The following is a 57671-nucleotide window of genomic DNA, read 5'->3' as shown; positions in this document are numbered from 1 at the left end:
AATCATTATTATTCTTTGATAACAATAGCACTTCGTCGGTGAGGGCTGCAAAATCCGCTTCTGCAACCCAAAGCATTATTTTATCGGGTCTGATCGATTGATTCAATATCGATTTAATTGTAAGGTGAAGTTTTGCAAACCGTGGCGGGTATGATGTAAAACTTACGATGAGCGGAGCTTCTAAGTTATGCATTACTAAAGCTCTTTTTACACGCATACCTCTCGCATAACTTTCATAAATGAATGATTCAAGTAGCCAATAGTATTCTTTTAATGACCTCATATAAAAACCTTTTTAAAACTGGTAACACAGAGAATTCACATTTTAAGAGTTATTTTTGTCATTGGAAGTTTTTCCTTCCGCATCCTATAGAACATTGCTGGTTCTGGCCATATTTCTTAAAAATTAGTGGTAAACCTTAATGTTCTAAACATCTTGTGATTCCCAAGCATAGATTTAGCTAAACGTATACCTATTAATGTCAGCAATTAATCGTTTACTTTGTGCCTGAATAATGAACGCTATGAAGCTCTTAGTTCACCTGCAATACAACAGTTCATAACATCAAGGCACCTTATCCGAATTAACGCTTTAGATAGCTCCCAATTATAAATTCAAATTACTTTAAGTTATCACATACCTATAAGAGAAGGACTAATTAGTTCGCTTCATATAAATTACAGTGTCATATTTACTGCTAAGTGATGATTTTATAGTAACAAGCAAAAGTCTACTGTATTGACTATTTAAGTCCAGTTTTCTTCGAACAAAAAGTTATAAATACTGACAATATTCATAGCTGTTATGCAGCATCAACAATTTTACTCTTTGACCAAATACTGATTATTAGATTTTGCAAAAACAGATAATGAACAATTAGGATTACTTAAGCATTTTAAAAAAAGGAAAATAAAATTATCTGATAGTGTCGGATTCGCTTGTCTTTTCTAACTTATCTAATATTATACTTAATTCGATACGCATATATAACAGCCTTACAAAACGTTTATGGACTGTTACTTCAGTCTAATATTGATCAGCCACGTGGTCGCGCGTAATTTACGAAATGAAAAAGGATTAAAATTTTATGGAATTATTTCTTCATATTGGTAGTCACAAAGCCGGCTCCACTTCGATTCAATCATTCCTAGAGAAGAATAGTAAAACATTGGAGGAATCAGCTTGTGCAGTGCCCGATTTTTTGAATTACAAAAACAATTGGCAGCTAGCTGCTTGGGCTGGATACCCGAAGAATGCACATTACTATACAGATATTTTATGTTCGCACTCAAAGGAAGATTTAAAGATACACGCTGAGCAATTTGGTAAGGTGGTGAAAACCTATCTTGAAGAAAAAAAACGATCGGGTAATATAAATAAGCTTATCATTTCTAGTGAAGCACTTTACTCTCAGTGTTCTTCCCCAGCAGCGATACAAAAAATCGCTGAGTTAACAATGCCCTTCTTTGAAAAAATCACTTTAATTTTTTACTACAGAAAGCAGACTAAGTTAGTTAAAAGTGTTTATGCGCAACTCGTGAAAGGGCCGTCACTAACCACTAGTTCCTATAATGAATTTATTTCAACTATATATGATGATAAAATTTATAATTACTTTGCGACAGTTGATCAATGGGCTCAAGTATTTGGAAACAGAAATATTGAAATAAGTGAAATATCGCGGGAGACTAATTTAACCGGTAAACGCCTTATCGAAGATTTTTTAGAGAAAATAAAAGAACCTAATAAAAGTTATACTTTAACTATTGCTAGTAATACTAAAAATCAGTCGCCTAATTTTCGAACTCTTAATATATTAAGATATATAAACATGTTAGTTAGCAGAAGCCCTTTGGCACTTAACTACAACAGCAAAATAATAAGAATCTCACACTATCTCGCAAAAAAATTGCCGTTCAAAGGGGACTTCACAACTTCTTTTGATGCTGAGATCGAAAAACATTTTGCAGAATCCAATAAAAATCTAATAGAACAAAATTTTACAAATAGTACGATAGTGTCAATTGAGAACAATTTAGAAAAAACATGAGCATTTGCCTATATTTTAGAAAATTGAGCTGCTCGTCATCATATTTAAATATTGTCGTCAGAAAACTTTCCTGTTTTGTAATAGAGTATAAAGCCGCTTATTACCAATGTACTTTACACCATATACCTCTGCCACCACATCTCAAACATCAACATCGACCAAAGCAGCGCACTATGATCCCTCTGTTCATTTTGGTGTTCATTCCAAACCTGACTAACCTGCTGTAAGTCAAATACGGTGCCTAAGCCACTCACTTCATCAATAAGATACCGTTGTGCTATGTCTCTTATTTCAACCCTAAACCAGTGCGCCAATGGCACTGAAAAACCCATTTTCTTTCTATACAAAATATCGTCATTTAAATACGGCTTAAATGCTTCTTTGAGAATGTATTTTTTCTCTTTATTCTTGAATTTCAAGTCCGAGGGTAAGGTCGCGGCAAACTCAATTACTTCCCTGTCTAATATAGGTGCCCTTACCTCAAGTGAGTTCGCCATGCTCATTCTATCAACCTTTACTAAAATACCACCCGCTAGATAGGTTTTCATGTCGGTATACAGTATTTTGCTTAAATGATCAGGGCCATCGGCTTCATTATATTTTTCCAAGGTAAAAGACGATGGATGATAGTTACCGAGTTGTTCCTTTACGTCGTTCGTTGCTAATTTATTCCACGTTTCATCTGTTATGAAGCTGTTGGTAATATAAAAGCCCATTTGTGGGCTGACACTTACGCTCGTTAGCAAGCTTTTTGCTCGTTTACACAGGTCAATATTAACCATACCAAAACCGGTGGCTAAACTCGGGAAAATGGTTTTTCGTATCCAATGCGGAAATTTATTCCTCAACTGGTTTTCAATATGATCGCTTGCGTACTTTTCGTAGCCTGCAAATACTTCATCACCACCATCACCGGCAATGGCAACCGTCACCTCTTTACGTGCTAATTCGGACACAAAAAAAGTAGGTATTAGCGAGGGATCAGCAAAGGGCTCATCAAAAAAACTGACGATGTGTTCAATTGAATCAGCCACATTTTGATGTACCAAAAATTCATGGTGCTCAGTGCCGTATTGTTCGGCCACTGATCTAGCAAACTCAGCTTCGTTGTATTTTTTATTGTCAAATGCAATGGTACAGGTCTTGATGGGTTTATCCGACAGCGTTGACATGGTGGCAACAACGCCACTGGAGTCCACCCCGCCACTTAAAAATGCGCCCAAGGGCACGTCACTGATCATGCGTCTTTTCGTGGTTTGTGTTATCAGATCTTGCAGGATACTGACGTTTTGCTTTTCATCTAATTCGGATTGACGCGCAAAACTTAATTCCCAATATTTTTCGATGGTGATTTCACCCTGCTCAATCACCATGTAGTGAGCAGGAGGAAGCTTGTGAATGTGTTTAAATATGCTTTTTGGATCCGGTATATACTGATAAGCAAAAAAATCGTGAACAGCGTCTAATCGAATTTCTTTTTTAATATCAGGTAGCGCTAAAATAGCTTTAATTTCAGACCCAAACGCGAATTTTTCAAACCTTTGATTGGCATTATTTTGACCTGAAGTTGGTTCTTCTTGATAATAATAGAGTGGCTTTTTACCTAGACGATCTCTTGCGATAAACAGCTTGTTTCGCTTTTTATCCCATAATGCGAAAGCAAACATGCCGTTTAGTTTGTCTAGGCAATCTACACCGTACTTTTCATAGAGTTTAATAATAACTTCAGTATCAGTGCCCGAACGAAAGCTGACTCCGTCTTGCTGTAACTCTTGCCTAAGCTCCAAAAAATTATAAATTTCACCATTAAAGACAATAACCACATTTTCATCATCAGAAAACATGGGTTGATTACCTGCTTCTGATAGATCAAGGATACTTAAACGTCTATGACAAAGACCAACGGTATTATCTAAATACTCGCCATGAGCATCAGGCCCTCGATGAGAAATAGCATTGCCCATTGCAACGAGATCGTTTGTTGTTAACTGTTCATAATTTTTCGTTAAAAACCCAGCAATACCACACATAAATAACCTTAAGACCAATGTATATTTTTGTTTTATAGCCTATTAAGCTATTGCTAACTAGACGTCCTAGGTCATATTCTTATTACCATTGAACAGTATCTATTCAGTATAAACCGCAGCTTGAAGAATAAACGCTAGCAGTGGTTCATGCAATACCGTTGTTTAAGGCCGGTAGCGTAAAACTATAACCGACCTTTAAAAAACAACAAAAATAGGATTCGAGTAAGCACTTAATTTATTCTCCTCAAGTGACTCTCTGACTATTCGCGAGCGCACAAAACACGCACCTTTTTGTTTAACTATTGGCAATAATAACGAGACGCTGCTCTCCTCTGGTGCCAGCAGCGTGCTGCGAACAAGCACTTCATCGTTGCTGCAATTGGTGATCAAATCAAACCTTAGAAAATCATTCTTGTAGTTCTCACTGCGCTTCGCCGTTATATCAACCGACAAAATACGCTTATTTCCCATTAGCTTGAGTGTTCCACCCGGATAAACACGATAACCATCGTCTTTACTTTCCACCGTGAATTGATAGTCACGTAACAGCTTGCCATGATCGGCCCAAAACGAACCGGCCTTGATACCGCTAATCAACCCTGAGTAATCTTTTGTTGGCGCATCGACATGTATTCTAGAAAATTCACAAGGGCCATAATCCATCGCATCATTGTGATAATCGGAGGATGCAATAGCGCCCCATATTTTATGTCCCTCTGCTAGCAGCGTATCCCATGTTCCGCCTACAGTCGCAACAATCGGGTCCCAGCGGTCCGTGGGTAAAATTTGTCCTTCGTAAGACCCTATTTGCGCTTTATTTTGGTGACCAGGCGCACCGGCTATTGCAGTAATGTAGTCTACATCTTGATTCCAAAAAGTAATATCGGCGTAGTTTTCATCTTGTCCTTTATTTTCATCTTTTCTACTTGGATGATTGTAAATCGCAATCGTATTATCTATTGCATTACTTACCCTGTTAATCGCGCTGAGAACGTGCAAGTCGCGCTCTTTCGCAGGCATGGCTGTGGATGTTTGCAAAGCTGACATAACAGCACCTAACGTTTGGCGTTCAAATTCTGGCGTGGTAATAATATTCACATGCTCACGCCCATCATAAGATGGCATGCCTAATTCTATGCCTGCAAAAATTAACATGACCGGATACTTTTTTCTCATTGCCGCAATTTCGCGTAATTTTGCTGACGAAAAGCTTCGCTGATCTTGAGAATGATCAGTAATAGAAAATGCATCACAGCCCCTGATATAAGCTAACTCGGTTAATTCTGCTACCGACTTTTCACCATCTGAATAAGTGGTATGAGCATGATGGTCAAAAATCATTCGATTCGCTTTAGAACCCGCCCAATACACCTGCTCTACCTTCACTTTAGGTGCTGACATGTTAAGCACAAAAGCGATGCTAGCGGCTAGCACAGCGAGTGTTATCAAAGCCAATGAAAACCTCTTTTTAGTCGGTTTTCTCAACTTACTCGGTAGCTGAGCGCCTGCATTTTTTAATTGTTCATTAGCAACCTTGCTCTCATCCTTAGCTAATGAGGCTCGTTTGAACCATGTCATTACGGGTCTTTCAATCAATTTGTATGCGAAATGCGAAACCAGCAGCGTCGCTGCCAGCGTAATAAATAAGTACAGCAACACTTGTTGTGACACATCGATATTGATCGCCTCAAAAGCCTTTAACGTGGTTTTTTGGATAGGATAGTGGAATATGTAAACCCCGTATGAAATAACACCAAGCCACTTCAAGGCGCTTAATTCTAAAAAATAGCGAGCCCATTTCGCTTGCGGGGCAGTGTAGACGATTAATCCTAACAGCACCGGCACAAACGGGAAGTTATAGCGACCAAAATCCAACTGCAACGACTCATCTAACGCTGTTGCTAATATTGCAAATACAAGGCCCACACTTACCCAAAATACGACCTCTGCCCATTTGGACGTATTCTGCTTATAAAAACTGGCTGCAAACAGACCAATTAAAAAATGCGGTAAATGAGCAAACAGAGAGTAAATAAGTGATTGCCCCGCAGCTGACTCTACCGAAACACCGAAAGGCCAAATTAACGGTATACTGATGGGCCACTCATTATGAATAGCCATTTGCCCCATAAAGTACCGATAACATAGGTAGATAACCGGAATAAGCAAAAAGCAAAGTACTTGAGCTTTACGCAAGCCAAGTTTAAACAACAAGACGAAAAACAATGGCAGTAAAAGGTAAAACTGAAATTCCACCGCCAATGTCCAAAACGGCGGGTTTACACTCATCACCTGATAGTCTTTTAAGTTATGTAAAAAGAACAAGTGCGAGATTATGTTATTGAAGTTTACATCAGAACCTTGAAAGCCTTTGATAGCCAATAGGCCAAACAAACACAGATAGTAAAGAGGAATAATTCGGGCCGCGCGATTAATAAAGTAATGTTTAATATTAGGAAATTGATTACTTTTAAATGAATGCCAAAAAGGCATTGATAACAAAAAGCCGCTTAATACAAAAAATAGTGCAACACCTGTGTTGCCATTGATCATCCAGCGTTCAAAATCAATAAACAGAAATACACCGCCGATCCCTGTGAACTGCTGAAAATGAACAATAAATACCGCCAAGGCAGCGATAGCTCTAAGTCCATCTAAGCCAAAGATATAAGGCGCGCTTATCATATTGTGGATATTTTTAGGTGACGTTAAAAGCACGTTATTATCCTTGCCCGCTGACTGGCTTTGAAGAGGCAGAAGCTCATTAATACCCGACTTCAATTTCAAGCATTGATGGATAATAAAAGCCACCATGATAACAATGAAAAAATCAGTACTATCAGGCACTGAATTAGTAAAGAATATTTGTAAAAACTCGGATAACAATACGATTGCAGCGCAAATAGCGACCCCAAACAGCAAACGGCGTTTAGCTAAATAAAATAGCCATACTACCCCTCCATAAAAAACCATTTTTTTAGTAAAGGCGATAATATTGATGAGCAAGTTACCGTCCATCGAGGCAGAAAAAGGTAACCATTTAAATGTGCCTACCTGCTCTCTTAATTCAAAAGGATAGAGACCATTACCAAGAATAGTGATAAGCAACAACATAGCCAGTTGTTGTGCATTAATTCGTTGCGAAAATACCTTCCAAATAAGCAAAGAAAGAATACCTCCAGCTAACGAAGATAGGTTGATATTGCTAGATATTATTAGGAACTTGGACGTTAAAATAAGCATAACTAATAAACTGAGCTTATTAATGCGGGTCCAATTTGGGAAAGCTATTTTTAGCAGATAAAAAGTAACTAGCCAAAAAACGGTATTTTCAAATGTCCAATACCAACCAATAGAAGGTGAATTAAGCAGTAGCTTTATATTTGCTTTGAGTACATCAAAATCAATTGACGGGGCAAAGGGAGCCAGTTCTAGTGCGATTATAATAAAAGCGATAAAAAAGGAGATCTGTTGGTGGCTATGGCTCACTTTAAATGTTTTCAGAAAGTCCAAACGAAGTGATGCATATAGGAAAGCGCCAATAGCGTAACCAATCATATTCCATATTGCATCGCCGCCCCATGGCTGGCGGTCTTCAGTGAAAAGCTGCAGTGCTTGAATTGAATATGCGAACAAAAATGTCATTAATGAGAGCAGTAAAAGTTGCCCTGCTGAGTTATATTTTGGGAAGGCGGCTCGTAAAAAAACACCGAATGGCACGAATAGAACAATATTAGCAATTAAATCAGTTAGGTGTGTTTTTGTGATATCGAAATTAAAAAGGGCTGTGATAGCCTGTTCTGTGAGCGCGGATTGTGTAAAATTGAATGGATACAGTGAACCATAAACAATTAATATGGAAATAAAAAAGAAAATTGATTTCATAGTTAATATTAAACAGTCATTGGTGCATTAAGGCAGTAGCATGTGAACTAATATACCAAATGCACTAATTTGTGCCATCACAAAACCCAAGTAAATAATCATTTGAATAAAGCTGATGCTTCGGTTTTAGCACTCGTTATGTATTTACGTTATGTATTTACGTTTTCTCTTTACGTTTATTTACCTTTCGCTATCAAACGTCCCAGTCGCTTTTTCACTAAATATTTTTTAACAAGGCCCAATGCTTCAGTTTTTTGTTCGAACGACTCTGCTATTAATAGATTAATTTCATGCATTGTCGCAGGCCAGTTATTAGCTGCTATGTCGTCCAGATAAGTTTCTTGTATTTTACCTAATTCATACCTTGCGATTCGATTTTTATAGAGTTTTATATCATCCCAATTAAATGGCGATAAACTCTCAAAATGAAAACCGACACCGGATAGATGTATCACGCGATCCGGCAGGTTACGCTGAATAAATTGTATGTCGGTGTTAGCTGCCTTGGTTAAAAATGAATCTATCCAATTAAGGCCTATTGGTAATTTGAAGTTTTTCTCTTTGACTAATTTGAGATAACGTTGATGCATCCCATAAAGGTTTCCAAAAAAACAGAAGCGTTCTGTCACCAGACTTTGATAAAACTCGAGGTTACGACCGGATAAGGGCATACCAGCAATAATATGGCACGAGTCATTAGCCTTGGCTATTTTCTCAACCAGCAATGGAAAGCATTGCTGGCTAAAAATAACATCAGCATCTACAAAAAAATGGCAAAGCGGTTCTTCATCTGCAACATTATGAACATAGTGATTCCATGCATTGCATTTATCCCCTAATTCAATATTAATAACTTCCATTTTGTCAAAATTCAGTTTCCGTTTTAGCGCTTCGGCAACCTCGACCGTTTTGTCCGTGCAACCATTTGCCATAAGATAAAATTTATGTAAATTATTATCACAGTTGTTAGCTACTGCTGTAACTGAGTTAGCAAGGTTATTTGCTTCATTATAGGCAAACATAACGATATTGTATGAGGCTTGTGTCACTGTATATTCCTTGGCATGATTAATTAATAAGCCAAGCGCAAAACCAAAATAATGAGCACTTAATTTATTATAATAAGAAGGATACCTAAAAAGAGTTCGGTAGGTCAATCATGACATGACTAGTATGATATTTTTGTTATAGTACATCGCTTCTAGAAAGTTAGTCACCAACAATGCTGGTTTTAAAAGAGAGTTATTAATTGAAAATTCTTGTCGTGTCCCATCGAGTGCCTTTCCCCCCCAATAAAGGCGAGAAGCTTCGCACATATCATCAACTAGAAAGATTAAAGCAACTGGGTCACTCTTTGTCATTAATTTCTCCTAGCAGCGGACCAGAAGATGAAGAATTTGCCGCCGCTTTGGCACTCGATCTGGGCATTACCGTGAATACCGCTAAACTGGAGTATAAACCCTTACGTTTTGCAAAAGCATTAGCGACTAATCGTTCGCTTAGCGAGGCAAATTTCTACTCTTCTAGGGTAAAACAGCTAATTGAAAATGAAACCCGCTCATTTGAGCCTGACTTTTTATTTTTAACCGCTTCATCACTAGTTCGCTATATCGACTCAATAGCTAACAAACATAGCAGCCCTGCTGTCTTAACCGATTTTATGGATGTCGACTCAAACAAATGGCAACAGTACCAACACAAAGCGCACTTTCCAATGAATTTAGTCTATAAGCGCGAAGCCAAGTTAGTCAAAAAATTAGAAATTGAAGCCGCTAAGTTATCCAAAGAATGTTACTTAATTGCCTCTGCGGAGCTTAAATTATTTAAAAATGAAGTAACGCAACAAGGCAACATTACAATTTTACCAAATGGAATTGATGATAGTATTTTCAAGCCAAACATCGACATAACTAGACCACAACACCCGACTCTGCTTTTTACCGGCGTGATGGATTACAAGCCTAATATTGATGCTGTTTTATGGTTTATTGCCAATTGCTGGTCCCAAATCAAAGACCAATACCCCAATGCTAAATTGGTAATTGCAGGCATGAACCCCAGTGCCAACATACAAAAGCTCGGTACAAGTGATGATATTACTGTTACCGGATTTGTAGACAACATAATGCCTTATTTCCAATCCGCCTGTATATTTATAGCGCCTTTTCAAATCGCTCGAGGCGTACAAAATAAAGTGCTGCAAGCCATGTCGTGTGAATTGCCGGTTGTTACCACATTGAAAGGGATAGAAGGGATTATTCATTGTGCAGGGAAAGATGTTCTACTTGCAGATACAGCAGAGCAGTACACTACGCATTGTTTAAATTTACTCGAATCGATTGAGTTGCGCGAATCAATCGGTAAAGCGGCTAGACAAACAATATTAGCCAATTATGCTTGGCCTGAAGTACTCAAACCCTTAACTAATCAAGTTGAAAAAAGCACATGAAATCCATACTCAAAGAGATACTATTTATACTATTTGCGCTGCTAGCCTCACCTTTTACGCTCGCCTATTTTTTACTCTCATTGGTCATCAATAAGAATCAATGTATTGCGTTTTTCAGTCAACTTTTGAGTTTAATTCCGGGCAAATCAGGTGCTTATTTTAGAGCCGGCTTTTACCGCTTTACACTGAAGAGTTGCAGCAAAGACGCGGTGATCTCCTTTGCTACTTTGCTTTCACAACAAGATACGTGCATTGCGAACGGCGTTTATATAGGGCCGCAATGCAATATCGGTATGTGCAGCATAAAACAAAATGTCCTATTGGGCAGTGGTGTACATATAATGAGTGGCGCAAAACAACACAACTTTGATGATATTAATGTACCGATAAGGGACCAAGGAGGTAGCTACACCTCGATCGACATAGGAAAAAATTCATGGGTTGGTAATGGCGCGCTTATACTGGCTGATATAGGTGAGAACTGCGTTGTTGCCGCCGGTTCCGTTGTTATTAATGCGGTTCCGGATAACGCGATTGTGGGTGGCAACCCTGCAAAGATAATTAAACTAAGAAGCTAATATCGGGGGATTTCCTACTCTATTGAGGTTATTCAAACAGTTTCTTAGCTTTTACTGCATGTGCTTTCCAGTCAAACATGTCATTTACAAACTCAACGCCCCTTGCACCCATCGACTTGGCTAATGCAGTGTCACTTAATAGCTGATTTATTTTGCTGGCAATAACATCTGGTTTTGTGCAGTCAATAATAAAGCCCGTTTGCTCTGGCAGCATTGTTTCTACTGTGCCTCCTGAGTCACCGGCGATGACTACCTTGCCGCATGCTTGTGCTTCTACTAACACCATGCCAAAGCCTTCTATATCATTGGCAATCGTTCGGTTAGGTAATATGAAAATATCACATTGCTGATAACACTTGATCATCTGCTTGTCGCTTATTTCGTTAAGAAATATGACGTTGTCCGCAAGTTGCAATTCGTTCACTAGGCCAAGCAAACGCGGCTTTTGATCACCATCGCCAATAATGCAATAAAGCGTTTTAGGGTGAGCGGCTAAAATAGTCGGCATCGCCGCTATCATTTTGTCATGTCCTTTGCGCGCTTGTAAGCGCCCTACAGTCAATATAACCGAATACTCAGCCCAGGCCATATCCGTCTTAAAATCATCGTCGCAGGGCACTGGAATAAAACGTTCACAATCTGCCCCCGGATGCAGCACAACCGTATTACCCACATCGTAATTTAGTCGGCGGGCGATATGTTGACTATTCAAGCTATTGCAAATTAGCATGTCAGCTTTTGCACAAACCTGTTTAACCATCAAACTGTGTTCACGACTTGTTGCTGCCGTCTCAATATCTTCACCATGAATGTAGCAAACAAACTGCACCTTGGTGAACAAAGACACCAACCAAGCAATAACCCCTTCATGGATAACTCGCCCGCAATGAATGTGGGTAATTCCATGTGCTTTAGTCAGCTTTCGAACTTGTACGGCATTGCGCCAATAGAAACCAAGTCCCGTAAGACTTTTAAAGCCCCATTCAGCCGATTTAAGCGGTATTCTAATAACGGTGTTGTCAATTTGCTGGTCAATTGCGCTATCGTCAACAGTATCGGTAACAATGATGTAGTCTTCTTTTGGTAGCCTTGAATACAGCTCCCAAAACCACCTTCCGCTGCCACCTGATTTGGGCGGAAAGTTTTCCGTTAATACCAGGACTTTTTTTCGTTGTGTCCCTTGTGTTTGTGGCATTTAATTGGCCTCCCTTGCTGCAAAACCAGCTTGAAGTGCCCTTACTGCCTGCGCTAACATTGGCTTTATGCTGCCTTCATCAAATTCAGCACTATCAGAAATTGCCAAGAAAACGCCATCATATGGCTTGCCTTGCAACTTCAACCACACTTGATATAACTTGGCCCTTTTAGTATCGGTAAATACAGCACCATTGATAATATACAGGTGATAAATGGTAAGTTGCTGACCCGACCCATTCTTTAAGGTCATGTTATTGATGCGTAAGTTATCAGCCAGTGATCCAGTCCGCTTGCCAGACAAACTCCACCTTGTCTCAGCAAAAATATCGTTTTGAGCACTAATTAATTCACCATCAGTGCCATCATAATACGCTGTAAAATAAACAAAATTACTGCTCTCATGCTGTATTGTGAGGAACTCAGAGCGCGTTGAATGTTTGAACTCGGGTTGCCAATTAGACAATACATTGCCTTTTTGCAAAACACTAAAGGGTAATTGAAATTCAGGTTGAAGCGGAGCAATACTGCCCGCTGAATTAATTGAGATAGACTTTGTGATACCTAATACGAGCACTATTGCAACGACTAACAACTTCGAGCCGATTATTTTGAATCCCTCGATATGCTCAATTGACGTATCTACTTCTGCGTTACCAATCGTCTCGTCAGCAAGAGTCTCGCCGGCAAGAGTCTTGTCGCCTGCTGCATTTTGTTTTAAAAGATAGCGCTTTTCAAAACGGCGAATAATTTCACCAATGCCTAATAAACAAATGATCACGAACGCAAAGAAAAACCAGCCATATATTAAGTGGTCAGCACCAACAGCATGCTTCATATCACTCGCGTAACCGATCATGATGATGCCAAAAACGCGAACTGCATTAGCTAAAATTGGGAAAATAACCGACAAAAGTACAAATCCAACACGTGTTGTCATACGTTTCAAATTCATGTAAGCGTACAAATTACCCAACACAATCGATGCGATTAAAAAACTGACTCCCGAACAAGCTTCGGCAACTAAAAAACGACCTTGTGGAATTTCTAAAAACAGACCTGAACGGTACAAAGGAACACCCGTCCAAGACACCATTTCTACTGATATATCTGCGGTTATCTCTTGTAAAAATGGAATAAGTTCTTCACCAAATGGAATGGCGAATAGCATAAAACTGAGAGGGAAAATGAGCTGTTTGCTTATCTGGTTACCCAGGTAAAACCATGTAAGCGTGGGCAATAACGAAAACATTGCCGCGTGCTGAAATAACTGAATATCGCCTGCAATGCCAATAACGTATAAAAGTACTTGCAAAAAAATGAACGGTAAAGCCAATAGTGTGCACTGTCGAGCACGCCAATTAATATCGTCCTTTTTTTCCCAGATTAAATATAAGCTGACCGGCAACACAAAAAAGCAGTGATTGAAAATTTCTGATATATACCAAATTTTTACCGCTGATACTAAACCTTGAAACGTTAGCCCTATCCATAAGCAAAGAAGTACCCCCCCTAAAGCCCAATTGATAGTGTGACTGCCAGTGTTATGAACCGCCTGCCCGTTATTTAGCATCGATAACATCCTTGTATGTTTCGTACATAGTTGACCACTCGTAGTCATTTATGAGCTGCACTAATTTTTTTTCCATCACGTGCAAATTAACGTAATGACGCAACTTAGATTTAAACGGCGCGCCTTGCACTCGAGGTTGATCAGCATCTATCTCCCACGGGTGGAAGTAAAAATTATAGGGTTCGTTAGTGTCTTGCATGTATTTTTTTATACGCCTATTAGATAACCAATAAGGATATAATCGGAAATAACCACCACCGCCAATACCGGTATTCTTGCCGTTGTTAGCTAAGGTGGGCACTGGAATTTCTACAATGCCTTCTTTACGCAGGTGCTTAAATCGAGGCCAATCGGGCACCCCGTATAGGTCGTGTTCTATAGGGTAAGTGCTGGATGAGTATTTAAAGCCTAATTCGACCAAAATATCAAACACCCATTCATTGCTTTTATTAATTGAAAAACTAGGTGCTCGATAACCCAAAAGGGCAGCGCCTGAGGCCTGTTCGAGTTTATCTTTACTGATGCGAATGTCTTCGAACACTTGTTCTGGGGTCATTGTAGTTGCCCGCCGATGGTTTGAGCCATGACTGCCAAGCTCGTGTCCTTCATCGACAATGCGTTTAACTACATCCGGGCAGTGTTCTGCAACCCAACCTAGCGTAAAAAAGGTGCCTTTTATGCCGTGCTGGTTAAATAAATCGATTAAGCGGTGCGTGTTATCACCCACACGAGGCGTTATGCTGGACCAATCTGAAGGCGAAATAACGGATTCGAATGCCGACACATGAAAGTAGTCTTCAACATCCACTGTCATCGCGTTAAGTCTTTTTGGGTGAGACTGCATGGCTTATTTCCTCTATTCGATAATCGACGTAACGATTAACGACCTTTGCCAAATAAAACAACTTCAACGGTTCTGATCAATATTAGTAGGTCTAGCAACAAACTTTGATGCTTAACGTAATATAAATCAAATTTTAGTTTTTCGAGTGAATCATTGACGCTTGCGCCATAAGGATAATTTAACTGCGCCCAACCGGCTAGACCTGGCTTTACATTGTGACGCTGATTGTAATAAGGCACTTCTTTTATTAATTGCTGCACAAACTGAGGACGCTCTGGTCGCGGACCAATAAATGACATTTCACCTTTGATCACATTCAATAGTTGCGGAAGTTCATCAATTCGATACTTTCGAATAAAATTACCAATGCCAGTAACCCGGTTATCATTTTTGGTCGCCCACTTAGCGCCATCTTTTTCTGCGTCAGGGCGCATGCTTCTGAATTTTAGAATGTTGAATAGTTTACCGTCTTTACCTACTCTTTCTTGTTTATAAAATACCGATGCGCCGGTTCGAAAACCATCATCGATATAAATAATAATGGCGGTAAGTAACATCAAAGGCCATGCGAAAAACATCACAAAGCCCGCCAGCATTATATTCAACATATAGTCGAGCGACTCGCGTAAATAATTTTGCGAATGAAAACCGTTGGAATAAATAACCCAACTTGGGTACATCAGATCAACCACAATTTGGCCTCGCTCGCGCTCCATAAAGTCCAAAAGGTCGGTTACTTCAATGCCCCTTAAGCGGCAATCAAATAACGCAGAAACAGGCAATGTGCCTCGTCGCTGGTCGCAAGCAACCACGATTTCTTCAATATTGTTGTCGTTTAAAAACTGCCTAAACGATTCATCTACTTTTACATGAATAATTTTTTCACGCTGCACCCCACTCTGCCTATCATCGCCGGGAATGGGCACAAAGCCAACCAATTCAAATCCTAAGCGGTCGACGTCTCGTCGCATATTATTTTCGATGATGGCCGCCCTAACACCGGCTCCTAATACCAATATGCGAGAGCTACTCAGGCCCATTAAGCCCAGTCGATTGGTAAAATAACGGAAGAAAATAAGGGTGAGGATATTGAAACAGATAGCGGTTGGCAAAAAATATGGATGCAGGTCGAGTTGCGTAAACAGCGCGCTGGTTATGATTTCGACAATAAAATAACTCAATACCAAACTAACGAAAATACGTCGAATAATGCCTCTAAAGGTTTCACGCAGCTTAGTTTCGTATAAACCCACTGACAAAGAACAGACTAATATCGCAATCATCAACAGAAATATGTTAATGGCGAGTGCTTCAGAGTTCGGCTTTGGGATAAGTTGAAGACTCACCAAAACAAAACTAGCAATGTAACTTACATACGATACTAGTACGGCTTCAGTGAGCACTAGCGCCGTTGAGCGTTTATTTTGTCTTTTGTTGCTCGATGCCATAACTTCCCTTTACCACCCGACATTTATAGAAACAAGTGTTTAAACGTATGATAATTGATTTAATTAAGATAAACTTAAGTTAATTCGTTGAGCAGTATAATAGTTTTCACGCTCGGGTAAATGACTGTTTTATAATTTATGATGAACTTTCCGAATATCATCAACATATATGAAGGAAATTTAGGGATGAAAAAAGCACATCAATTGGGCATCGTTGGACTACTTTTTGCCACGTTTGTTATAACGGGATGTAGTGTTAACACGTTGCCACAAGCAACAACTCGAGCTTCATTAACCACCAACGTTAATGATTACCAGTACCTTATCGGTCCGGGCGACAGCCTGACTATTTTTGTTTGGCGAAATCCAGAAATTTCAGGCAATTTTGTTGTGCGACCGGATGGCAAAGTAACCACGTCATTGGTTGAAGATGTGGAAGTGTCCGGCAGAACCCCCACCATGCTTGCTCGTCAACTAGAAGAGCAACTGGCTACTTATATAAACAGTCCTCGCGTAACGGTCAGCGTTGGTCGCTTCCAAGGTCCTTTCAGTGAGCAGGTTCGCGTAATAGGCGAAGCCGCAAACCCCAGTGCATTTAATTACACGGAAAACATGACCCTACTCGACCTGATGATTGCGGTAGGCGGGCTAACTGAATTTGCGAGTGGTAATAGCGCAAAATTAGTGCGTGTTATTGACGGCCAGCAAACCACATTTGAATTGAATATAGAAAAGCTAATAAAAGACGGCGATATTACTCAAAATATCGACATACTACCCGGCGACATCATCATTATTCCAGAAGCTTGGTTTTAGGCAAATTTAGAGAACTGTTTACATGCAAGATTTAGAACAAACCATTCAAATGGTGCTCGACTTTATCCGAGGGATCTGGATAAAGAAACGATATGTGATGATATGCTCATGGCTGATATGCCCTATCGGCTTTTTTTATGTGACCACGCTACCTGACGTTTATAAATCTGACGCCCAAGTTTACGTTGACACTCGCTCAGTACTGCAGCCGCTTTTGGTCGGTATGGTTATCGGTTCTAACCCAGCGCAGGAGATACAGATGATGGCCAGAACGTTACTCAGTCGATCAAATGTTGAAATTATTGCGCGCCAGTCGGATTTAGATATTACGGTGATTGGCGACGAAGCATACAATAAGCTGATTACGCAATTAACAGAGGACATTAATTTAGCAGGAACGGGACGAGACAACATTTATACTATTTCTTATGCGAATGAAAGCCCTGAAATGGCGCGCACTGTCGTTCAAGAAACCCTCGACCTTTTCGTTGAGGGCTCACTTGGGAGCTCACAAAAAGGAACCGACACAACCACTCGGTTTTTAGATGAACAAATCGCAGAATATGAAAACGACCTAGCTGAGAGTGAGCAGCGCCTTGCTGCATTTCAACGAAAGTACAGCGAAATTTTGCCTGCGCAAGGATCTTTTTACGCAAACCTGCAGTCACTAAGGCAGCAGATGGAAGTAACTAAGCTTACGATTAAAGAAACACAGCAACAAATTAATGCCATGAAAGGGCAATCTCGCCAAGCACTAAAAGCGGCTGATGGCTTTGGCGTGCGCAGTAACGGTGGTGAACAAGTGTTAACTACCAGGTATGACGAACGTATTTTAGCCTTAGAAAGCCGCTTAGATGAATTGAAATTGCGTTTTACCGAGCAACATCCCGATGTAATCGAATCTAACAATCTAATGGAAGCACTAAAAGAAGCAAGACAGAAAGACATTGAAGTTTTTTTAGCGCAAGACACAGACGATGAATCACCATCAATGCTAACTGAAAGTGATCGCCAGCTCAGCCTTGAAATTGCTCGTTTAGAAGGTATGTTAGCGTCATTAAATGTGCGCGAAAAAGACACCCAGAGTAGGATAACTGATCTGCAATCTATTATTGATTCAGTCCCACAGATAGAATCGGAAGAAACTGGGTTAAACCGTGACTATGATATTAAAAAGCAAAAATACGAAGAATTATTATCACGCCGTGAATCTAATAATCTAAGCAGAAGAGCAGATAGCGACTCTGACGATTTGCAATTTAGGATCATTCGCCCACCATTAATTGCCGATAAACCAAGTGGACCAAAACGCATTATATTTTATACTGGCGTTTTAATATTCGGCTTTGGTCTCGGCGGCGGCCTCGCCTTTTTAATGAGTATGATCAAGCCTGTGTTAGTGCGTGGTCAACAAATTTCAGACCTGACAGGCTTTCCAATTTGGGGTGCAGTTGCTCATTTAGATATTGTTAGTATTAAAAAACGAAATAAGATGCGCATGTTTATTTTTGCAATGTCTTCTGGTGCAATTATCGTACTATATGCTGGTTTAATTGCAGTAGAGATTATGAACATTGACTTGGCGAGCAAAATACCATTATGAACAATACAATAGAAAAAGCCTTACTTCGTCAAAAAGAAGCTGAACGTTTGAAAAAAGAGGCTGCGCTTTTAAATGCTGAAGGTGAAAAACTCGATCCGCCTGATGTGGCCAGCGCGTCTAACGTTGAAACAGGCGCTGTAAACTCAGATAGTGACAGCACTGAGACTGCTAAAGTAAATATTATTGAGCAGGCTTATCCGGCAGTAGAGTCTGCTAAGCCGGCTGAAAAACCAGATGAAAAGTCAGATGAAAAGTCAGGTGAGAAATCAGTTGAAAATGCGCAATTGACGAGCCAAACTTTTGAAATTGATATTGCCGATTTAGAAAGTCGCGGTTTTGTGTCACTGCACAGCACCCGCAGTCAAATTAATGAAGAATACCGTGAAATAAAGCGTAAGCTTTTATCCAATGCTTTTGGTGCACTGTCAAAAACACTCACCAATGCCAACATTATTATGGTCACCAGCGCTCGTCCGAGTGAAGGAAAAACCTTTACTGCGATTAATCTGGCATTGAGTATAGCGGCAGAAAAAGACAAACGTGTATTACTAGTCGATGCCGATGTTTTAAAACCCAACACGCTAAGAACATTAGGTTTAAAAGAACGACATGGCTTAATAGAGTATTTGTTGGGCGATGTAAAAGAAATTGGCGACGTTATGTTTGGCTCTAATATCGACAAGTTAAGAATTATCCCTGCAGGCCGCGCTCACCATTTATCCACCGAGTTGCTAGCCAGTAAGGCAATGAGCGACCTGATCACTGAATTTTCTACCCGGTACCCTGACAGAGTCATCATTATTGATACGCCGCCAATTATTGGTATTAATGAGTCCGCTGTATTGGCTAACTTTGCTGGTCAAGCTGTTGTGGTAGTTGAAGAAGGTCGTTCAAAGCTATCAGATATTCAAAAAGCGGTGGCGCGATTAAACCCTAATATGGCGATTGGCTTTGTGGTGAATAAATCACTTAATTCATCAGAGCAAACAGGTTACTACGGCTATCATCATTACGGTAGCGATAGAGAAGGCGAAGAACAGCCTGCCCCAAAGGCATAAGAAAGACATAAGGAAGCGTTTATTGATGTTGTATAAAAACAAGCACCTAGCTTTATCAATACTTGCTTGCATGCCTTTGATACTGCAGACGCTAAGTTCCTCAGCTACTGCTAACGAGCTAGTGTGGGCTGTTGGTGTCGATAATGAAATTGTTTATCAAGACGTGTATTCTGATGAACAACAACAAACCATCAATTCAACCAACTTCATTATACGACCTCAATTATCACTTAACTTTACATCAAAACGCATTAATGCGTTTTGGCGGGCAACTCATAATAACGTTAGTCGAAGCCTTGAAGATGCTGATGTAACCAACAATTACACAAATTATGCTTATGGCGGCAGTTTCGCAGCCATACAGGATCTGCTCACCTTCACCGCCAGTGGTGCCTTAAATTATCAAAGCGCGTCAGCAGATGGTTTCTTAGTGGACAGCTTCTTGCTGAATGCGGAAAACTTAACAAAAACACGGTCTAACCGTTTTGGTGCCGACTTTACGCTTCCCCGAGGTGACTACTTTGGCCATTCAAGCCAAATTAATTACTCTACTACCGAAAGCGAAAGGCGTGAAAACTCGTTTAATCAGTTAAACAGCGACGTTATCAGTATTAACACAAAAACCTATACCGGAAATGATTTTGAACGTTTTAGGGCGCAAATTACCAGTGACTTTAGTGTATCCGACCGTAGCGTACAGGGTGACTATACCAACCGAGTCGTTAACGGCAACATGTCTTATCGCTTCATTAGCAACCTTGGTTTTTTAGTTACCGCAAATCACGAGGCCAATCAGGTCAAATCGCAAAACGATGTATTTTCAAATGTACGCCAGTTTAATAGCGTTGGTGCTGGTTTAGTATGGAGACAAGCAGAAAATAAATTTATTTCTCTTACTTGGAACAGCGCAGATAGCGACGCTATTGAAGCGGATGAAGACAATAAAGGTTTCATTGGTGCTAACGTAAACTGGCAATTTACACCACGAACTCAGGTTAATGCCGATTATACTCGACGTTTCTTTGGCGAAAGCGGTAATTTTAGTTTTCAACACCGACTTAAAAAATTCAGAACACAAATTACTTATTCCGAAGAAGTGACCACTTTTTCACGCTTAATTGCTGAGCCTGAAAACCTAGGCGTGTTTATTTGTACCGACGGCATTAGCGATTTAGCGGCCTGTTTTCAGCCAAGTTCACTTAACTACCAACCACAGCCTAATGAACAATTTGTGCAATTTAGTTCTCAAAATCCAGTCATTAGTGATGATATTATTTTACGTAAAGGGCTTTCTTGGCAGTTAGGCACAGAACTGCGTAGAACCAAGGTGTCATTAAGTGGACGCTATTTTACCAATGAATACTTAGAGTTTGACCGATTATCCAGAACCTATTCAGCGAGTACATCAGTTGCGTTTGCCATTGGACGTAAAACCAATATTAGTTGGACTACCGATGCGGCGATTACGGACGATATATTTGAAGGTGCTAAAGGTACTTCAGAGGTACTAAGCACTAAGTTAAGCCTTGACCGTGATATGGGCCGTTATTTTAATCTATCCTTAAACTTTTCTTATTTGCAACGAGAAACTGAAGGCCGAGTGATTGGCAGCGGCGGTTCCGCAGGCCTAACTGGCGACATTAAGGACCGCCGAGTTTCGTTAAATCTCAAATACAACTTAACGAAGTAAGGCATTACCTGCTAATTTGGTAGATAGCGCGAAAGTTAATACCCCGCGGCTTATCCTCACTCATCATCACTCTTCAAGCGCACATAAGCCTGATACTTTTTCTTCAATAACTTGTCGATATACTGGGTTAGTTTAATTTTGTGCTTCAAGGCGTCATCTAAAGCATCCACAAGCTCATGCAGCATATCTTTATAATACTGAGCCTCATGTATTTCAGTGCCTTTTGCAGTGAATCTGAGGGCCTCTGGATCCGTAGTAAAAACCTCATCTCTTACTGGTACTAGATTATCAGGTATAAACATTTCTGACTTCACTTCATCAATCACCAAATTAACTTGGTCTACTTGAAAAAATTCTATTTCTTCCAAAAAACCATATAACAAAACGCGATCCAATAAGGTATTCATGCGCCTAGGTACGCCGCGTGAAAAGTCGTGAATAGCGGCAAAAGAGTCATCACTAAACAAGCCTTCACCTGCATAACCAGCATGCTGTAAACGAAACTCAATGTATTCGCGCGCTTCTTGAGAATTAAGCGGCGCTAAATGACATGAAGCAACAATACGCTGGCGAAATTGCTCCATATTGGGTGCACGTAAAATCGGCTGCAGTTCGTCTTGACCTAACAGAAAGCTCTGCAGTAGAGGCTTGCCTGCTTTTTGAAAATTAGACAACATGCGTAATTCTTCAATGGTTTCTAATGGTAAATTTTGTGCTTCATCAACCAGCAATAAGGCACGCTTACCTTGCGCGGCCAGTTGATTTAAAAAACGTTCCAAATCATCGAGAATTTCCGCTTTGCTTTTACCGGCAACGTCTAGTTCAAACTTGGATGCCACCATTTTCACAATTTCATCGGGTGATAGCTTAGGCGTCACTATTTGCGCTGCAAAAATATCTTCTTCAAGACTATCCAATAGGCTATTCGCAATAGTGGTTTTGCCTGTGCCTATGTCACCTGTAATAACAATAAACCCCTCTGCTTGCGACAACCCATACTGCAAGTATGACATCGCTCGCTTATGCAATTTACTTGCAAAAAAGAAGCCCGGGTCGGGGGTTAGTTGAAAAGGCTTTGATTTTAGTCCGTAATAATCTTCATACATTATTTTATTGCCTCTCCATTTTAAAATCGTTCATAATATACACTACTTTGCGTCTGCATTTACAATCTGTGAAATAATGCCTGTGGTAGACACTCCCTGTTCAAATAAAAGCACGCGGACCTCGCCACCATTGGCGATAACGTCGCTGCCACCGGCAATTTCATGTATCTGATAATCACCGCCTTTGACTAACACATCGGGCAAAATATCGGTAATGAGTGCTTGTGGGGTGTCCTCACTAAAAGGCACAACCCAATCAACCGCACTCAAACCTGCCAATACCGCCATTCTGCGCTGCAAATTGTTAATTGGTCGGCCCTCGCCCTTAAGTTTACGCACTGAGTCGTCGGTATTAACAGCAACAATTAGGCGCTCACCCAAGGTTGCGGCTTCGGTTAAATATGCAACATGCCCAGAATGTAAAATATCAAAACAGCCGTTGGTCATGACTACACGTTCGCCTTTGCGCTGTGCTTGCTGCACAGCAAGGCGAAGTTGCTGGGCATTCATAACGCCACCACCTTGATGCACTTGCGCATTAACCGCAATAGCAAGCTCGGTCGTTGACACTGTTGATGTACCTAATTTGCCCACCACCACGCTAGCAGCATGATTGGCAAACTGACACGCTCTTGCCAACGGCAAACCAACTGCAATGCAGCAAGCTAAAGTAGAAATAACGGTATCGCCTGCGCCAGTGACGTCATACACCTCTTTGGCGTGCGCGGGTAAATGATAAACTTGTTCTTGAAACAACGACATGCCTTTTTCTGAACGAGTTACTAATACCGCGTCCAGATCGCATTGTTGCTTTAGGGCTTGTGCATGGGTAAATAATTCGTCTTCGCTTTCACAAACACCCATTTCGTCTTCGAATTCTGACATATTAGGGGTCAGTAAGGTTGCTCCTTTGTATCTGGCAAAGTCACTTCCTTTGGGGTCAACAATCACCGGTTTGTTGTATTTGCGGGCAAGTAAAATAAGTGATTGAGGGTCCGACAAACAGCCTTTGTTGTAGTCGGATAAAACAACCAGATCGGTGTGCTGAACTTGCTCTTCAAACTTGGCTAGTAATTCCGCTTTATCGTTCTTAGCAAAGCTCTTCTCAAAGTCGAGGCGCAGTAACTGCTGGTTACGGCTCATTATCCGCAGCTTGGTTATGGTGTCCTGAGTCGCTACTTTGGAAAATTCACACGTCACGTTCATCGCTACCAAGCGATCGGTGAGTATTTGAGCAGCCTCGTCTTGACCGGTCATGCCAATCAATACAACTTGAGCACCCAATGTTGCGGCGTTAATAGCCACGTTTGCTGCGCCACCAGGACGGTCTTCTATATCATCCACACGCACTACTGGTACTGGTGCTTCAGGAGAAATACGTGCAGTAGGGCCAGACCAATAACGGTCCAACATTACGTCGCCAATAATAAGAATTTTCGCTTTGCTAAAATCAGGTATTTGCATGATTAACTGTCTTGTGAATTGCTATTTTTTTTGAATTGTTTGAGAGTATAACAATGAATCAGAAAAATTCCGATAAACCTTGGTTTATCTACCTCATAAAAAACAAACTTAACCAACTGTATTGCGGTATTACCGTAGATGTACAGCGCCGTTTTTTTGAACACGCAAGTAACAGCCCCAAATGTGCCAAGGCGTTGAAAGGAAAAGGCCCACTGTTGCTGGTGTTTTGTGCTCGGATAGGTAATCAATCAGAAGCACTAAAATTAGAACGCTGGTTGAAAAAACAAACCAGGCAATATAAAAATAAGCTAGTAGCGGGCATGTTAGTCTTACCTGTTGAACATGAATTGCTTGGCTCGCAGGCTATTCAGGAGAATACTAACCTGAAAATAACCCCGCAATAAGCAATGCTAAACCAATACTTAACACAAATTCGATACTGGCAATACCCACATTATGGTGTAAATCGACTTCTGTTTTCCACTTAACGCCACTCAATATAATACGTTTTGACACACTCGACAATATGATAAGAAACACTGAAAACCCGGCACTAAAGACTAGCCAACCGGTCATATTACTGACGTATGCCTGTGGATCGTAAACTAAAATAGAGCCTGCTGAAGAAACCGCTATCGCTGTTCCTATTAGGTTACCCGAATGCTGTATTGCTAAGGCTAATTGTCCTTTACCAAGCGCTTGTTGAAAGCTGTTATCTTGATTGTTGCTGGCATAGCGAAGTTCATATAAACGAGTCGTCAATAACAGCATACTTAGTACCACCATTGAACCCGATAAAATCGCAATAAATGTATTAACGTCGGCTCCCGCCGCCCACTTAATGATACTCTTGATGATAATTGCACTGGCAACCGAGCTAGCCGCATCCACTAAGCCTATTGATACATTCTTCTCAGAAATCATTTGGTTTTTATCGAGTAGGTTTAACACGACTTTATCGTGAGCATAACGACCTACTTTTACTAACACGATACCGATACTGCCAAATATCAGCATACCCAAGGCCGCGCCCTCAAAACCCAAATGATTATGTCGCCCAACTACGGCTGACAGAACGATAGTGAGTGATAACATTCTACCAGCCATGCTGATACCAAATGCAAAGTTATCATTCTCACCTAATTCAATTCTAACGCTGGTTTTTGTAAATAAACCCGACAATGCGCGAATTGCAAACAACAGCGCAATGGCAATAGAAATATCGATAGCCAAATAAATCAAAATGTCTGATGATAAGGGTACAAGTTTTACCAGTTGTTCCATATTGGAATAATCCTGACGACACATATAATTAAAAACTGTAGCATAATAACTGTATTGACAATTATGCAAATGAGTTTAAATGCAAAAATTACCGATTATTTTAATTGAGCGCGCCAACAGCCACTTTGCCGACTTTATGGAAAAACTCGACAGTGCCTTAGCTAAGGATGTGCAAGAAGCTAAAAAACAAGCTCGCTATCTTCAGCTATTAGATAAACACAAAGAGCAGGTGATGCAGGCTTTTGCGTTGAGCGATTTTATTGCTCGAACGGCGCAGCAATACCCTATTCAATTTATGCACAAACTGCCAACTATTATTGAGCACCCCGAGCATGATGGCCAACAATATCAAGAATATTATTTGCAGTTGCAACACCATCTTGAGCAAGCGTTAGCCACGTTAAATAACGAAGCAACTCTGCATGCAGGACTGCGTCAATTTCGACATTTAATAATGCTGTCGATTGCTTGGCGCGATTTGGTTTACAAAGCTGATATAAAGCAATCACTGCTGGCCATTTCGCATTTAGCCGACGCGCTAATTAATTCTGCCAATGCGTGGTTATATCAAAACGCATGTAAAAGATACGGCAAGCCGGCGCCGGTTAGCCAAGCAGCAGAGAACTCAGTAGAGAACTCAGTAGAGAACTCAGCACCCATTCTGCAGCAACAGCAATTATTGGTCATTGGGATGGGCAAACTAGGTGGACATGAGCTCAACTTTTCATCTGACATTGATTTAATTTTTGTTTATCCAGGATCAGGGGAAACTGATCATCCGCGTAAACCCCTTGATCATCAGACCTTTTTTACGCGCTTGGCGCAGAAGCTGATTGCGGCATTGCATCAAACCACAATGGACGGACAAGTGTATCGCGTTGATATGCGCCTGCGCCCTCTGGGAGACGGTGGCCCGTTGGTGGTTTCCATGGGGGCATTTGAATCGTATTATTTAGAGCAAGGCCGCGAATGGGAAAGGTTTGCGATGCAAAAAGCGCGCGTCATCAACCCAGATTCTGAGGCAGTAAGAGAACTGCAAAGCATTATTACCCCTTTTGTGTATCGCAAGTATCTTGATTTTACCACCATTGAGTCGTTGCGAAATATGAAACAACTGATTGAGAATGAAGTCGCTCGGCGCAATTTAACCAATAACATTAAATTGGGTAAAGGCGGTATTAGAGAAGTTGAGTTTTTTGTGCAATCGCTACAGATGATCCATGCAGGTAGAGTTACTGAGTGCCAAACAAAATCTATTCTTGCCTCATTTAAAGCACTAGTTGAGCATGATTTTTTACCCAAAAAAGACGCCGCAGAATTACAAAATAGTTACCTTTTTTTGCGTCAAGTTGAACACTATTTACAAGCTTTTGATGACAAACAAACCCAGCAGTTGCCCGACTGTGACTTGGACAAAGCAAGACTCGAGTTTTTATTGGCAACTATGCCCAAACACGATACACCATTGAGCCGTAATTCTGACCTTGGCACTGCACTGCAAATTGATCAAATACAACAACATATGCAGCGTATTAATGGTCACTTTAGGTCGCTAATTGAAGAGAGCCCCGAGGAAAAAGACGAGAGCCAAGCGCTAAATCAATCTTTTAACGATTTATGGCTATTAGATCTAGATACAGCAGAAATACAAAGCGTGCTTTTACCTATTGTAGGAGACACCGCAGAGTCTGAAAAACTCAGTGCGCAACTTGTTGAATTTAAGCGCAAGTGCACTAAACATGACATTGGACAACGAGGACATAACACCCTCGACAAACTTATTCCTCAATTGCTTAACGAAGTACTGCATTATCAAGACAGCACTGACAGCGACATTATCCACAATGAAAGTGAACTGTTTGAGCGTATTTTTAATATTTTATTAACCATTGTTGGGCGCACAACGTATCTCGACTTACTACTCGAAAACCCAGCGGTTAGAAGACGATTGATTACGCTGTCTGCAAATAGTCAGTGGGTAGCCAAGCAAATAAAAGCATTTCCATTGTTATTAGATGAGTTACTCCATCCCGCTTACCTGCAGCCCGACCAAGCTGATATAGCAACTTGGCGCAGTGAATATGAAAACGAGCTGCGCTTACAGCTTCTCAGAGTAGAACCCGATGATGTTGAAGCTCAAATGGATGCCCTGCGCTACTTCAAACTCACGCAACAGTTGCGTATTGCCGCGGCAGACACTACCGGCACCTTGGCTATTAATAATGTCAGTGACAAGCTCACGGTCCTGGCAGAGGTATTACTTGCCCAAGTGATTGACATTGCATGGATACAAATGGTGAGCCGTTACGGTACGCCACAGGGCTACTCAATGCAAAGCAAAGGATTGGGCGTTTTAGCTTATGGCAAAATGGGCGGGATTGAGTTGGGCTATGGTTCCGACCTAGATATCGTTTTTGTGCATGACGTTAATCTGGCTACCATGACCGATGCTCAAAAACAAATATCGTGTAGTGAATTTTTTGTCAAACTAGTGCAACGGGTCACGCATATTTTCACCACAAAAACCTATCTAAATAACCTTTATGAAATTGATTTAAGATTGCGACCATCAGGTAATTCAGGCTTGCTTATTAGTCATATTGATACTTTTTCTCACTATCAAGAAAATAGTGCGTGGACTTGGGAGCATCAAGCTTTGGTTAGGGCCAGATATGTTTATGGCCACGCTGCCTTAGAGCATAAATTTACTGACATTCGCAAACACGTGCTGGAGAAAAAAAGAGAAATAAGTGTCCTACGAAAAGAAGTGGCTGACATGCGTGAAAAAATGCGACAGCACTTGGATAAGTCAAATAGTCACAATGCTGACTTGAAACAAACCTCAGGCGGCATTACTGATTTAGAGTTTTTAACGCAGTATTGGGTATTACTTTACAGTCATACCCATAGCGAGCTAACAAAATGGAGTGACAACTTACGTATCCTCGATTCACTTGCACAAGCGGATATTATTAGCACAAGCCAAAACAAAGAATTACAAGAAGCGTATTTATTTATTCGAAATCAGTTACATAAATTAAGCTTGGGTGCATTTGGTCGCAATACAGCGGTGCCGGGCTTAGAAAAACACATGCACACTATTCAAGGTAATTATGCGCTGGTTTTTAAGGATTAGTGGATTTATAGATTGACTGATTTATGGATTTACGGATTAGCTGATTTATGGATTGATTGATGAATTGACTTATTTGTGAATGGATTGATGGATCAACTGATTTATGGATTGATTGATGAATTGACATATTTATGGATGGATTGTTAGATGGATTTATGTGTCGCTTAAACGCAGACACTGCAGCTAGTTAAAGCCTGCTTTTGTGCAATTTTCAACTACGTAGGTACCTGCTTTGTCAGCAATGACGATCGTCTTCTTTTTATGGCAAAAATACACCTTAACTTCAGGAACGAAGTTCGCATCGATCGCTCCGGCGATCTCATCGAGAGTCCCCACTAAGCTATCCTCAGATAAAAAACGCTGGCGAATAATAAAGTCCTGACTGAGATCCCAGATTAACTGCACACCCTCTTGTTCAGCATATTTCATTGCTTCGGTTTTGATCGTGGTGCCTTGGGCAAAGCTTCTAACCTTGTAGTTCCCTTCCCAATCCTGTTCTGGGGGATTATCAACACTTCTGATCGCGACCAATTGCTGGGTTTGCGTTTTTTTGGGTGTCTTCAGTGCAACCACAAAATCACCAAACTCGTCTTTGATAGGATCTGAAGATGACAACCGAAATTCTTCATAGAAGCGAGCGAGGTTGTCTGAAATATTATCTTTTTGTTCGCTAACCTCGCCGTCCGATAGAATAGGTAAATCCATACTATCTGGCCTGTATACCAAAAAAAGTATCGTCGCCAATAGCACAAGAACGCCTAACGCCAAATGTTTTTGCCAGCCTGTGGATTTTTTTTTACCCGACATTTTTACTACCTTTGCAACAAAGCGAGTGTGCAAGACTCTCGCTTCTTTTTAATTCAGATTATTTACCTGAGTTAACGCTACTTATACAAAGACTCAGGTTGATCGACAGGCCGAGTTTTAAAACGCTTATGCATCCACAAGTAACTGTCTGGTTGCTCGTTCACCACTTTTAGTACGTCTTCGTTTAGCTTGGTTAATGCGACCTCTTGATCTTTATCGGCCAAATAGTCAATTGGTGCACCAATTTTTACTTTGTAGCCTTTTTTAGTGTATTGCGACACTACCATTAATGGCACGCAGTTGGCTCGGTTGGCAAACATGAGTGTAGCGGTAGTAGTTGCTGTGCGCGCAACGCCACCAAAAGGAACAAAAATACTTGTGCTTTTACCATAATCTTGATCAGGGAAGTATAAGCAGAACTCATTTTCATTCATGGCTTGAATTAAGGCTTTGGCATTGCGTTTATCAATCATGTATTTGTTTGAACGGTTGCGGCCATGATACTGCATGTAATTAATTAGCGGATTGTTATGCTTGCGGTAAAACGCGATACAGGGATGAGCATATCCAATGATTCGACAGCCTATTTCCAAATTAACATTGTGCAAAGTTAAACCGAAAACTCCCTTCCCTGATGCCAGTACTTTTAATGCATTATCAAGACCTTCAACCTCAGCAACGCGACGCACGCGCCACTCTGGCCACCACCAGCCCATGCCAGTTTCAAACAAGCCCATTGATGTGCGAAACACATTGTCTTTTAATACTTTGTCGCGCTTCTGCGCGGACCACGACGGATAACAAAGCTCTAGATTTTTACGGGCTATTTGAATGCGCTTTGGAACCAGCACCGCAGTCAGTTTCGCAACAACTCTGGCGACTAATTTAATCATCGGCAGAGGCAGCCACGTGATGACGTAAAGTAAGCCAGCGCCAAACCAAACGCCCCAATATTTTGGATGCAAAAAAGAGACTGTAAACGGCGGAGCCATAACGGTTTTAACTGGTTTGTATGGTTTTTGTGACGACGTGTTTTTTTCAATTGTAGCGGAGTTATGTGGCTCTGATCCTGTCATTGTAGGCTCAATTGGCTTTTCATCAGCTATGACTTTTTTATTGGTGTTTTTATTGGTGTTTTTATTGGTGTTTTTATTGGTATTTTTATTGGTATTGCTATTAGTTTCTGGCTTGTCCACAATGCGCTCGTTGATGTGTTTGACGTCGGTTAAGGTATTTTCCCTATTATACAAGGTCATAGCGCACTTGTGAACCACCCACCGACATCGCTTTCGCTGTCATCAATGGGCTTCAGAAGCCGACACGTCGCGCCTAAAAAAACGCGTGTCTGGAGGTCAGTACTCTTTGTCGATGCTAACTAACTTTTTTTCAAAGGCGTCAAATTGGCTCTGCTTTTCATAGTCAAAGTGATATTGGTTATGAAAACCATAACTGAGTTTGACCAACGCATCTTCTATATACAGCGTATAACCATCAAAATCAGTAAACGCTTTAATGCCATTTAAGTGATAAGCACCATCTCGTTGTTCGCCATGCTGACGAATTTTCTCAAAAACTTGTAATAATAATTTACTATCTAAACTATTTTTCATATTCCTCCTGTAACGCTCAACTTCAGGTTGGCTGGATAATATTTTACAGCAGCTTACGCTCGCGGCACTGGGCCCTGCTGTGGTAATGATAGCTACTAATACAGGCAAAGCCAAACTACAAGATCAGAATTCCGGATATAACACTATTGTTCGCCATATAAATTGCATCGCTATTTATTACCATAAAACATATTTCAGGTCTGACTGCATGTTTTTTAAACAAATATTTTTGATCTTTGTTTTTTTTCATGTAGTATATATTATTCAACTGGTCAGATGAGCGGATAAGTTACTTATGAGTATTAGAACAAACCTTAAAAAAGTATTACCACCAATTTCAGTAACTGAGCAAGAAGCTTTAGATGCGGGTGATGTGTGGATTGAATCGTCTATTTATCAAGGCAAACCTGACATGCATGCCCTGCGCAGCCTTCCTCAAGCAGTATTGAGCGCTGACGAGCAAGCCTTCTTGAGTGGTCCAGTGGAAGAACTGTTAGCCATGATCGACGAGTTCGAACTAGGTAACAGCAAACATATTCCACAAGAAGTCATCGATTTTCTTGGTAAAAACAAATTTTTCTCAATGATCATTCCAAAGAAATTTGGTGGTCTTGAATTCAGTCCTTATGCAAACTCAACCATCGTTGCCACTATTGCAGCAACAAGTGGTGCCATAGCCGTGACGGTAATGGTACCTAACTCCTTAGGCCCCGGCGAACTGCTAATGCATTACGGTACTGAAGCGCAACAAAACTATTGGTTGCCTAAATTATCAATCGGCCAAGACATTCCTTGTTTCGCTCTAACTAGCCCTGAAGCTGGCTCTGACGCTGGCTCAATTCCTGATGCCGGCATTGTGACCAAAGGCATGTGGGAAGGTAAAGAAGTCATTGGCCTAAGCGTAACATGGGACAAGCGCTACATTACGCTTGCGCCTATCGCAACAGTGCTTGGCTTGGCATTTAAGGTATTCGATCCAGAGCATCTACTAGGTGACAAACTGGCACTAGGTATTACGTGCGCATTACTGCCTAAATCTCATCCTGGTGTTGAAATGGGTAACCGTCACGACCCAATGGGCGTAAAATTTTATAACGGTACAACCCGCGGTAAAGATGTATTCATCCCAATGGACTTTATTATTGGTGGCGAGAAGAACATCGGTCGCGGTTGGCAAATGCTCGTGAGCTGCCTAGGTGCAGGTCGCGGTATTTCATTACCAGCAATGGGTGTTGCTTCAGCGCAGTCTGCGTTTAAGTCTACCGCCGAGTATTCATTCGTACGTGAGCAATTTGGTGTGCCAATCGGTCGCTTTGAAGGTATTCAAGACAAACTTGCTGACATTGCAGGTAAAACTTTTTTACTAGAGTCAATGCGTGTATTAACCACCGAAGGTTTAGGTGAAGGTATTACACCAGCAGTTGTTACTGCTATTGCCAAATACCACATGACTGAGTTAGGTCGTGATGTATTAAACTCAGCGATGGACGTACAAGCAGGTAAAGCAATACAACGTGGTCCGCAAAACACATTGGCAAACGGCTATGCTGCATTACCTATTGCAATTACGGTTGAAGGCGCAAACATATTAACCCGTAGCTTGATGATTTTCGGTCAAGGTACAATGCGTTGTCACCCACATTTAAAAGAAATGGTTGACTTGATCCATAGCGAAGACAGTAAAGCCGATGCAGATTTTAATAAAGTACTTATCAAAACTGTTAAGTTCAGTGTTAGGAACGCATTTAGAAGTTTAGCCAACAGCTACTTGCCATTTTTACGCTCTACAGAATCGAACTTCCCGATTGTTCGTCCTTACGAGAAGCGTGTAAATGCACTTGCTGCAAAACTAGCACCACTAGCCGACTTATCATTGTTGGTATTAGGCGGCGAACTGAAAAAAGCAGAATTGTTATCAGCGCGTTTAGGCGATGTAATGAGCTACTTGTACGGTGCAATGGCGTCAATTAGGTTCTTTGAGCAACGTGTAAAAGATCGCGCTCAAGCTGAAGCTTATTTCCGTTATGCAATGGAGTGGTCACTACAGCAAGCTGAAAAAGCGATTGTTGATTTTATCAATAACTTCCCGAACGTGCCAGCACGTGGTTTGATGAGAGTATTGACCAACACTTATACGTCATCAATAAGCCATATTTCTGATGACTTGGTTCGTGAATTGTCAACTGCATCTATGCAAGACAGCAGCATCAAAGCACAGCTAACTCACCTTGTTAAAGTAATGCCGGGTGACGGCAACGATATTAACGAGCAGGCATTTAAAGCCAAGCATGCTGCTATGCCATTATTATCTAAAGTGCAAAAAGCATTACGTAAGTCACCTGTCGTTCCATTCATTTCGTTTGAACACGTAGTGGATACGATGCACAAAGCAGGCGATTTAACTGACGCAGAGCGCACAACGTTGTTGCAATACAATGAGAAACGCAAGCTGTCGGTACGTGTTGATGAATTTACTTTCGACATGGAATTACTCAGTGCTGAAGAGACTGATGGTCCTAGCGCAAGTAAAACTGCGAGTAGAACAGAAGAAGCGACTGCAAACGCGGCGTAACTTGTGAGTCGAGCAGCGCTTAAATAGGCTGCAACGGCTGCAATATTGACAATAAAAGGCGTCCATTTGGGCGCCTTTTTTATTGGCTCGTAGGCCAACACATGGATGCTAATTTCAGTCGCAACATATTATACATATCACCTTACCGCTCAAGAACGTCGATAAAGAACATCGATAAATTGAGACCGGAGCTAAATTGGCGGTTCTAAAAGACCTCGGAATTCGGTATATTCAAGCCCATCTATTGCACGCCCCATAAGAACCTTCATCAATGGCACAGCTTTACTACTACTACTCGGCAATGAATGCAGGTAAGTCGACTTCCCTGCTGCAGTCGGCATACAACTATAAAGAACGCGGTATGCACATTACCTTATTCACTGCGGCTCTGGATAATCGCTATGGTAGCGGCAAAATATCGTCTCGTATTGGTCTTGAAGCTCCTGCAAATCTTTTCACGCCACAAACCGACCTATTTGCTGAAATGCGCAAAGAGTGTGATAAACAAAAAATCAGCTGTTTATTTATTGACGAAGCGCAGTTTTTAAGCAAACAACAAGTCATTCAGTGTCTGCAAATAGTAGATGCATTGAAAGTACCTGTGCTGGCATATGGTTTGCGTACAGACTTTAGAGGTGAAACATTCGAGGGCAGCCAATACTTACTTGCTTGGGCCGATAAGTTGTCAGAGCTAAAAACAGTCTGTCATTGTGGTCGTAAAGCTAATTTCGTGGCACGCCTTGATGATAACGGAGACCCTATTTCTGAAGGAGCTCAAGTGGACGTCGGCGGTAACGAAAAGTATGTGTCGCTGTGCCGCAAACATTTCATGGAAAAAGTGTCATTCGAGTATCATCCAAACCCATAATACGGCTTACTTTTGCCTTCATGTGAATGATTGGTTGGTCGTATAGTCACTTAATTTTTCTACGCTAACTGAAAGCGCTTCGATTAGCTCGGTTCATGGCGCTTCTGTTGGTTTTTCATAGTGCTTCGCTTATCTTATTTTACCGCACTTCAGCAACAACGCCAGCCTTACTATTCATCAAATTTATCAATTAACCCAAATTAAACAAAGTTCGCTGATACTTCATTATCGACTATCATATAGATGATCCTGTTAATCATTGCATATTTTTGGACGTCATCATTTTTGCGTCAACACTTTTCATAAAAAATGCTTACGTAGGTACTTTTTATTTCAATATTTTTACATCAATGTTTTTTCGTTAACGTTGTTTACAAGTCAACGCGTTTTACAAAAAAACACTTTTTATAAGACAACGCTTTTTATAAGTTAACACAACACTAAGGGACATCACATGGACTTTTCTCATAACGCTAAAACTCAAGATTATATCGCTCGCATTCGTGACTTTTTAGACACCCATGTAGCCCCTATTGAGCAGCAAGTTTATGAAGAATTAGCTGCGTTAAACCCAACCAGCGATTGGACAAAATGGAAAATTCACCCCGCTATCGAGCCGCTAAAGGAAAAAGCTAAAGCTGCCGGCCTCTGGAACCTCTTCTTACCTGACGCTGAACTTGGCCAAGGTTTAACAACGCTTGAGTATGCGCCACTTGCCGAAGAGACCGGTCGCTACATTTTTGCACCAGAAATTTTTAATTGTAACGCGCCTGATACGGGCAATATGGAAGTCTTATATCACTTTGGTAACAAGCAGCAGCAAGAAAAATGGCTAACGCCCTTGCTGATGGGCGAAATACGTTCTGTATTTGGTATGACAGAACCCGATGTTGCGTCTTCAGATGCCACTAATATGGCTGCTACCATTGAGTTAGATGGCGATGAATTAGTCTTAAATGGCAAAAAATGGTGGACTACCGGACTGGGTCACCCAAATGCCAAAGTGTGCATCTTCATGGGCCTCTCAAACCCAGAAAACGATAGGCACAACCAGCACAGCATGGTGATTGCGCCATTAGACACTGACGGTATTGAAATTAAACGCATGCTAAGTGCTTATGGCGATTATGACGCACCTTTTGGTCACGGCGAAATGCAGTTCACTAATGTTAGATTGCCCAAAGAAAATTTATTAGTCGGTATGGGTAAAGGCTTTGCTATCGCTCAAGGTCGCTTGGGCCCGGGTCGCATTCATCATTGCATGCGTGCTATTGGTACTGCAGAAAAAGCACTTGAATTAGCCATTAAACGTGGTTTGTCACGCGTTGCTTTTGGTTCGCCAATTATCAAATTAGGCGGCAATGGCGAACGTATCGCGATGGCCCGAATGAAAATTGAACAAGCGCGTTTACTGACACTACAGGCGGCTTGGAAAATTGACAATTTAGGGGTAAAAAATGCCATGGTCGACATTTCAGCAATCAAGGTTGTGGTGCCGCAAATGATGCAAGAAGTTGTTGATATGGCGGTCCAGATCCATGGTGGTGGCGGTATGTGTGAAGACTTCCCATTGGCACGTTTTGCCGCCGGTGCACGTTCATTACGACTTGCTGATGGGCCCGATGAAGTGCACATGAGCATGGTGACTCGATTAGAGCTGAAGAAATATAAATAATGTCAGATAAACGTATTGATAAGGCTGGCGCTGTTCGTCCTGGCGAAGAGCTGCCAATTGCGTCTTTAGTGGAATGGATAAACTCACATATTCCTGACTTACAGGGCACACCTAAAGTAACTCAGTATTCTGGAGGGGCGTCTAATTGGACCTACTGCCTCGACTTTGAAAACAAGTCGGTTATATTGCGTCGTCCACCCGCTGGCACCAAAGCCAAAGGTGCGCATGATATGGGGCGCGAGTATGGTTTACAAAAAGCCTTACAAATCGTGTATCCAAAAGTACCCGAAATGTTGGGGTATACCGATGACGAGTCAGTTATCGGTGCTGAGTTTTATATTATGCAGAAATTTGAGGGCATTATTCCGCGCCAAAATATGCCTCGGGACTTTACGATTTCAGCTGCAGATGCACGTAAACTTTGTGAGTCGGCACTGGACGGATTGATCGAGCTGCACAATGTCGATTATAAAGCCGCTGACCTTGCGCATATTGCTAAAGGTGAAGGTTATACACAACGACAAATTTCGGGATGGACTGGACGCTACCAAAAAGCAAAAACATGGAATGTACCTGCGGGTAAAAAGGTAACGGACTGGCTTGCCAGCAACATTCCTAGTAAAGAAAAAATTTGCATTACCCACAACGATTATCGCTTTGACAACTTAGTGCTGAATGCTCAAAATCCACAACAAATAATTGGTGTGTTGGACTGGGAACTTGCCACCCTAGGCGACCCCCTCATGGATTTAGGCAACAGCCTAGCCTACTGGGTGCAAGCAGATGACGACTGGTTAGCGAGAAGAACAAGACGTCAACCCACCCATTTACCAGGGATGATGACACGCAAAGAAGTCATTCAATATTACTGCGATAAACAAGGCCTAAAAACAGAAGATTTCGCTTTTTACGAAGTCTATGGTCTATTTCGTTTAGCCGCGATTGTTCAGCAAATCTACTATCGTTACCACCATAAACAAACACGCAATCCTCAATACAAGCATCTTTGGATATATGTACATTACTTGCTGCATCGTTGCAGAAAAATCATTAATAAAAATAAGTAGAGAATTTTATGTCAGCTACCGTTCGACAAAACATTTTGATAACCGGTGCTAGTTCTGGATTAGGGAAAGGCATGGCGATGTTGTATGCAAAAATGGGCCGAAACCTTGCCTTGTGTGCAAGACGCGTAGAGCGATTAGAAGCGCTAAAGGCTGAATTAGAGGAAATTAACCCGGATATTACCGTACTAATTAAGTCACTTGATGTTAACGATCACGACGCTGTGTTTACGGTGTTTAACGAATTCAAACAGGAACTTGGTAGCCTTGACCGAGTTATTGTCAACGCGGGCATGGGCAAAGGTGCATCCATTGGTACTGGTTATTTCAAAGCAAATAAAGAAACCGCTATCACTAATTTTGTATCGGCGATTGCACAATGTGAGGCAGCTGTTGGCATATTTAGGGAACAAAACGCAGGTCATCTTGTTACCATTTCTTCTATCAGTGCTGTACGTGGGTTTCGCCGCGCGCTCAACGTTTATTCCGCGACCAAAGCCGCCATTACCTCGTTATCTGAAGGGATCCGTATTGATTTACTGCGCACACCTATCAAAGTATCGACTATTCACCCGGGCTTCATTCGCAGCGAAATAAATGAAAAAGTAGAAAAAGTCCCTTTTATGGTTGATACCGAGACAGGCTGTAAAGCAATTATAAAAGCGATTGAAAAAGAAGGTGGAAATAGTTATGTTCCGGCATGGCCTTGGGCTATTCTTACCCGGGTTATGCGCATTATGCCGCTGTCATGGTTGGCAAAAATGAGCTAATACTGCATTCCAGAACGGTGGACTTTGGTTTGTGGTTTGTGGTTTGTCGTTTGTGGATTTGTAGTTTGTAGTTTGTAGTTTGTAGTTTTTGGGCTTGTGGACTTGTGGACTAGTGGGCTGTGATTACAAATGACGCGGCTTTGTCATCGTCATGAACAATAGTATCGCATCAATAATAATTAAAAAGGGACTTTAATGTGCAAGATACTATTTTCACGCAAGTTTTATTACCAGCCATACTTGGCGTCATCATGTTTGGTATGGGCTTAGGCTTAGTAAAAGACGATTTTGTGCGTCTTGCAAAAGTGCCTAAAAGCGTTATTGCTGGCTTAACAGGGCAACTTATTTTATTGCCCCTACTTGCATTTGCATTAGTAACGGCGTTCTCAGCGCCAATTGAAATTGCCATTGGCGTGATGATTTTAGCCGCTTGTCCCGGTGGCACTACGTCAAACCTGATCAGTCATATTGCACGCGCAAACTTAGCGTTATCGGTGAGCCTAACCGCAATTACAACGGTAATTTGTGTTATCACAACACCCCTGCTGATTAAATTTTCAATAGACCACTTCACACAAGCAGATGCGACAGACTTTTCACTGATTGGCGTTTCTATAAACTTAATTGTTCTTTTGTTGATCCCCATTTCTATCGGCATGGTGCTAAGACACTTGTATTCAAAAGCAGCCCGACGCGCCGAACCGTTTTTTAGATATTTTTCAACCATATTTATGTTGATGCTCATTGCGGCCATTTCATATCAAGAGAGAGAAATGCTGCAAGCCTCCTTTCCCGATGTCTTTTTCATTACCTTTAGTTTGAATATTTGCGCGACTATTATGGGCGTAATAATAGCCCGAGCGTGTTCTTTGTCGAAAAAAGATGGACTAACGTTGGGCATCGAAATAGGCACACAAAATGCGACAATGGCCATGCTCATCGCCATCACATTTATTGAAAACAGTGCTTATAGTATAGCCGCCGGGATTTATGGCATTACAATGTATGTCGGTGCGTTTTTATTAGTGGCTTACCATAAGTTAACGGTGCCGAAACCGTCAGCTCAAGATTAAGGCAATACTAGCCTGACGTCGCTGCTTGCTTACTTGCTTGCTTGCTTGCTTACTTGCTTGCTTACTTGCTTGCTTACTTACTTGCTTACTTACTTACTTACTTACAGTTTATACACAAAATATCACGTACACTGGGGTGACACTTGGTTGTCGACTTACATCAACGCATCTATATCCTTCAATCAAAAAAACAAGACGGAATGAATCATGACTGGATTGAACTATACGGCATTGCCAAATTTCAGCGCTAACACTCGCGTTTATGAGAATAAGAAAAAGAGCACTAAATTGGCTATCAACTGGCCATTTATTTTTATCTTTTTTATTTTTCTATTCGCTATTTCACCTGCAATTTCTGTTGCTTATGAACCTGCAAGTACCGACGCAATTGCCGCACCCAACAAGACTAATCCCTTGCATCGCTTCGACCCCATAGCCACTAAACAGCTTATTCAAGAAGCCCTTGCTGCATTCTACACGCCGGGCATGTCGGTGGGTGTTATTCATCAAGGTAAGGTGGTTTTCTTGGAAGGAGTTGGGTTACGCAATATTGAGAAAAAAAGTACCGTCAACCCAGACACGTATTTCCGACTAGCCTCCACTAGCAAAGCATTTACGGCCGCTGCTATTGGTATTTTAGTAGACCAAGGCAAGCTTAATTGGAGCGACAAAGTCACTCAGTATTTACCTGACTTTCAAATGCAAGATGCTTGGGTGACACGCGAATTCACTATTAAAGACCTGCTTGTTCATCACAGTGGACTCGCAGGCGGAGCGGGCGACAGCATGATTTGGCCCGAACCATCGGGCTTTTCGCGCGCAGAGGTCATTCATAACCTTCGCTACTTGACCCCACTCACTAGCTTTCGAACTCAGTATGCTTATAGTAATGTACTGTATATAGCCGCGGGCGAGATCGTCGCCAAGGTTTCCGGCATGAGCTATGGTGATTTTATTGAGCAAGGTATTTTTGCCCCGCTTGATATGACTTGCTTTGCTGGCGATGTTCCTAGCGTTCAGTTGAAAAATACGGCAATGAGTTATGCGCATAATGATAACAAAGGAATGTACGCAGTACCTCGAAATAGCATACAACGAGCACAGCAAATGTCGGTTGCCGCAGGCGGTATTGTTTGTAATGCCCAGAGCATGACTAAATGGGTTAAGGCGCTACTCTCGCCCAAAACACTGCCTTTTTCGATGAGTGTATTGAATGCAATGTGGTCACCTCAAACCATACTTAATATATCTGACAGTGAAGAAGAGTGGGACAACACCTTATTTAAAACTTACGGCTTGGGCTGGCGTATTGCCGATATGTTTGGCTATAAACTCATTTCTCATACTGGCACCCTTTCTGGATACCAAGCGTATGTCGCTTTATTACCCGAATTAGAGGTAGGTGTTGTGGTGTTAAATAATGGGTCTAATTATGGTGCGCGTTCTTCGGTTATGCAGCATATTTTAAAATCATTTATACCCAGTGCCAAACTACCCGAGGACTCACCAAGTGATTGGGTTAAGACCTTTGTGGACCTGCAAGCTAAACAAGAAGCTGATTATCTTGCAAACGATGAACCGGTTCGCGAAGCCACAACGCTCATGCAAATTAGCAATAAACAGATCATCGGTACTTATCAAGATAACTGGTTTGGCAGTATGTTAATCAGCGTATTAGAGACGTCTGCAGGTGTGCCTAACGAGGATCATCTGCGTATTCAGTCCCAGCGCATGATCACGCTTAAAGGCAAGGTCATACCTTATGAAGGAAACTTATTTAAAGTTGAGTGGGACAATAGTAACGCCGCTTCTGATGCCTTTTTAATTATTGAAACCAATTTTAAAAATGAAGTAACCGGGCTAAAAATGCACCCCTTCGTGGCAAATGAAAAAAAGCGTCATGCATACAGTGATATGCACTTTGTGAAGCAACCATTATCGAACGAAGACTAAGCGTTAACGTTGCGGTCAGTCTTGTTTGTCTTCTTCAAACAACTGCTGCAATTCTTTTCTACCCAGTTCCGTGCTCTTTATTATTTCAGGTATACCGAGGTTTTCTTTTATTACTCGCTCCAGCATTTTGGTATCGTGTTCCGAGAAAATAGTCGCCATGCCGTCGGCTTGGCCCTGTGTGTAACCGTAAGCTTTGAGCACTTCTTTTGATGCTGACAATGCACTATCAAACAATTCGCGAACAAAGTAACTGACGCCTAACCTTGACAACTCTATCGCATGCATCCGATTGCGCGCGCGGGCAATAATTTTAACTTTTGGAAACTCAAGTTGAACCAGTTTAACCACTTCGGTTATTTCTTCACCATTATCGATAGCAACTAATAATACTCTGGCGTTTTCAATGCCGGCTCTTTTTAATAACTCCAAGCGTGTCGCATCACCAAAGTATACTTTATTACCAAATTGACGCACAAACTCAATATGCTCAGCATCTTTATCCATTGCTGTAAATGGAATGCTGTTTGCGGCTAGAATACGACCCGTAATTTGTCCAAAACGACCAAAGCCAGCGATGATTACCCTTGACTCAGATGCATCCGCAATAGAATCATAAACAGCCGGACAGTTTTTAGTATTAAAGAATAGGCTGTACACAATCACCGCAGGTGACGTTAATGCCATAGACAAACCCACGATCAAATTAACCTGGCCAGCAATAGCAGCGTCTAACACCGTATTCGATAATGCCAAGGTCATCACAACAAAAGCGAATTCACCACCTTGTGAAAGCATGATTGCAACGCGTATTGAATCGCTTGACGATTGTTTGGATGCGCGCAAAATGGAAAAAATAATAGCTCCTTTCACAATTACCAGCAGAATACTCATACTGACCATAAAAACGGGGTCATTGAAAAGTAACTGCAAGTCGAGATTCATGCCAATAGCAATGAAGAACAAGCCTAACAACAAACCCTTAAAAGGCTCTATTTCAGTTTCTAACTGATGTTTAAAGCTGCTGTCAGCCAGTAATATACCCGCGATAAATGCGCCCATGCCCATCGACAGGCCCACTTTATCCATTGCCAACCCAGTCACAAGCACAATGAATAAAGCCGCAGCCGTCATTACTTCTGAGCTACCATAGCGTGCTACCACTCTTAACAGTGGATTGACCAAAAAGCGACCCACCAGCAAGACACTAACAACGGCGCCTAAACTGATATACCAAGCCGGACCGGATTCAGTTTGCAAAGGAGCCAACGCAGTCACTAAGAGCAAAATGGGGATCACGGCAACATCTTGCATTAATAAAATCGAAAAGCCGCGCTGTCCTGGCGGCGTTTGCAAAATACGTTGTTCATTCATTAACTGAATTGCGAAAGCGGTAGAAGACAATGCTAAGGCTAGTCCAATCACTAAACTGGCGGTAAAACTAAGACCCAACACAAAATGACTAAACAAGCCGATTGCCGCTGCTGATGCTAATAGCTGTGAACCACCACTAAAAATAATTTGATTGCGCATGCGCCAAAGAGTGGCCGGTTCGAGCTCTAAACCAATGACAAACAACAGCAGCACAACGCCTAATTCAGCGAAGTGCAAAATAGTGTAAGGGTCGCTAACGAGGTTAAACACAGAGGGACCAATGACAACGCCAGCAATCAGATAACCAAGAATGGCACCCAGTTTTAATTTTTTAAATAGGGGAACAGCAACTAAAGTAGCGCCTAAAAATATGGCGACAGAGGTCAATAAACTCATTAATGGTCCTTGGTGAAAAAATGAAAGCTCTTTATTTTAAATCGAAAACTAGCGCATATTCATACTACTATAGTCAACATTCGCTGCATATAATACTGTTGTTGAACACCTTAAGCTCAGTCATCCAAAAATTGAACAAATAGCACAACGAAAAAAACGCAAATTACCGTTAATAACAGCGCAAAGCGTTTTTATAAGTGTTCACTTGTAGTGATGTTGGTTTAAATTTGGCGTTAACATAAAGCTAAACGGCAATATTTAGGCTACTGCAAAGATTAATTTAGTCGATATCGCCTTGCTTAACCACTCTGTGAGGTCAATATTGTGCGTACTAATAGTGTCAATAACATCGTTCACAGAGGCTTGCGCGCTTATTTTTTGTATCACGTCTGCTTGCGCATCCGTTACATATTCAAATTGCGCTTTGTACTCTGCACGCCACAATACAAGAGAGCGTGCAGTGCCCATATTAATTGCATTATTTATTGATGTTGTGATCTTCTCTAATAATGCTTTGCGGACTAATATGCCCTCTTCAGATTGCAGATAGGGATCGTGTATCAGTTGATACAAATCGACTACGGGAAACCAAAAATTAAGTAACTGCAAGCCAGGTGCAGCGATGAAACACAATAAATCAGTATCACCGGTTTCTAAAGATGCAAATGTGCTTGGCGCGAATTCTTTATCAGCTTGGCGCTGCACACCATGAATTGCCCAATCTAATTCGGCGACTTCACTCAAAAACGGATATATTTCAAGCGCTTCTTGGCCTTCAATAAAAGTTGGCAACGTAATGCCATATTCAGCCCAGTCGAAACTCGCCTTTACTTCATGGCTTAACAATTTGCGCGATAACATTCTAAAGCTATCCTCGCCTATTAAGCCCTCAACTGTTGGAAATGTAATTGAAAGTGCCCGAATGCCATTTTCAATAAAGTTATTGGTGTATACATTAAGACCGGTCTGGATGTTAACTTGGATGCTAGCATCTAATTGAATTCGCACCGCGGTTTCAGTCAGTTCCTTTTGCAAAGGCTGTGGCTGTATATTAAAAATCTTAGCGAGCAATTGACCCTGATAATCCTGATTAGCATTCATCTGATCACCTTGGTCATTGTCTAGTTGCTTGCCTTGAGCATTTCCTGGCTTCTCTCCTAACTGGGCGCCTTTATAAGCATTTAATTGATTACTCTGCTTATCATCACCTGCATGGATGGCTGCTTTATCACTTTTATTCATGAATGCGATGCCAAGAAAGAATCATCTGCAGTCGCGGCGACTGCTTCAGCTATCGACCGGGCTTTGTTAGCTTCATTTACCAATACTGACCATTCTGGCATTTTGGTATCCCATTCTACTAAGGTGGGTGTGCCAGGAAATTGCTGCAGCGCATATTTATATAGTTGCCAACATTGTTCGGATACGGGTGCACCATGGTCATCAATGATGAAATTAGTTTGCTTTATATCCTCATCTGAAGCGGGTATTTGCTCGGTGTAACCGGCCAAATGTATTTCACCGACCATATGCGCAGGTAATGCCTGCAAACGTTGCTGAATAATGGCTAAAGGATTAGGTGTTTTTCGATTCAGTTCGTTAATAATAAGGTTATTTAAATCAAGTAATATGCCGCATCCTGCGGTTTCACACATGCTGACCAAAAATTCAAACTCGGTCATGTCATCTTTAGTATGCACCACCAATTCACTCGGCGTAATGTAGGCCGACAAGTTTTCAATTAAAAGTGGGCGTTGAATACTGTCTTGAACTTGCTGAATATGCGTAACAATAGTGCGCAATGATTGCGTATTATAAGGAATGGGAAGTAAGTCACCACTATGTAATATGTTGCCGTTAACTTGCGCGCGATTAAAGCAAAGGTGCTCGGAAACTAATAGCGGTTGAATCGTTTTTACCAACTTAGTAAATTGCTGCAAGATACCAGTTGGCACCGGCAGTGTAGAACCCAGCCCTAAAGACGTGCCGTGTAAACTCAGTGGATAAGCTTGTGCAATGTCGTGAAGTAGAGATTGAGTGATACCGCCTGCAGCAAAGAAATTTTCTGCGTGCACTTCCACAAAATCTATATTGTGCTTTGTGCCATTCTCATTTATCGAGTTTATTGCCTCGTCAGCTAAGGCCTTTTTAGATAAAGCGTCGGCGTAATGAGAATGACGAAGCCCAACGCCAATAAGGCTGTTGGGCTTTGTATTTGACTTACTATTCATTCATACCTGCCATTTGTAACACCTAGGATCTAACCAACATCAGCTGATGCCCAGTTAAATAGCGAGTCATGAGTAAAATACATAGGCGAAAAGAGTCGTATTTATCTAGTAACCGTTTTTCTTGGCTTTCATTGCTGTCATCATTTCTTTGGCTTTGCTTTTATCAAAACCGCCAAGCTCGGTGCAAGTGCCGCCGGGTACTAAACGCCATTCACCAACATCGTTATCGATTGTTGCTTGACCTGCACAGCTATGTGTACCGGCTAAGTTTGCACAGTCATTTTGACCCGCCGCAGAGATACCGTAGCACTTCTCTTTTTTTGCTTTATCTGACGCTTCTGCAGTATCAATAACGCCTGTTGTCATAATAGTGGCTAGTGCTGCTGCAATTGCTAAATTAGTTTTCATGGGTAGATCCTTATTTTATTAAATTAATGTTCAAATTAGTTGTAGTAATAGTAATAGTAATAGCGTCCAAACTCGCCTGCGTTGACAGGATGATTATATAAACCGTGAAACAGGCCATAAAATTTCATTCGTTTATAACATTTACTTCATTATGTTGCGTACCGCAGCCATAACATTGAATTAATACCTACTAAAAATTTATAGTTCTGTGATCGGTTTGTCAACAATTTGCGTCCATATTGTGCTGCGTATTTGTTGGGGTCACCTTTAAATAACGATTGATGAGGCGCAGAGCTAAAATAATAAGTCGCGGCCAAATGTTCAGCTGTAAATTGAGAACTGCCTAGAACAGGTTTTGCTTGGGTAAAATAAGCAACGGCATCATAGACCTTTATGGCGAGGCTACTTTCGTCGACATTAACCGCGTTAATTGACGACTCGACCTGACTCGGAATTAAACCACAAGATGACACAGTGAATGCAATGACTAATGCCGCTGCAGTTAATAATTTTGAACCTGAAAGTTTGAAATACATGGCTTGTTACTTATGTATATTTTTATTTTTTAAACAATGCGTTGTAACCAGCGCCAGCTAAATGTCAGATCCAGAAAGTTTAACTATATTCAGTTTATGAGTGTGCTTTATCGGCGCTCATCTAATCTTGGCTCACAAGTTAGGAAACTCGATTATAAGACCTACGCAAGTTTGAAATTCTTTCAAGTACGGTGTAAAAAAATATAATAAAGAACATGCCTTATTTAGTAATATCCTCAGGTTACTGCTTGTTTGCGATTAAATTCAGGCAGCTTGTATTGCTCACTTTCAATAATCGCTTTTAACTTTTCTACGCTATCAAATAATTGCTCAAAGCTTAAAAAGCTTGGCGAGAAACCAAAGCGCAGAATATCGGGTGCTCTAAAATCAGCGATAACACCATGAGATATTAATGCCTGACACAAAGCATAAGCCTGAGGATGCCTATAGGCGAGTTGCGATCCTCTGTTGTCAGACGTAATAGGTGAAGCCATAACGAGGTCTGATAAGGTTTGTGACTGTTCAATTAAGCATTGATAAAAATGCGTCATTGCGACCGATTTTTCTCGAATTTGTGACATAGTGACATGCTCAAAAAGATCGAGAGCAGCGCTCAGTACTGCCATAGCAATAACACTGGGCGTGCCACTTAAAAACTTTTTAATACCGACATCGGGCACATAATTAGGATCGAATGTGAATGGCTTTGCATGCCCCATCCACCCGGTTAAAGGCTGTTTTAAATTCGGAATATGCCGTTTGGCAGCATAAATAAATGCGGGAGCACCGGGCCCACCGTTGAGATATTTATAGCCACATCCAAGCGCAAAATCAACCTTACAATTATCCAGTTCGACGGGCACCACACCAGCGCTATGAGCTAAATCCCAAATCACCAATACACCCTGTTCATGGGCCAACTGGGTTAGCTTTTGCATGTCGTGAATTTTACCCGAACGAAAATTAACATGCGTCAGCATGAGTACTGATATTTCATGTCCCCGTGCTTGCAACATCGCCTCTAGTTCGTCAGCATCGCAAGTAAGCAAGGCGCATTGTTGCGAACCCAACATTTGCTGTAGACCTTCAACCATATACAAATCGGTAGGGAAATTGTCTTGTTGAGAAAGCACAATAGTGCGTTCCGGAGTAGACAGTTGAAATGCGCTAGCTAAGAGCTTAAATAAATTAACCGAAATTGAATCGCAGCAGATAACTTGACCTTTTTCTGCGCCAATTAAGGGTGCGATCTTTTCCCCTACTGTGGTGGGTAAATCAATCCATGCATGCTTATTCCAACTGGTAATTAAGTCTTGGCCCCATTGGTTTTCAACCACGTCAATTGCCGCTTTTTTCGCATTAATTGGCAAAGGCCCAAGTGAATTTCCATCTAAATAGATAGTCTTAGCGGGTATTTCAAAGTGTGCTATTAGGTGGGCAATCGGGTCGTGCTTATCTAGCTCAATGGCATGTGATCTGAATAGCTCATTAGAATTTGAAGACACCGCACTTGAAGACACCGCACTTGAAGATACCTCTTTTGAAGACACTGCATCTGTAAACACTGCGCCCGGAAATAAATAGTTTGGTGTTTGAGCATCCGTTGCCTGTTGATCCATTGCAGCTTGCCTGCGTTGCGATTGAGTTGTCGATGAAGACATTTTATTTACCACTTTTATTCACCACTTTTATTCACCACTTTTATTCACCACTTTTATTAACCACTTCTATTAACCACTTCTATTAACCATTTCTATTTGTTGAGTTGCGTGTGTATCGCCCCCTTTTTTTATTTGTCGCGTTAACCCTTAATTTTACAGCTAGCTATTTAAACGCACCGCAGCACAGATGGATCCAATCAAAGAAGCAAAGCGCCGCCTAGTTGCATGTTTTTCGCATTGTGCTCTGGCGTTATAAGTGTCGTTATTAGCATACTGTAAGATTTACCTGCACAGTGTAGTGTCTGATCGTCGATTGACCAATTGCCTAGTTTTAGACGCATTATTATCATTGGCTACATTTTTAGTATTATCACAAATTCGTTGTGCACGGTCGCGAAGCTAGGCACTAGGCAATCAACTTACTTGTATATTCCTTTCGCCATGCATAAAATCCAATAATCGCCATAATTAAGAAGCATCCATACAAGATTGCCGTTGGATATAGACCTTTTTGAAAGTATATGCCGATGGCAACAACATCAACCACGATCCAAAATAACCAATTGACGATGTAGCGACGTGTCATTAATACAAAGGCGACCAAACTGGCGCAAGTGGTGAATGCGTCGGCGTAAGCGAAACTAGCATCGGTATATTTATGCATTAGGGTTCCTAGGACGGCTGCACTTAATAATGCAACTGATGCATAGAGGCTTAATTTTTTGTAATCCATACTTAATACTGTCACGGTCGTTGCCGTTGCTAGGTTTTTTGACCAATGCCACCAACCATATATCTGCAGTGCCATATAAACGACATGCAAACCGGCATCAGAATACAGTTTTGCTTGGTAAAATACCCACACATAAAGTGTCACTTGCACAAAACCAAAGGCAAAATTCCAGATGTTGCCTTTGACCAACAAAAAGATACAAATAAACCCACAAATTGCAGCGCTAATTTCCACCGAATTTGAACCCAAAAAACCATTTATAAAATCAGATAGTGTCACTACAGGATCACTCAATTATGACATGTTGAAAGAAGCTAGCAGCCCAAGGCTCAAAGTAACACTAAAGCCATTTTACGTCGCTCAGTATATAATACTCAGAACCATCTCAACTTTGATGACTGAATTCAATAGCTGATGTAAAACAAAAAGCGGATTGCCCTGACGCCTATTTCGACAGCATAAAATAAACGAATTTAACTATTAAGTTGCGAGTGAACTCGGCATAATGTGCGTAATGGACGCAGTAGTACACGGAGGAATACTTATTATTAGCTCAAGCAAGTACGTTATCGAGCAGAAAAAGAGGCTTATTGCCCTTAGCATTATTTTGCTAGTGGGCTTTCACGCCGCTAGTTATGCGCATTATGCGCAAAAAGAAAAAGTCATCAAGGTTTTTCACTCCCTCGAGGAAACGGCGTCTGTGAAAGCGTCAGCTGGCAAAAAATCAATATTGCCGGTGCTTCCTAGAGTAGAAATCGGTCCTTGTACATTCATGCAAAAATTTGATAAATACCATGCTGACTGCGGCACGTTGTTTGTCAAAGAAGATCCTACCGAGTCCCACACAGCAAAAAATAACGCGCGCGTTGTTTCTATTCCCATTATAATTTTTCAGCCTGCAGGTGAAGTCACAGGCGACCCCGTTGTCATTACCGGTGGCGGCGGCCCTGGTAGTTCAATATATATCATGGATGAGTTTGATGGCGACCCCTCTTTGTATTATTCAGGCATTGAATTAAGCACACTACAAAATGGCCTTCCTTTGATCCTGATGGAAATGCGAGGCTCAGGTTTATCTCTGGCCAACCTCGACTGTCCAGCCATAACCGAGTTAGAAATTGAACTATTAACCACGTATCCATACAAATTTGACAACAAACAGTTTGTTAAAACGAACCTTAACTGTGCCAATCGAAAACGCGCGTTAGGTGTCGATGCTAATTTTTATAATACCGATTACGCAATCAACGATATTGATGCCCTGCGAGAATTACTTGGTTTTCAAAAATGGCATTTACTCGGGATTTCCCACGGAACGCGCATATCGTTACGTTACGCTCAGCAGTATCCTCAGCACACCGCCTCGCTAATACTCGACAGTATTTATCCCTTTGAAGTTGATTCATACGTAGATATGCCTGAGCTCAGTGCAAGAATTTTTACCCAGCCGTTTACCTTATGTGATGCTGACCCAAGATGTCGGCTTGAAAACGGACAAACATCAGAGACATTGTTTGCGTCTTTCATGTCAGAAATTAAGCTAAACCCGCCCACACTAGAGGTTGAGTATGATGATGAAAACTGGACCGTTGGCCAAAAAACACTAAAGATATCACCCGAGTTAGTGGCTTATACTCTATATAATAATAGCTATGACGGCGAGGCTATTCTGGCGTTCCCACAGATTATAAAAGATGCCCTCAATAAAGATTATGCCAAACTAAGTCGCTTGATAAGCGAGATTATCGACTTGCAAAATTACACGTGGTTTTCAGAAGGCGCTTATTCAAGTTACGCTTGTTATGAAGAAATCCCTTTCTCAAACACAGAACTGGCTATCAAAAATGCAAAAAAGTATAAATCGCCCTACTGGGACGACCTACCCGCTATTAATCTTGACCTGCAATTGTGTAAAATTTGGAATATAAAGCCGGCGCTCAATAACATCAAAAGCTTTGACCATAATCAATTGACGTTGCCTGTATTGATACTTGCTGGCGACCTCGACACATTTACACCGACGAAATGGGCCATCGATTTCCATGCCAAGTTACCCATGCGAAACAAAACTCAACACTTGCGAGTTTGGCCTTTAAAAGCCCATAATATAGTACACGGCGATAAATGTGTTGAAGCCGTGATAACATCTTTTTTAAACGATCCTGAGCAAACTATTGATAATGATTGTACATTGCAAAACGTGAGTGATATAAAAACTGATGCTTTATAATCCATTTAATTTAGATACAAGCGCTTCTTCAATAACACTCAATTTAGTATTAGTCTATAAAGGGACATTAAATGGCATATGATTTTGGCTCACAAACCTTAGGAATTAAAAATCCATTCAAAAAAGAAGGTTTATTCAAAGCTGTAGCGGGTGTGCTTGTTGCATTACTTGGTATATTCACATTAATTCAAGTCGCTAGCGAGTTAAAGGCAGACAAAGTCGTCGGATGGGCTTATGTGATCATTGGCTTTTACCTACTAATAAGTGGTGTCAGGCACACCAGTGTTGGCTTTATACAGCTTTTTCGCTACTTCGTAGGCCGTTCAGTACCCACTTCATTAGCTGAAAACAAATCACCTTCCGAGCAGGAATCTGCTAAGTACGAACGCAATGCATTACAGTACGACGCAAAAACACTTTACTCCATGATGATGGGTCGCAAGAACACAACCTTCACTGAACCCGTGGGTTTCCTAGGCCGATTTGTGCATAGTATTTTTCCAAAACTTACCTTTTTACCGCACCCGCTGCGGATGATGGCGCAAGAAATTGCAGGTATGGTAATAAATTATTTAACCGGCATTGTGTCATTTTTAATTGTCTTCTTTATCGTCACCGCAGGCTTAGCCGGCGAAACCGCTGCGCTTTTTGCAATGCCAATAGTGGGCACGTTGTTGTTACTCTACTTAGTGATATCTTGGTCGTCGGCAGCGAGAGCCATTCAAAGAACCAGCCAAACTGTATTAAAAAGCAGCGGTGGCGCTTCCTTTGGCGTTATTATTGCGGCATCTATTATGATACCCATTGTTGCAGGCGTGTACCTAGATGAATGGTTAATTGTGTCCGATAACACTCAACAAATTTTTACTGAAGCCTCGGGTATTTTTAACGCATGGGCTAACTTAGGCTTGTTAACTATTGCCACCTTAGTTGTTCTTGCTGCGGTTTTGCCTTTATTGTTTGCTCGTATGGCCAATGCTTCACCGCAAACAGAGGTCAGCGAATATCGTGAGAACATGCAAGAGTCAGTGCATCCAAACGAAGTTTTTATTAATATTGAAAACATCGTTTTGGCTAACCGTCGATATAAGGAAATGCCAAACCGAATTTATCGCGAATTTGACCCCAAATTAATCGAGCAATCGGATGGCAAGGGCAGCTTTAACGGCCAACTATTAATTGAAACCCAACCCGCTCTGGCAGAAGAAGAAAATAATTCAAAGCAAGATAACAAGAAAACGATATTATCAACCATAGGTCAAATTGCTTTTGTGATTAGTGCTATTGCATTTTATTATCTTGGTCAAAATATTATTTCAGCAATAGGGGCATTTGACAGCTGGAAGTTAGCCACAACAAATAGTAATTTAACTTTCTTTTTGCAAGCATTAAGTTCAGCACTGTTTACCCTGTTTGCTTGGTTAACCTTTAAAAGTGCAGCCAAAATACTCGACGCTGCTTCGCATTTATTTTGGGGCGAGATGCACTTCACCTCACTATTAATGCACTTAAACACTGAAGGGACTTATACTGAGTCTAAATTATCAACGGGCATGTCTATACACGACAGTACGCGCTCAGAAAACACGGTAGTGCGTTCTAGTATTACCCCTTGGATAATTACAACGCGCATCAAAACCTCAATATTTGCTACCAGTGGTATGAAGAACCTAGAGCAACCGCGCTACATTATGTCGATGGCAAAAAATGATCAAGAACTCGACAGCATTGTTGACGAAATTAAGAGTTTCTTGAAGGAAAGAGAAGCCATTGCTGCCATTACCAATGAGCGAGATTTATCCAATGCTAGCCAGATCCATCAAATAAATCAGCAGTCCAGAGCGTTCGAGCCAAATGTAAATGTGGACGCTAAACTAAGCTTCGACGAAGATGAACAGGCAGCAGGATATTTGCGAAATGAAGCAGCGCAAGAATCAGTAGAAAAAGACGCGAATAAATAAATATTTATTCCTATAGGCTAGCAATTAACCCACTTATTCAATATATTTATGTTGTAAAACAGTCACTTTATAAGGGTATAAATGAAAAATCATTTTTCCAAAACCAAGCTTTCTTTAATCGTTGCTTTGGGGATCGTGCTTACGTCTGGATGCACATCTTCTACAAAGCAAACGCTTAATTCAAACCAAAGTAACCAAGCATCCATTAGCCCGACTATTGAGACAGCGCCAGCAATGGGCTTAAAACGCAAAGTGGCTATTGCTCGATTTACCGATGAAACAAAAAACAGCAATAGCATCTTTGTAGATAAAAGCTTCGATAATATTGGTAAGCAGGCAGCAGATATACTGAGTGCTCGACTAACTAATTCGGGGCAATTCATCATGCTTGAAAGGGACGACCTGGACAAAGTTAGAAATGAACAAGCGCTTGAAGGTGTTACGTCAGCAGTCGTTGGCGCAGATTATCTTATTATCGGTTCAATTAGTGAATTTGGTCGCAAAACGACCAGTGAAACAGGCATATTTAGTCGCAATAAAATTCAACAAGCGATGGCGACCGTTAACGTGAGACTAATTGACACGACGACCGGGCAGATCGTTTTTTCTGAAGAAGGCAGTGGCGAAGCGCGCGCTGAAGCAAATACAACCTTCGGTGTTGGTGAGCGAGCAGCGTTTGATTCCACGTTAAACGACAAAGCTATTTCTGCCGCGATTTCAAAAGTGGTCAGCGACTTGATGGAAAACTTGCTAGACATGCCTTGGAAAGCCTATTTGATTGCCAAGCAAGACGACCAATACATAATGACCGGAGGTGCTTCACAAGGCATCTCTGTAGGTGATGAATTTACTATTTTGCAAAAAGGTAAAAAAATCAAAAATCCACAAACTGGTTTCATGATTGAATTGGCCGGTAAGCCCATTGCAACAGCTACTGTCGTGCTGTTAAGTGGTGCTGCCAAAAATGAAATATCTATTGTTTCGCTGGACACCCAGTTGCCAGCACAAACAGATTTAGCTCAGTTAGTCGTGATGGAAAAGGAGTAAAATATGAGTAAATCAAATTCGTTAAAAGGGATTGTTTTTGTATTATTTAGTTTTTTAATGCTTGGGTGTACGTCGTCATATGAGTCAGTGACTCAAGTCGATGACACCAAGGCGTTCATATTACTAACGGGTAACTTCGAAAATGCGTCACTGCAAATCAACACAAATTCGCCGATCACGTTAACAGACAGCATTGAGACTTTTATGCTAGATGGTAAAAAAGTAGCGAAGTTTGAAGTAACCGCCGGCACAAATACCGTAAAGGTTTTTAAAAATGGGGCATTAGTAGTAAACCGTAAACTATATGTAACCAACGGAAATTCATTTGAGGTAAATGTTCAGTGAAAATTAAAGGACTAATAATCATTGGCGCTGTGCTTTTATTGTCGGCATGCAACAGCACACAAGGCGGTTTGTATTGGGGTAGTTACTCTGACACTTTGCACAACTATAAACAAGAACCCGGTGACACAACGCGTCAACGGCACGTTAAAACACTCAATGACATTATCAAGACCAGCGACAAGAGAGGGACCCGAGTTCCTCCTGGCGTATTGATCGAATTAGCCGTCATGGAAATTGAAAGCGGCAGCTCTGAAAATGCAGATGCATTGTTAAATAGAGAGATGTCACTTTACCCTGAATCAAGGACGCTTGTGCTTGAATTGAAAAAAAGAAATGGGGCTTAAGGGATGCGAAATATACTAAACAGAGTAAAACGGATTTCTTGGCTAGCTGTGATGGCTATTGGTCTAAGTGGTTGCGCTACGTCAATTATTTCTAAAGAAGACGCATTTCCAAAAATGTACCAAGCGAAGCCTGTTGCTATATTAGTGGTACCCGCGATTAACAATACAACGGCGGCTGAAGCGCCTGAGTATTACTCGACAACGATTGCCGAGCCGTTAACTCGCATGGGCTATTACGTGTTGCCTATCGAGGTGACCAATAGACTGCTGCAAGAGCAAGGCATTGTAGATGGTGCACAGCTAGCCAACGTTGATGCTGGCTTGTTTAAAACAATGTATGGGGCTGATGCCGTTTTGTTTGTAAACATTAATCAGTGGGACACGTCTTATTTCGTGCTCGGAGGTGACGTTACAGTCGGGATTGCCTATGAATTAGTTTCAACGACTAACCAAGACGTCCTTTGGCAATATGCTGATACCATTGTTGTTAACACCGGCGGCGGTAATTCAGGCGGTGGCCTAATTGGTGCTCTTATTTCTACAGCAATCAATACCGCCTTAACTGACTATATACCGTTAGCAAAACAAGTTAACTACAGGGCACTTTCTACCCTGCCTTTTGGAGGATATCATCCAAAAGCAGGGACCGACCAAAAAGTAAGGGCCTTTAATAAATAAAATGTGCTGACTGCTATTAAGTGAGCGCATTAGCAATAGTAATTGAGGAATAGTTAAAACACGATCTAACTTTTTACCAATGCATTGACTGCGTTTAATGCATTGACTGAAAACCCATCTGCATAAAAATACACGACTTTGCCATCAGCATCCAATAGCATAACGCGTGCATTGTTGGGCCGTTGATTACCCGTAAAACGTTGTATTTTGTCACCATCAGCATAAACTGTCACTACGCCTTTCCAGAGTGCTTTAGGAATACCTTTACGCATGCCTCCATCAATAAATGTTTTAAACATTCTGGGAAACATGCCTTTAATCGTTGGTATTTCATAAACCGCCACTCGCGTTTCAGTCATGTCCAAACCAATTAACCAACGGTCAATGTCAAACTGAGAATCCTGCACGTAACCAAATAATAACAGAGTTTGCTGACCTGCAAAATCCTTTGGTATGACAACAACATCGCCGGCTAAACTTTCACCGGAAGCTTCAATCATGGTGTCACCGAGTTTCACTTGGCTTGGATAATCGTAACTAGCGCAGCCTCCCAAAAATAAAGAAATAACAAACAGACTGAATAAACGTTTTATCGATAACATGACTTTTCCTAATATTAGTGCTGAGCTAGTGCTGAATTACTGGTCAATTAGTAGTGAGTAAGTAACTAACTCAGTAAGTAAGTAAGTAAGTAAGTAAGTAAGTAAGTAAGTAAGTAAGTAAGTAAGCGAGTGAGTAACTAACGACAGAGACCCTTTAATGAGCATTACTATAGTGGTACGTACTACCAAATAAAAGTTTATTTGTGTAAGCATTTCAATTTAAACAGCTTTTGACTGCCGTATTGGCGCTGGTTTTTATTTTGCGGTGACGGTATTTGAGAAGGTACTAGACTGCATACAAGGCACTGGGTATTTAAGCAGAGTGTCAAATACCCATTCGACGTAATCTGGATATTAATCAAAAGTTCTCTGGTATACTGTCCGGCGCTATTGAGTGCATACCCTATTTAGTGCATACCCTATTTAGTACATACCCTATTTAGTGCATACCCTATTTAGCATAAAATAACGAATGTGCCAGTTGTACATTCAGTAGTAATTTACAATAATACAGAGAAAGATATGTCAACGACGCCGACGATCCAGCCCGCCGCCAGAAAATCAGAAACGCCAAGAATGAAGGCCGAAAGGGGATTATTTTCTTTTCCAAAATATTCGAAATCTGGCGGCAGCTCAGCACCATTTTTGCCTATGTCGCGCAAAGAAATGAACCAGTTGGGTTGGGATAGCTGCGATATCATCATTGTGACCGGTGACGCTTATGTCGATCACCCAAGCTTTGGTATGGCTGTTATTGGTCGCACACTTGAAGCGCAAGGCTATCGCGTTGGTATTATCTCACAGCCTGATTGGCATTCAAAAGACGACTTTATGCAGTTGGGCGAACCTAATTTATTCTTTGGCGTGACGTCTGGCAATATGGATTCGATGATCAATCGATACACCGCAGAGCGAAAACTTCGCCATGACGATGCATACACAGCTGGAAATATAGGCGGAAAACGTCCTGATCGCGCGGTTACTGTGTATACCCAGCGCTGTAAAGAAGCCTACAAAAAACCCGTTATCATTGGTGGTATTGAAGCCAGCTTACGTCGCATAGCGCACTATGATTATTGGTCGGACAAAGTAAAACGCTCTGTTTTATTTGACTCAAAAGCCGACATGCTTATGTTTGGTAATGCCGAACGGCCGCTATTAGAAATGGCGTCTCGCTTCGCAGCAGGGGAAACGATTGAGCAAATGCAAGATATTCGAGGCACCGCGGTTATACGCAAAGAGCCGCTTCCTGGTTGGCAAGGTGTTAACTCAACTCACGTCGATAGCATAGGTAAAATTGAACCTATCATCAGTCCGTATGAAATGATCGAGGACAAATGCGCTATTCAGAGTGAAGAGGAAAAACAAGCCGCGATTGACGCTGAAAAAGCAAAACCGATTGTAATACAACCCTTCACCTCTAAAACGACGCGCCGCAAACCGTGGGAGAAAACCTATGTGTTATTGCCCCCATACGATGTGGTGCGAGCTGAAAAAACTCATTACGCGCATACGTCAAGAATATTGCATCAAGAAACCAACCCGGGTTGTGCTCGCGCATTAGCGCAGCGTCACGGCGATCGTATTATTTGGATAAATCCGCCTGCATTCCCTCTCGAAACAGAAGAAATGGATGCGGTTTTCGATTTACCCTATGCGCGTGTGCCACATCCAAGTTATGGCAAAACAAAAATTCCTGCGTACGACATGATTAAAACCTCGGTAAACATCATGCGTGGTTGTTTTGGTGGTTGTACATTCTGCTCTATTACTGAGCATGAAGGACGTGTTATTCAGAGTCGTTCTGAAGGTTCTATCATTCGTGAAATTGAGCAAATACGCGATAAAGTACCGGGTTTTACTGGCGTTATTTCAGACCTCGGAGGCCCAACAGCGAACATGTATAAGCTGCGTTGCAAAAGCCCTAAAGCTGAGCAAACGTGCCGTCGATTATCTTGTGTATGGCCAGAAATTTGTGGGCACTTGGACACAGATCAAACCCCAACTGTTGAATTGTACAAAAAAGCGCGCAACGTCCAGGGTGTGAAAAAAGTCCTTATTGCCTCTGGCGTGCGTTATGACCTTGCTATTGAAGACCCCAATTATGTTAGAGAATTAGTCACGCATCACGTCGGCGGCTATTTAAAAATTGCGCCTGAGCACACAGAAAAAGCACCTTTAGACAAAATGATGAAGCCTGGCATGGGCACGTATGACCGTTTCAAAGAAATGTTCGACAAATACACCAAAGAAGCCGGTAAAGAACAATTTCTGATCCCGTATTTTATCTCTGCTCATCCGGGGACAAATGACGAGGATATGCTCAATCTTGCTCTGTGGTTAAAGGAGCGTGACTTCAAGCTAGACCAAGTTCAGAATTTCTATCCATCGCCTATGGCAAATGCCACGACGATGTATCATACAAATAAAAATCCGATCCACAAAGTGGATCATAAAAGTGAGATTGTGGAAGTTCCTAAAGGTGAAATTCATCGTCGATTACACCGCTCATTTTTGCGCTATCACG

The 57671-nt window shown here is 41.4% G+C and carries 45 protein-coding genes (2 of these 45 cut by a window edge); 23 read left to right on the top strand and 22 right to left on the bottom strand.

What is annotated here, in order from left to right; translation table 11 throughout:
- Nucleotides 1-283, bottom strand: the beginning of a protein-coding gene (locus G399_RS20685) for a hypothetical protein (protein ID WP_006013109.1). It extends 581 nt beyond the left edge of the window; only the first 283 of its 864 coding nucleotides appear in the window; its start codon is at nucleotides 281-283; its stop codon lies off the left edge, out of view.
- 805 nt (nucleotides 284-1088) lie between these two features.
- Here G399_RS20685 and G399_RS0112955 point away from each other — a divergent pair.
- Nucleotides 1089-2051, top strand: a complete 963-nt coding sequence (locus tag G399_RS0112955; RefSeq protein ID WP_006013107.1) for a hypothetical protein — start codon at nucleotides 1089-1091, stop codon at nucleotides 2049-2051.
- Between the two features lie 113 nt (nucleotides 2052-2164).
- Here the strand turns inward: G399_RS0112955 and asnB are convergent, their stop codons facing one another.
- From asnB to G399_RS0112940, 3 genes are all read right to left on the bottom strand, one after another.
- Nucleotides 2165-4081 carry an asparagine synthase (glutamine-hydrolyzing) gene (gene asnB, locus G399_RS0112950; protein ID WP_006013104.1) on the bottom strand — a complete coding sequence of 639 codons (1917 nt, stop codon included), beginning with the start codon at nucleotides 4079-4081 and terminating at the stop codon, nucleotides 2165-2167.
- A 195-nt stretch (nucleotides 4082-4276) separates the two neighbouring features.
- On the bottom strand, nucleotides 4277-7966 hold the full coding sequence (locus G399_RS0112945) for an acyltransferase family protein (RefSeq protein WP_006013101.1): 3690 nt from the start codon (nucleotides 7964-7966) through the stop codon (nucleotides 4277-4279).
- Between the two features lie 176 nt (nucleotides 7967-8142).
- Nucleotides 8143-9015 carry a glycosyltransferase family A protein gene (locus tag G399_RS0112940; protein ID WP_006013100.1) on the bottom strand — a complete coding sequence of 291 codons (873 nt, stop codon included), beginning with the start codon at nucleotides 9013-9015 and terminating at the stop codon, nucleotides 8143-8145.
- Between the two features lie 200 nt (nucleotides 9016-9215).
- Here G399_RS0112940 and G399_RS0112935 point away from each other — a divergent pair, with 200 nt between their 5' ends.
- Together G399_RS0112935 and G399_RS0112930 are read left to right on the top strand one after the other, a co-directional pair.
- On the top strand, nucleotides 9216-10415 hold the full coding sequence (locus G399_RS0112935) for a TIGR03087 family PEP-CTERM/XrtA system glycosyltransferase (RefSeq protein ID WP_006013095.1): 1200 nt from the start codon (nucleotides 9216-9218) through the stop codon (nucleotides 10413-10415).
- On the top strand, nucleotides 10412-10993 hold the full coding sequence (locus tag G399_RS0112930) for an acyltransferase (protein WP_006013092.1): 582 nt from the start codon (nucleotides 10412-10414) through the stop codon (nucleotides 10991-10993). The genes G399_RS0112935 and G399_RS0112930 overlap by 4 nt, the downstream gene beginning before the upstream one ends.
- 28 nt (nucleotides 10994-11021) lie before the next feature.
- Here the strand turns inward: G399_RS0112930 and G399_RS0112925 are convergent, their stop codons facing one another.
- The 4 genes from G399_RS0112925 to G399_RS0112910 are packed head-to-tail and all read right to left on the bottom strand — an operon-like array spanning nucleotide 11022 to nucleotide 16052.
- Nucleotides 11022-12188, bottom strand: a complete 1167-nt coding sequence (locus G399_RS0112925; RefSeq protein WP_006013091.1) for a glycosyltransferase family 4 protein — start codon at nucleotides 12186-12188, stop codon at nucleotides 11022-11024.
- Nucleotides 12189-13760: an exosortase A gene (gene xrtA / locus G399_RS22190; RefSeq protein WP_006013089.1), complete on the bottom strand. Its 1572-nt coding sequence runs from the start codon at nucleotides 13758-13760 to the stop codon at nucleotides 12189-12191.
- Nucleotides 13750-14604: an XrtA system polysaccharide deacetylase gene (locus G399_RS0112915; RefSeq protein WP_006013088.1), complete on the bottom strand. Its 855-nt coding sequence runs from the start codon at nucleotides 14602-14604 to the stop codon at nucleotides 13750-13752. Before G399_RS0112915 ends, xrtA begins: the two co-directional genes overlap by 11 nt.
- A 35-nt stretch (nucleotides 14605-14639) precedes the next feature.
- Nucleotides 14640-16052 carry a TIGR03013 family XrtA/PEP-CTERM system glycosyltransferase gene (locus G399_RS0112910; RefSeq protein ID WP_006013086.1) on the bottom strand — a complete coding sequence of 471 codons (1413 nt, stop codon included), beginning with the start codon at nucleotides 16050-16052 and terminating at the stop codon, nucleotides 14640-14642.
- A gap of 186 nt (nucleotides 16053-16238) precedes the next feature.
- On the opposite strand from G399_RS0112910, the gene G399_RS0112905 reads away from it, so the two are divergent.
- From G399_RS0112905 to G399_RS0112890, 4 genes are read left to right on the top strand one after another with little or no spacing between them, the layout of a single operon-like run.
- Entirely contained in the window at nucleotides 16239-16868 is a 630-nt protein-coding gene (locus G399_RS0112905) for an XrtA/PEP-CTERM system exopolysaccharide export protein (protein ID WP_006013083.1), read from the top strand.
- 22 nt (nucleotides 16869-16890) lie between these two features.
- A complete protein-coding gene (locus G399_RS0112900) occupies nucleotides 16891-18471 on the top strand; it encodes an XrtA system polysaccharide chain length determinant (protein ID WP_006013080.1) in 1581 nt (526 codons plus the stop codon).
- Nucleotides 18468-19529 carry an XrtA-associated tyrosine autokinase gene (locus G399_RS0112895; RefSeq protein WP_006013078.1) on the top strand — a complete coding sequence of 354 codons (1062 nt, stop codon included), beginning with the start codon at nucleotides 18468-18470 and terminating at the stop codon, nucleotides 19527-19529. Before G399_RS0112900 ends, G399_RS0112895 begins: the two co-directional genes overlap by 4 nt.
- A gap of 25 nt (nucleotides 19530-19554) precedes the next feature.
- The gene (locus G399_RS0112890) at nucleotides 19555-21219 is read left to right on the top strand and encodes a porin family protein (protein ID WP_006013076.1); all 1665 of its coding nucleotides are present in this window, start codon (nucleotides 19555-19557) and stop codon (nucleotides 21217-21219) included.
- Nucleotides 21220-21275: 56 nt separating this feature from the next.
- Here the strand turns inward: G399_RS0112890 and G399_RS0112885 are convergent, their stop codons facing one another.
- Both G399_RS0112885 and hldE read right to left on the bottom strand, forming a co-directional pair.
- Nucleotides 21276-22325 carry an XrtA/PEP-CTERM system-associated ATPase gene (locus G399_RS0112885; RefSeq protein WP_006013074.1) on the bottom strand — a complete coding sequence of 350 codons (1050 nt, stop codon included), beginning with the start codon at nucleotides 22323-22325 and terminating at the stop codon, nucleotides 21276-21278.
- A 42-nt stretch (nucleotides 22326-22367) separates the two neighbouring features.
- Nucleotides 22368-23789: a bifunctional D-glycero-beta-D-manno-heptose-7-phosphate kinase/D-glycero-beta-D-manno-heptose 1-phosphate adenylyltransferase HldE gene (gene hldE / locus G399_RS0112880; RefSeq protein WP_006013072.1), complete on the bottom strand. Its 1422-nt coding sequence runs from the start codon at nucleotides 23787-23789 to the stop codon at nucleotides 22368-22370.
- 53 nt (nucleotides 23790-23842) lie between these two features.
- Between hldE and G399_RS0112875 the strand changes: the two genes are divergently transcribed.
- On the top strand, nucleotides 23843-24193 hold the full coding sequence (locus G399_RS0112875) for a GIY-YIG nuclease family protein (RefSeq protein ID WP_006013069.1): 351 nt from the start codon (nucleotides 23843-23845) through the stop codon (nucleotides 24191-24193).
- On the opposite strand, the gene G399_RS0112870 is transcribed toward G399_RS0112875, so the two are convergent.
- Nucleotides 24168-25073, bottom strand: a complete 906-nt coding sequence (locus tag G399_RS0112870; RefSeq protein WP_006013067.1) for a DUF350 domain-containing protein — start codon at nucleotides 25071-25073, stop codon at nucleotides 24168-24170. The genes G399_RS0112875 and G399_RS0112870 overlap by 26 nt on opposite strands.
- 79 nt (nucleotides 25074-25152) lie before the next feature.
- Between G399_RS0112870 and glnE the strand changes: the two genes are divergently transcribed.
- Nucleotides 25153-28209 carry a bifunctional [glutamate--ammonia ligase]-adenylyl-L-tyrosine phosphorylase/[glutamate--ammonia-ligase] adenylyltransferase gene (gene glnE, locus G399_RS0112865; protein WP_006013065.1) on the top strand — a complete coding sequence of 1019 codons (3057 nt, stop codon included), beginning with the start codon at nucleotides 25153-25155 and terminating at the stop codon, nucleotides 28207-28209.
- Nucleotides 28210-28392: 183 nt separating this feature from the next.
- On the opposite strand, the gene G399_RS0112860 is transcribed toward glnE, so the two are convergent.
- The 3 genes from G399_RS0112860 to G399_RS0112850 all read right to left on the bottom strand — a co-directional run bounded on the left by G399_RS0112860 (nucleotide 28393) and on the right by G399_RS0112850 (nucleotide 30626).
- Nucleotides 28393-29016 (bottom strand): TcpQ domain-containing protein, encoded by a 624-nt coding sequence (locus G399_RS0112860; protein ID WP_006013063.1) that lies wholly within the window; start codon nucleotides 29014-29016, stop codon nucleotides 28393-28395.
- A 77-nt stretch (nucleotides 29017-29093) separates the two neighbouring features.
- Entirely contained in the window at nucleotides 29094-30272 is a 1179-nt protein-coding gene (gene lpxL, locus G399_RS0112855; RefSeq protein ID WP_006013061.1) for an LpxL/LpxP family Kdo(2)-lipid IV(A) lauroyl/palmitoleoyl acyltransferase, read from the bottom strand.
- 96 nt (nucleotides 30273-30368) lie between these two features.
- A complete protein-coding gene (locus tag G399_RS0112850; protein WP_006013059.1) occupies nucleotides 30369-30626 on the bottom strand; it encodes a DUF3081 domain-containing protein in 258 nt (85 codons plus the stop codon).
- Between the two features lie 295 nt (nucleotides 30627-30921).
- On the opposite strand from G399_RS0112850, the gene G399_RS0112845 reads away from it, so the two are divergent.
- From G399_RS0112845 to G399_RS0112815, 7 genes are all read left to right on the top strand, one after another.
- Complete coding sequence (locus G399_RS0112845; RefSeq protein WP_006013057.1) at nucleotides 30922-33198, top strand: acyl-CoA dehydrogenase; 2277 nt, start codon at nucleotides 30922-30924, stop codon at nucleotides 33196-33198.
- A 271-nt stretch (nucleotides 33199-33469) separates the two neighbouring features.
- Nucleotides 33470-34066 carry a thymidine kinase gene (locus G399_RS0112840; protein ID WP_006013055.1) on the top strand — a complete coding sequence of 199 codons (597 nt, stop codon included), beginning with the start codon at nucleotides 33470-33472 and terminating at the stop codon, nucleotides 34064-34066.
- A gap of 454 nt (nucleotides 34067-34520) precedes the next feature.
- Entirely contained in the window at nucleotides 34521-35741 is a 1221-nt protein-coding gene (locus G399_RS0112835) for an acyl-CoA dehydrogenase family protein (protein WP_006013052.1), read from the top strand.
- Nucleotides 35741-36808 (top strand): phosphotransferase family protein, encoded by a 1068-nt coding sequence (locus G399_RS0112830; RefSeq protein WP_006013050.1) that lies wholly within the window; start codon nucleotides 35741-35743, stop codon nucleotides 36806-36808. The genes G399_RS0112835 and G399_RS0112830 overlap by 1 nt, the downstream gene beginning before the upstream one ends.
- Before the next feature lie 8 nt (nucleotides 36809-36816).
- The gene (locus G399_RS0112825; RefSeq protein ID WP_034897044.1) at nucleotides 36817-37575 is read left to right on the top strand and encodes an SDR family oxidoreductase; all 759 of its coding nucleotides are present in this window, start codon (nucleotides 36817-36819) and stop codon (nucleotides 37573-37575) included.
- A gap of 197 nt (nucleotides 37576-37772) precedes the next feature.
- Complete coding sequence (locus tag G399_RS0112820; protein WP_006013046.1) at nucleotides 37773-38648, top strand: bile acid:sodium symporter family protein; 876 nt, start codon at nucleotides 37773-37775, stop codon at nucleotides 38646-38648.
- A 207-nt stretch (nucleotides 38649-38855) separates the two neighbouring features.
- A complete protein-coding gene (locus tag G399_RS0112815) occupies nucleotides 38856-40601 on the top strand; it encodes a serine hydrolase (protein WP_006013044.1) in 1746 nt (581 codons plus the stop codon).
- Between the two features lie 15 nt (nucleotides 40602-40616).
- Here G399_RS0112815 and G399_RS0112810 read toward each other — a convergent pair whose 3' ends face one another.
- The 7 genes from G399_RS0112810 to pnuC form a co-directional block, all read right to left on the bottom strand.
- Nucleotides 40617-42368: a monovalent cation:proton antiporter-2 (CPA2) family protein gene (locus G399_RS0112810; RefSeq protein WP_006013042.1), complete on the bottom strand. Its 1752-nt coding sequence runs from the start codon at nucleotides 42366-42368 to the stop codon at nucleotides 40617-40619.
- Between the two features lie 258 nt (nucleotides 42369-42626).
- Complete coding sequence (locus tag G399_RS0112805; protein ID WP_006013041.1) at nucleotides 42627-43610, bottom strand: HvfC/BufC family peptide modification chaperone; 984 nt, start codon at nucleotides 43608-43610, stop codon at nucleotides 42627-42629.
- Nucleotides 43607-44599 (bottom strand): MbnB/TglH/ChrH family RiPP precursor modification enzyme, encoded by a 993-nt coding sequence (locus tag G399_RS0112800; RefSeq protein ID WP_006013039.1) that lies wholly within the window; start codon nucleotides 44597-44599, stop codon nucleotides 43607-43609. The genes G399_RS0112805 and G399_RS0112800 overlap by 4 nt, the downstream gene beginning before the upstream one ends.
- Before the next feature lie 105 nt (nucleotides 44600-44704).
- Nucleotides 44705-45007, bottom strand: coding sequence for a BufA1 family periplasmic bufferin-type metallophore (locus G399_RS0112795; protein WP_006013037.1), 303 nt, complete (start codon nucleotides 45005-45007; stop codon nucleotides 44705-44707).
- A gap of 149 nt (nucleotides 45008-45156) precedes the next feature.
- Nucleotides 45157-45543 carry an eL24 family ribosomal protein gene (locus G399_RS20675; RefSeq protein WP_006013035.1) on the bottom strand — a complete coding sequence of 129 codons (387 nt, stop codon included), beginning with the start codon at nucleotides 45541-45543 and terminating at the stop codon, nucleotides 45157-45159.
- A 236-nt stretch (nucleotides 45544-45779) separates the two neighbouring features.
- On the bottom strand, nucleotides 45780-47204 hold the full coding sequence (kynU, locus tag G399_RS0112785; protein ID WP_081585825.1) for a kynureninase: 1425 nt from the start codon (nucleotides 47202-47204) through the stop codon (nucleotides 45780-45782).
- Nucleotides 47205-47610: 406 nt separating this feature from the next.
- A complete protein-coding gene (gene pnuC / locus G399_RS0112780; RefSeq protein WP_006013022.1) occupies nucleotides 47611-48216 on the bottom strand; it encodes a nicotinamide riboside transporter PnuC in 606 nt (201 codons plus the stop codon).
- 235 nt (nucleotides 48217-48451) lie between these two features.
- Between pnuC and G399_RS0112775 the strand changes: the two genes are divergently transcribed.
- The 6 genes from G399_RS0112775 to G399_RS0112750 all read left to right on the top strand — a co-directional run bounded on the left by G399_RS0112775 (nucleotide 48452) and on the right by G399_RS0112750 (nucleotide 54542).
- A complete protein-coding gene (locus tag G399_RS0112775; protein ID WP_006013019.1) occupies nucleotides 48452-50167 on the top strand; it encodes an alpha/beta fold hydrolase in 1716 nt (571 codons plus the stop codon).
- Nucleotides 50168-50238: 71 nt separating this feature from the next.
- Nucleotides 50239-52128, top strand: a complete 1890-nt coding sequence (locus G399_RS0112770; protein WP_006013016.1) for a hypothetical protein — start codon at nucleotides 50239-50241, stop codon at nucleotides 52126-52128.
- Nucleotides 52129-52209: 81 nt separating this feature from the next.
- The gene (locus G399_RS0112765; protein WP_006013013.1) at nucleotides 52210-53175 is read left to right on the top strand and encodes a CsgG/HfaB family protein; all 966 of its coding nucleotides are present in this window, start codon (nucleotides 52210-52212) and stop codon (nucleotides 53173-53175) included.
- Nucleotides 53176-53178: 3 nt separating this feature from the next.
- Nucleotides 53179-53520, top strand: a complete 342-nt coding sequence (locus G399_RS0112760; protein ID WP_006013010.1) for a hypothetical protein — start codon at nucleotides 53179-53181, stop codon at nucleotides 53518-53520.
- Complete coding sequence (locus G399_RS0112755; protein WP_006013007.1) at nucleotides 53517-53864, top strand: DUF4810 domain-containing protein; 348 nt, start codon at nucleotides 53517-53519, stop codon at nucleotides 53862-53864. The genes G399_RS0112760 and G399_RS0112755 overlap by 4 nt, the downstream gene beginning before the upstream one ends.
- 3 nt (nucleotides 53865-53867) lie before the next feature.
- The gene (locus G399_RS0112750; protein ID WP_226988997.1) at nucleotides 53868-54542 is read left to right on the top strand and encodes a GNA1162 family protein; all 675 of its coding nucleotides are present in this window, start codon (nucleotides 53868-53870) and stop codon (nucleotides 54540-54542) included.
- A 65-nt stretch (nucleotides 54543-54607) separates the two neighbouring features.
- On the opposite strand, the gene G399_RS0112745 is transcribed toward G399_RS0112750, so the two are convergent.
- A complete protein-coding gene (locus tag G399_RS0112745) occupies nucleotides 54608-55144 on the bottom strand; it encodes a hypothetical protein (protein ID WP_006013001.1) in 537 nt (178 codons plus the stop codon).
- 522 nt (nucleotides 55145-55666) lie between these two features.
- Here G399_RS0112745 and G399_RS0112740 point away from each other — a divergent pair.
- A protein-coding gene (locus G399_RS0112740) for a YgiQ family radical SAM protein (RefSeq protein WP_006012999.1) crosses the window boundary here: on the top strand, nucleotides 55667-57671 show its 5' portion. It continues 317 nt past the right edge of the window; 2005 of the gene's 2322 nt are visible here — the first part of the coding sequence; it begins with the start codon at nucleotides 55667-55669; the stop codon falls past the right edge of the window.

The sequence above is a fragment of the Brumicola pallidula DSM 14239 = ACAM 615 genome (genome assembly GCF_000428905.1).
Lineage (GTDB): Bacteria > Pseudomonadota > Gammaproteobacteria > Enterobacterales > Alteromonadaceae > Glaciecola > Glaciecola pallidula.
The sequence above is the reverse complement of the archived record's forward strand: the minus strand, read 5'-3'. Positions and strand labels throughout refer to the sequence as shown.

Bases quoted from the DNA above. Each gene is read 5' to 3' on its own strand.
- G399_RS0112955 (WP_006013107.1), top strand. From the start codon at position 1,089: ATGGAATTATTTCTTCATATTGGTAGTCACAAAGCCGGCTCCACTTCG.
- asnB (WP_006013104.1), bottom strand. From the start codon at position 4,081: ATGTGTGGTATTGCTGGGTTTTTAACGAAAAATTATGAACAGTTAACA.
- G399_RS0112945 (WP_006013101.1), bottom strand. From the start codon at position 7,966: ATGAAATCAATTTTCTTTTTTATTTCCATATTAATTGTTTATGGTTCA.
- G399_RS0112930 (WP_006013092.1), top strand. From the start codon at position 10,412: ATGAAATCCATACTCAAAGAGATACTATTTATACTATTTGCGCTGCTA.
- G399_RS0112925 (WP_006013091.1), bottom strand. From the start codon at position 12,188: ATGCCACAAACACAAGGGACACAACGAAAAAAAGTCCTGGTATTAACG.
- xrtA (WP_006013089.1), bottom strand. From the start codon at position 13,760: ATGCTAAATAACGGGCAGGCGGTTCATAACACTGGCAGTCACACTATC.
- G399_RS0112915 (WP_006013088.1), bottom strand. From the start codon at position 14,604: ATGCAGTCTCACCCAAAAAGACTTAACGCGATGACAGTGGATGTTGAA.
- G399_RS0112910 (WP_006013086.1), bottom strand. From the start codon at position 16,052: ATGGCATCGAGCAACAAAAGACAAAATAAACGCTCAACGGCGCTAGTG.
- G399_RS0112905 (WP_006013083.1), top strand. From the start codon at position 16,239: ATGAAAAAAGCACATCAATTGGGCATCGTTGGACTACTTTTTGCCACG.
- G399_RS0112900 (WP_006013080.1), top strand. From the start codon at position 16,891: ATGCAAGATTTAGAACAAACCATTCAAATGGTGCTCGACTTTATCCGA.
- G399_RS0112895 (WP_006013078.1), top strand. From the start codon at position 18,468: ATGAACAATACAATAGAAAAAGCCTTACTTCGTCAAAAAGAAGCTGAA.
- G399_RS0112890 (WP_006013076.1), top strand. From the start codon at position 19,555: ATGTTGTATAAAAACAAGCACCTAGCTTTATCAATACTTGCTTGCATG.
- G399_RS0112885 (WP_006013074.1), bottom strand. From the start codon at position 22,325: ATGTATGAAGATTATTACGGACTAAAATCAAAGCCTTTTCAACTAACC.
- hldE (WP_006013072.1), bottom strand. From the start codon at position 23,789: ATGCAAATACCTGATTTTAGCAAAGCGAAAATTCTTATTATTGGCGAC.
- G399_RS0112875 (WP_006013069.1), top strand. From the start codon at position 23,843: ATGAATCAGAAAAATTCCGATAAACCTTGGTTTATCTACCTCATAAAA.
- G399_RS0112870 (WP_006013067.1), bottom strand. From the start codon at position 25,073: ATGGAACAACTGGTAAAACTTGTACCCTTATCATCAGACATTTTGATT.
- glnE (WP_006013065.1), top strand. From the start codon at position 25,153: ATGCAAAAATTACCGATTATTTTAATTGAGCGCGCCAACAGCCACTTT.
- G399_RS0112860 (WP_006013063.1), bottom strand. From the start codon at position 29,016: ATGTCGGGTAAAAAAAAATCCACAGGCTGGCAAAAACATTTGGCGTTA.
- lpxL (WP_006013061.1), bottom strand. From the start codon at position 30,272: ATGACCTTGTATAATAGGGAAAATACCTTAACCGACGTCAAACACATC.
- G399_RS0112850 (WP_006013059.1), bottom strand. From the start codon at position 30,626: ATGAAAAATAGTTTAGATAGTAAATTATTATTACAAGTTTTTGAGAAA.
- G399_RS0112845 (WP_006013057.1), top strand. From the start codon at position 30,922: ATGAGTATTAGAACAAACCTTAAAAAAGTATTACCACCAATTTCAGTA.
- G399_RS0112840 (WP_006013055.1), top strand. From the start codon at position 33,470: ATGGCACAGCTTTACTACTACTACTCGGCAATGAATGCAGGTAAGTCG.
- G399_RS0112835 (WP_006013052.1), top strand. From the start codon at position 34,521: ATGGACTTTTCTCATAACGCTAAAACTCAAGATTATATCGCTCGCATT.
- G399_RS0112830 (WP_006013050.1), top strand. From the start codon at position 35,741: ATGTCAGATAAACGTATTGATAAGGCTGGCGCTGTTCGTCCTGGCGAA.
- G399_RS0112825 (WP_034897044.1), top strand. From the start codon at position 36,817: ATGTCAGCTACCGTTCGACAAAACATTTTGATAACCGGTGCTAGTTCT.
- G399_RS0112815 (WP_006013044.1), top strand. From the start codon at position 38,856: ATGACTGGATTGAACTATACGGCATTGCCAAATTTCAGCGCTAACACT.
- G399_RS0112810 (WP_006013042.1), bottom strand. From the start codon at position 42,368: ATGAGTTTATTGACCTCTGTCGCCATATTTTTAGGCGCTACTTTAGTT.
- G399_RS0112805 (WP_006013041.1), bottom strand. From the start codon at position 43,610: ATGAATAAAAGTGATAAAGCAGCCATCCATGCAGGTGATGATAAGCAG.
- G399_RS0112800 (WP_006013039.1), bottom strand. From the start codon at position 44,599: ATGAATAGTAAGTCAAATACAAAGCCCAACAGCCTTATTGGCGTTGGG.
- G399_RS0112795 (WP_006013037.1), bottom strand. From the start codon at position 45,007: ATGAAAACTAATTTAGCAATTGCAGCAGCACTAGCCACTATTATGACA.
- G399_RS20675 (WP_006013035.1), bottom strand. From the start codon at position 45,543: ATGTATTTCAAACTTTCAGGTTCAAAATTATTAACTGCAGCGGCATTA.
- kynU (WP_081585825.1), bottom strand. From the start codon at position 47,204: ATGTCTTCATCGACAACTCAATCGCAACGCAGGCAAGCTGCAATGGAT.
- G399_RS0112775 (WP_006013019.1), top strand. From the start codon at position 48,452: ATGGACGCAGTAGTACACGGAGGAATACTTATTATTAGCTCAAGCAAG.
- G399_RS0112770 (WP_006013016.1), top strand. From the start codon at position 50,239: ATGGCATATGATTTTGGCTCACAAACCTTAGGAATTAAAAATCCATTC.
- G399_RS0112765 (WP_006013013.1), top strand. From the start codon at position 52,210: ATGAAAAATCATTTTTCCAAAACCAAGCTTTCTTTAATCGTTGCTTTG.
- G399_RS0112760 (WP_006013010.1), top strand. From the start codon at position 53,179: ATGAGTAAATCAAATTCGTTAAAAGGGATTGTTTTTGTATTATTTAGT.
- G399_RS0112750 (WP_226988997.1), top strand. From the start codon at position 53,868: ATGCGAAATATACTAAACAGAGTAAAACGGATTTCTTGGCTAGCTGTG.
- G399_RS0112745 (WP_006013001.1), bottom strand. From the start codon at position 55,144: ATGTTATCGATAAAACGTTTATTCAGTCTGTTTGTTATTTCTTTATTT.